Origin of the sequence: Maribacter sp. ACAM166 (assembly GCF_005771495.1) — a bacterium.
Taxonomy (GTDB): Bacteria; Bacteroidota; Bacteroidia; order Flavobacteriales; family Flavobacteriaceae; genus Maribacter.
In genome coordinates, this window is sequence record NZ_VAUW01000006.1 from 57672 (window position 1) to 115342 (window position 57671).

Sequence of the window (57671 nt, forward strand, 5' to 3'; positions counted from 1 at the left end):
AAGGTAGTCATGTGAACTTTTCAGCGCTTTTGTGACTTTACGCTTAAAGGCCTAACTGGTTTTCTAGGATAGGTATAGTTTACCGCTAAGTTGAGTAATGGTAATTCCTTTTTTGTTCGTACTGACAAATTATAGAATGTAAAATGCTATGAACAGATTAAACTTGACCTAATGGAAGACAGTATTTTGCAGTAGCTGATTCCACAGAGTTAAAACAGGTACAATAACGGGAATAAGTATGTAGGATGCCTTAGCAATATCGGTCGTGCCCACATTTGTGGCAAGAATAGCCTTCCTGTCATTTCATTTTAGCCTAATAGCGGGGTAATTAATCCTGCTTAGGAAATTGCTCCTGAAATTCGAATAATGATAGGCTTTTGAATAGTTGCTTCATAAAACATATATTATTATAGCCTAAATCGCTAAGCTTTTGACTACTTGTAAAGTGCCTAAATCAATGGCTTTAATAAAAGACAAGTACTAGTTATCAATGCCGTTTTGAGAAATAGCCACCAGCTTTTTATTTTACCTATTTATAAAGGTTTTAATCAGTAATTTCAAATTGAAAATTAAATTCACTTCCTACTCTCCAATTATTATTTGTCCGCAAAAGTATACGTATTTACCTCATAAGAGGAAATACAAATACCATTGAATTACTGTTAAAGATACTAAGCAACAGGCTTTTCAATGAAATCAAACCCATTCTAATGGCTGTTTCACAACAGAAATGGATCATATAACAACAATAAATTTCTTACTTAATTACTATAGTGAATATTTGTTATTGGGAAATTCGAATTTGTCACAATTTTACAATGACTAATTGCAATGTCCAAACAAATGACCAAGATGTTCATATTATTTGATACTATTAAATCTGCTAAATTTATGAAACCGACTATTGTAAAACTTGTATTTTTGGTAGGCATTATTTGTTTCTTCGGAATCTCTCAAAGTAATGCTCAAGAATATGTTCCATTTACGCCGAGATTAACCGGAGGTAACATGGAGGTTAGAGGCGATATTATTTTTGTTGGGAATAATATTTTAAATAGAGCATCTGAATCCAACCCATCACAGGCGAATGATCCTTATAATGGTACGCAGAATAACAATTCTTTGTGGATGGAGTATATCGATATCGATACTGACCCCACAACATTTAGCTCAAGTAGTGCAGAACTTAACGTAGCTGACCCTGACTGTTCTCTGGTAAGATATGCAGGACTATATTGGGCAGGAACCTATCCGAATGAGCGCAGTACGGACGGTGGCGCACAGTTTAACGGGACACCAAGAATAGAGGAGTGGAACGAGATAAAGTTTAGGGTTCCAGGAGGAACTTATGTAGATTTAATAGCAGACAACAACCCCGACCCTGCTGGGCAAGAAGATGATATCATCATGAATGGATACCAGCCCTTGAACCCTACTGTTTTTGCAAAGGATGGCCCAGTTATATGTTATAAAAACATTACGGATTTAGTACGTTCTAACCCTAATCCATATGGAGAGTATACAGCGGCGAACGTTAGGGCAACAAGAGGCAGGAGAAATGGTTCAAGTTCTGCGGGTTGGGTGATGGTTATTATTTATGAGAATCCAAATGAATCAGGAAAATTTATATCAACCTTCGACGGTTACGCAGGTCTTTCTGGAGCAGTGGGCAATGTAGACGTGGATATAGATGGATTTAGAACACTTCCAGCGCCTTTTCCAGTTAGAGCAAGAGTTGGTGTGGGTGCTTTGGAAGGTGATAGAGGTATACGAAACGACCGCTTTTTCATACGGGCAGACCTTAATTCTGGCTCTACTTTTACGAATCTTACAACGGGACTAAATCCGGCCAATAATTTTTTCAATTCTACTATAACCTTGAACGGGGCTGAGGTTTCTACGCGTACCCCTTTTGGCACAAATACGTTAGGTACAGATTTGGACCTTTTTAACTTGAACAATCCAAGTGAAACCGTACTGCCCAATGATGAATCCGGGGCAACTTTGCGTTTTACCTCCAACGGAGATGGGTACGGCCCATTTTTGGCCACATTTTCGGTAGAAATTATTGAGCCAAATATTGTTCTTGAAAAAAGAGTAGAGGATATCGCTGGTAATGATATTACTGGTGCTGGTGTAAATTTAGGGCAGACCCTTGACTATGTGCTTTCTTTTAGAAACTTGGGCAACGATAACGCAGCAGGATATACTATAAGGGACGTATTACCTGTCAATACAGCGTTTACAAGCGTAGACATTAGTAGTGCGCCAGGCGTTACCCATACTGTAAATGCCGCCACAAATGAAATTACATTTAACATACCCGATGACTTGGTAATTATGGGAAGGCCAACCTATACTATACGTATGAGGGTAAGGGTAGCCGAAAACTGTTTTGATTTTGTAGACGCCTGTACAGACGTAGTCCAAAATTTAGCCTATTCTACTTATCAAGGAGAAATCAATAGTGCTGTAATTACAGATGACCCTAGTGTTTCCGATTTTGACAATTGTGGGTTTGTAACTCCCGGAGCAACTAATTTTTTGTTGGATGACCTTTCTTCTTGTAACTTTTCAAGGACGACACAACTCTGTGGTGATAATGTTATTTTAGATTCGGGTGATGGATTTGATAATTATGTCTGGTATTTGGATGTAAATGAAGACGGACTTATAGATTCGGGAGATGTAAATATCACAGGGCAAGATGGAAATCCGGATAATGACCCAAGCACTATTGTAGTAACCGAAGCTGGGGTCTATATCGTAGATAAACAAATTGCTGACCCATGTAAAGGGTTTATGGAAATAATTACGGTTGAACGTTTTGGTACAACACAAACAAACCCGATAATTGACTTTTTTAACGATAGTAACTCAGATGCTAATAGCACCAACGATATTCAAGGTGAAATTGTTGTCGACTGTAATGATGGAACTACGCAGTTCCCAAAAATCGCATTATGCGGCATAAACGATTCTCAATTATTGCAGGTAAATATTTTCGACGCACAGAGTCTTACTTGGGAAATATTAGATGAAGCTAGTTGCACTGCTCAACCAGAAAATTGTTTAAATAGAAATTTAACATGTACATGGAATCAAGTAGGTACGGGAAGTGATTTTATGGCAGACACCGCTGGTAAATATCGCTTGTCCATTAGATACCAAAACGGATGTATCAGTCGTTTCTATTTCGATGTATTCCAGAATAATCTAGACATACAGTATACTTCACGAAACGTAGTTTGTGAAACGGAGGGTAACATCACCATCACCAATTTAGGTAGTAACTATGGTTACCAGTTGGTAAACGCTGCCAACAATACGATTGTGGTGCCTTTTAGCGCAACTAACGGGCCAAGCTTTGATTTCAGCACCAATGGTGCCTACAGAGTAGAAGTAGTCCAATTAAATCCGTCTACAGGAAATCCTATACCAGGGGCATGTACATTCACTACTCCGGATATTGGAATTCTAAACAGGGCCCTACAGGTAGACGTAATTACCACCGATGCCAATTGCAATTCCCTTGGTTCAGTACAAATAAACGCAAACAATGTCTTTCCTAATTATAGTTATGAACTAAGGTTGAATGATGGAACTGCAGCTCCATCATCTCCTGCATATATTGGTCATCCAGGGGGTACTTTGGTGGACAGTGAAACTGCTCAGCCAAATAACACCCATACGTTTAACAATGTAAATCCGGATGACTATTTTATAGTAACCAGAACAGATGATGGTTGTGTAGATGTTCAATCTATAACGATTAACCGTATCCCGGACCCTGTTCTTTCAGCAATAACTTTAGCTGATATAGGTTGTTCGGCCGGAAGTATTGAATTGACGAGAACCGGTGGTCAAGGAAATCCAGATTTTCTATTTGCTATATGGAGTAAAGATGGAACACTGATTCACAGTCCTGGTGGAACTCCTACAGAACAGCAAATCATCGATAATATAGACCCCAATGATTTCCAAGTTGAGACTACATTTACATTTGGATGGAGAGATACGGATGATGATGGAAATGATGAATATTTTCCGAACGAAAATGGCGTATATCAGTTTATTGTCTTAGATGCGAACAACTGTTATGGCATTTCCAGTCCAGTAACCATAAACGATAATGGGGTTTTAGTAATCGATTCTGTAGATGAGGTAGAGCCTTCTTGTAGTGGAGATTCAGACGGGGAGCTGACAATTAATATTTCTAACGGGGTAGGACCTTATCAATATAGTATCGATAATGGTACTACGTATCAACCTACGTCTAACTTTGTAGGCCTTTCTGCCGGTGCTTACGAAATAAGGGTTCTTGATAGCTCAGGATGTGACATTACGTTGCCATATAGTTTAAGCGAACCCTTTCCATTGAGTGCTTCGGCAGGAGTTTCTAGAGACGCTACTTGTAACCCAATGGGAGGCGAAGTAAGAATAACCAATGTTGTTGGTGGTTCTGGCACCTACGAATACAGTTTTGATGGCGGCAGCACTTGGGTTACTACTCCTAGCTCATTATTACCTCCAGGCGATTATACCGTACTGGTTCGGGACGATTCATGTTCATTTCCTATGAATGTTTCGGTGGAAGATTTGCCCGAGCCACCTAATGTTTCGCTAACACCTGAGGTCGGTTATAATTGTGATGGTTCAGGAACGATAACTGCCTCTCCTAGTATCACGGGATATGATTATAGATATGAGTTGGACGGGGTTCCAAATACTCCAGACCCTACGAGCAATGTGTTCAACGATGTTTCTCCTGGCACATATACGGTAACTACGTATTATACTTCACAAACACCTCCGACACCAAGCCTTCTACTATCAGAAGATTTTGGCGTAGGAAACGGAACTATTCCAAGTCCGGACACTATTGGCTATGCTTATGAAGACCAAACTACTAGCACCGCAGGAGGGGGAGATACAAACCGAAACATCAATGATTTTCAATATAGCGTAACCAACAGGATTGTTGCTCCTTTTGGAGCATGGGTAAATCCTAATAATCACACGAACCCTGCTGATCCTAATGGCCGTTTTTTGGTCATTAATGTAGGAACTCCTAGTCCTGGTCAAATCATTTACACAAAACCTATTAATGATGTAATACCGAATAGACCATTAACAATTAATCTGTACATATTTAATTTACTTAACGGATTAATAGGAAACACTCAGTTAAACCCCGATTTGACCATTGAAATAAGAACCATGGGCGGAGTTGTAATCCAATCCATTAGAACAGGACAGATACCAAAAAATACAGGACCAGATGATTGGGAATTGTTTACCACTGATTTTGATCCGGGAGCCAACACCAATCTAGAGTTTGTAATTCGTTCGGAGATTTCTGGAAATAGCGGTAATGATTTAGCGTTGGATGATATTGAAATATTTCAGGTTCCTGAGGTATGCGAACTCTTTGTAGAAACTCCTGTTACTGTAGAAGCGGGTAGAGTTTTCTCAAGCTCGTTTCAAAGCGCAACAAATGTTTCTTGCAACGGCCTTTCTGATGGTACCATAACCTTTTCAATTGAGAATTTTGATGCTACCGCAGGGTTTGAATATTCTGAAGACAACCAGTCAACATGGATTCCATCAACAAGTTCCTCGGTAACAACCAATCCAGTTTTTGGTGCGGGTAGCCAAACGGTATTTATAAGAAAAGCAGATGAAATTACCTGTACAACGTCGGTAACCCGAACGATTACTGAACCTAGTGCAGTTGTTGTAACTTCAAGTATCACAACAGCTTTGACGTGTAATAATGATGCCAGTATTACAGCCAACGCTTCAGGTGGAACACCAACCTTTGTGTATCAATTAGAAGATAATAGTGGTGTTATTATTGGGCTTTTCGACTTTACAACTAATGGAAATAATCGAGTTTTCTCAGGTCTTTCTGACGGAACTTATGTGGTTAGAGCAAGAGATTCAAATACTTGTGAAGAAGCTGCTACACCATTAACTATTGCGCCCTTAGATCCAGTTGCTTTCAACATTACCGAAACCTTATGTTATACTGGGGGTAATAGCGCCAGTATTCAAGTTGACGTTACCGATGGTAATGGAGGATATCAATTTAGAGTTAATGCAGGGCCATGGTTAACACCAACACCTTCATCAGCAACCACATATACATTTAACGGACTTTCAAGCGGTATTTATGATATTGATGTTAGAGATCAATCTGGTTGCCCGGTCACCTTGGCAACGCAAACAGTAACTATAGAAGCGCAGCTGACGGTTTCTGCAACAGTACCTAATATTTCTGCTTGTGATACAGATGCCCCAATAACGATTACGGCTAACGGTGGAGATGGGAATTATGTATATTCGATAGTTTCAAGCGGTAATACACCTACCGATGCAAGTTTTAACACGACCAATCCAATAACTGGTTTTACTGCTGGCAACTATGATGTTTATGTAAGGGACGATAACGGAGATACAGTTTCAGGTTTTTGTGAAGCTTCTTTTGCAATTACGGTAACTCAAGACCCACCTTTAAACTTCACCCCAACACCAACAGATGTTCGTTGCTTTGGTGGTTCTGATGGAGCTATAACAATAGTGGTAAATTCTGGCGGACAAGCACCGTTTAGCTATAGTATTGATGGTGGTACAACGTATCTGACCGGAACTAATTTTCTTAACCTTAGTGCGGCAACATACGCAGTACGAGTACGGGATGCTAATCTGTGTGAATCCACAATACAAAATATAGATGTGGACGAACCTATTGAATTGGTAGCGGAGGCTGTCCAAACTCTGGAGTATACCTGTGCGCAACTAGGGCAAATTTCTGTGGGTAGCGTAACCGCTACAACCGGAGGTTCTGGAGATTATCAATATAGCATCAATGGAAGTACTTGGACGACTAGTACGACGGGAGGACACCTATTTACGAATTTGGACGACGGCAGCTATTCCATAAGAGTTCGAGACGCTAATGCAACAGGTTGTTTCATTACCATAGGGGATGTCACCATAGACCCATTGCCTATGGCTCCTACGGTAGACTACATAGTTGATTATAATTGTGATGGAACAGGAAATGTAACTATAATGCCGAACGACAGCTCCTACATTTACATTTTGGATGGTATTTCGCAAGGCCCGGGAGTAGGAGCTGCTTCATTCAATACTATTGCGGTGGGCTCATATACACTTAGAGTCACATACAGTACAGATTGTCATGTAGATACTACAGTAATTGTTTCGGATGGTAATGCTTTTGAAGCAAGTGTAGCCACATTTGAGAATTTAGATTGTAACGCAGATGCTTCCGGTAGTATCACAATTGACGCATCAAATTATGGCGCGGGTGGTTTTGAATACAGTGTAAATGGCGGCACCTTTCAAGGTCCGTTTACCACACCTCAACAGATTACAGGTTTAAACGCCCAAACCCATAACATCGTAGTTAGGGATGTAAACAGCCCAACCGTTTGTACAGTTCCTTTAAACCAAATACTTACAGAACCAGCGGCACTAAATGCTTCTGGTAACGTCACAACAGAAATTACATGCAACTCTGGCGCAACAATTACAGCTAGCGCTACTGGTGGAACCCCTACGTATGAGTATCAGTTAGAAGATGATTTAGGAAATGTGATTGCAGGTTACGATTTTATTACCAATGGTAACAATACGATATTTAGCAATATTACGGTTGCTGGAGATTATATTATACGAGCACAGGACAGTAATAATTGTTCTGATTTTAGTTCAGCGGTTACGGTAGTTGACCCTAATACGATTGTATTTGATGTTACTCCTGCAACGTGCTACACTGGCAATAACGATGGAACAATTGTAGTTAATGTGACTGATGGTAATGGCGGCTATCAATTTAGAATTAACGCTGGCCCTTGGAGAACACCGACTCCAGCTACGGCAATTACATACACCTTCCAAAATTTAGCGAATGGAATCTATGATATTGAGGTTAGAGACCAGTTTGGATGCCCCGTTGCATCAAACACCCAAACCGTTACTTTAAACCCAAACCTTTCCGCATCCATTGATGTTGTAGATATTAGTTCTTGTGCGGATGGAAGCGTTACTGTTAATGCCATAGGAGGAGATGGCGATTATTCTTTTGCCTTTATGCCAACAGGTTTTATTCCCGGTTTTGCGGACTTTGGCGCCTCTAATACCTTTACTGTTACCACTGGAAATGATGGGGATTACGATGTTTATGTAAGGGATAATTTTGCGGTAGCACCAGACGCTTGTAATTATATGGAAACCGTAACGGTAGACCCTGCCGTGACTTTAGCGTATACCGCAACTCCAACAGATCCAGAATGTTATGATGGCACAGGGTCTATTGCGGTAAATATTACTTCTGGGGATAGCCCGTATACAATTCAAATTATTGATTTAGATAATGCAGGAGCTTCAGACCAAACCAACACAAATGTAGTCAGCACAATACAAAGTTATTTTAACCTTGCAGCTGGGGATTACACAATTATAGTTACAGATGCAAATGGATGTGATATTACGGAAACACCGGTAACCATAACCAATCCGGATGAGCTTACCGCCGATATTGACCCTATTTTACCTCCTGGATGTGACCCAGACCCGAATTTATATGGATTTGAATTTGATAATTATCCACTAACATTAGGAGCCTTGGAATTTAGTTCTAATGGTGGTTCAACATGGCAGGCTGGTGATACTTTTGTTGGTGTGACATATGCTTCTGGCACAGAAGTAGAACCGTCTATTAGAGTGGTGGGTACTAATTGTCAAACAGACCTTCCTAGATATACGATTCCATATCCTTTGGACGATTTGGATATTACCATTGCAGCAATTATTATAGATTGTAATGATTTACAGGTAACCGTGCAAGGAACAGCGGGAGTTTCACCCTATGAATATACGTATTCTGAGGACCCAGTTAACTTTACTCCTGGAAGCGCTACATGGACCGCAGCAACTCCGGGAAGTCATGTGTTTACTGGCCTTATTCCTGGCAGGACTTATGTTTTCTATGTTCGAGATTCATCAGGTCCTCCAGGGTGCGTACGTCAAAGTAGTGTCAATGTAAACGATGTGGCACCACCGCCAATACAAATAGACGGAGTAGTCACACCAACCTGTGATGGTCTTACAAATGGTCAAATCACCTATACGGTTACAGAAAATACACCAGGAGAATTAGGAGGAACCTTTGATTGGGAATTATTTAGAGTAGGAAGTCCTGCGCATACCTCAGTTACCACAGGTACTATAGCTGCTTTTACTTCGGGAGATTCTTTTGTGGCACCTACTCCAGCGAGTTTAGGGGCAGGAGACTATTTTGTAGAAATTAGAGGAGCGGCACCCAATAATTGTGTAATTGGAAGTGAGAACATAGAAGTTGAAGCGTTAGACCCAATAACATTTACACCAAATGTATTGACTCACATAACGTGTGCTAATCCGGGACTAATTGAAATCCAGAATCCGCAAGGAGGAGGAGGAATATATACGTATACCTTAAGCAGTAGTAATTTTGTTTCTGATATCGTTTCAACGAATAACCCTATAGCCGTTCCGATTTCTAATTTAGTTGATTTAACCGCAACACCTTTTAATGTACTTGTAGAGATAGCTGACCAATATAATTGTCCAGTGGCCACTTTGCCGTCGCATACGGTTTCCATGGATATTTCTCAAAGGCCTACTATTGATAGTGTAATAACCTCAAATTGTACAACACCATTCGGAATTACGATAAATACGAGTGGTGGCACTTCGCCTTACCTATATTCTATTGATGGCGGAACAAGCTACCTGAATAATGCAGGTATATTCAGCAATGTAGCTGTAGGAACTTATGCAATTTCCATAATAGACGCTAATGGCTGTACCGCTGTCGATACGGCGGAAATTTATCCAACATTACAGGCAAGTGCTGTCCAAACAAAGTTATTGGACTGTACAGCATCACCAAATGCTGAAATTACGATTTCGGCAAGTGATGGTTCGGGCTCATACGATTATCAAATTACAGGACCTGTAAATCAGCCAAGAACAGCATTGCCTTCACCCGCAAATTCAACAGTTTGGAATTTAGCAACAACAGCAGGCAGCTATTTAGTTCAGGTTTATGATAATAACAGACCGTCTTGTCCTGCAAGAAGCTTTACAATTGAGGTTCCAGCCGCTATAGTGCCGCTTGTTGATATGTTTAGCACTACCCCTATTACCTGTGTAGGTGATGATGATGGTACAATCACCATTTCTGCAATAGACAATGCTACAGGACCGTATATTTTTGAAATTACGTCATTAGACGGTACGCCGCAAAACATCAGTCCTACAAGCAGTGCCAATACTACGGCTACGTTTACAGGCTTAGCACCTACAACAACAGCTGCAGGCTATATTGTTACTATTACTGGTGACTCCTCAACCAATAATTGCAGTACCAATAGCACATCGATTACTATTGCAGAGCCTTTGATAATCTCTGTTGTCATGGATCCAACGGTTGAATTTGCGTGTGCCGTGGGTAACAATGATAACAACGCCAGTATTTCGGTTCAGAGTGTATCAGGTGGTTCAAACACTTTTATTCGCTATCAATTTATAAATGATTTGAACCCTGGAACACCTGTTCAAGATGGCTCTAATGACACCTATGTCGAAACCGATAGGACCGGTGGTAATTACACCATCAATGTATACGATGATAACGGTTGTATAGGAACCACAACAGCTAGTATTGCTCCGTTTGATGAACTTCAGCCAGCTACAATAACAGTTGACCAGGCTATCTCATGTACAAATGGCGGTGAGGATATTACAATAAACGCATTTGGTTCTATAACGGACTCTGGCACGCCTGCCGGTCTTACAAATTATGAATTTAGGGAATTGCCTTCTGGCACTTTCAATCCCTCCAATCAATTTACCAACCTTATATCGGGCACACATACGTTTGAAGTAAGAAATGTAAACACCAATTGTGTGGTGATGGTTCAACATACAGTAGGAGAACCAAATAATTTTGAAATAACTTCAACAGTAGTGGATGTGATTTGTGATGGAACAGATGGTTCGGTAAGCTTTACCATAAATGACCCTATTACGCCATACGCTGGGGGTTTTGATTATCAAGTTTTTGAACAAATAACCAATACGTCACAAACAGCGGTTTTAAATCATCCAAATCCTGGGCCTACAGCGTTAGTCAACCTAACTTCAGGTGATTACTATGTCATTATCACTCAAAATGGAAACCCGCTTTGTAGTAATCCTGAGAGTTTTAGTATCGCTGGTCCAAACGGACCAATTACAGTAAACACACAAGTATCACCTGTTACTTGTGTTACGGATCCGACCTTTAATGATGGTGTTATTGAAATTATTGATACTCAAGGTGGTTGGGGAGGCTATGAATATTTTGTAGCACCAGCCTCTGACCCGGCACCTATAAACAGCACTCCTTTCTCAACTAATCCAAGATTTACAGGACTTTTTGGAGCACCTATGCCTACAGGAACGGATTATCAAGTTTGGGTACGGGATAGTAGCGGTTGTATGCAGAGAATGACTGATGTAAACTTGGCACAACCAGACCCAATTACAGCAGACCTTCAAATCAATCAGCCAAACTGTACAGATTTTTCAGGCGAGATACAATTGACCAACGTTCTTGGTGGGCAACAAAGTAACTATACCTATCAACTGCAAAGAAATGGAAGTCCGTTTGGGCCAGCACAAACAACCTCTATTTTTAGTGGATTGGGCGCAGGTTTATATACCGTAGAGATCTCTGATCAGTTTAGTTGTATAGGAATAAGTTCAGCAGTAACACTTTATGACGTTATCGCTCCAAGAGCGGATATAGTAAAAACAATAGACTGTAATTCAGGAGGAGAGATTACCATTACACAAACCGGCGGATCGGGAGCTTTTGATTATGAAGTTAGATATCCAGGTACCGTAGCATCCAATCCTGCCGATGACACAAATAATACTGGTATTTTTACGGGCCTTACTACTATTGGGGATTATATATTTATCGTGACCGATACTGCAACAGGCCATGTGTGTAGCACAACCGTTTCTCAAAGATTGGAGGACAGGGTATTGCCAAATATAAGTATAGATGACTTTAGTAATGTAACCTGTAATGGCACCGATGATGGCACCATTACCGTAAACGCCAATCCAGACAATGGCATTGGACCTTATACGTTTACTATTATTTCTGGTGCGGCTAGCTCAATAGCATCTCCTATACTTCCAATTAGTAATACAGATGCCACGGCGGTATTTACAGGTTTGGAAGGAAGCACTGCAGGTATAACCTATACGGTTAGGGTAACATCTCCAAATGGATGTATAAGAGACGTTACACAAACGATTACAGAACCTAATGTAATTTCTAATTTTACGGTTATACCGGTACAATTTGGTTGTGCTGTTGGCAATGATTCCAATACGGCTAGTTTATCTGCAGGTTTATCTACCCTATCTGGCGGTTCCAACAACTTTGTCAGATTTAGGTTTGTAAATATGACTACTGCCACCACGGTTCAAGATGGGCCAAATCCGGTATATGTAGAAACAAACTATGCGGGTGGAACATATGAAATAACAGTATTTGATGAAAATGGATGTGAAAGTCCAGTAGAAACGGAAATTATAAATCCTTTTGTACAAATCAGCGATCCGCTAATATCCGATTTGGTTGGTGTTACCTGCAACCCGGGTGATGATGCCCAAATCCAAGTCGGCGTTACATTGAATCCGATAACAGCTACGCCTAATTTGGAATATGTTGTAACGGGAATCAATGTGGTATATACCCAAACAGTTACCTCAACGAACAATACTGAGGCCTTTTCAGGACTTGCTGCAGGAAATTATAGTGTAGCAATTACTAATTTGGAGACGGGTTGTGTACTGCAAACGGTACATACGGTTGAAGAGCCCATTGAAATGGATGTTCTAGCTACAAAACTAACCGATGAGGAATGTCTGAATAATGGCGTGGATGATGGTAGTTTTGGAATTACTATTTCAGATTATGTAGGAACGTTTGCGTATCAAGTTTTTGATGCTGGAAATAATCTAATTGCCGGTCAAGCAGGAACTGGAAACACCACAACCATAGTACCTCCTATCACAAATTTACCTGGTGGATCGTATTACGTAAGAATTACACAAACCGAAGCTCCATTCTGTGTTGAAAACTCGAATGTAATTACGGTGATAGCTCCACAATCTCCTATAACTTCGGTGATAACAGAACAATTAAGTGTGAGCTGCTCCAATGATCAAGGAAGATTATTGGTAAACCCAGATGGTGGACAAGGGCCCTATACGATTGTTTTGGATAATACCATAACTGGTCAGGTGTACACACAAAATAATGTGGCGGCCTTTATTTTCAGCAACCTATCGGCAGGTGTATTTGATATTATAATTACGGATGCTTTGGGCTGTGCTTTTACTGACACAATTACATTAATTAGACCAGATAACATCGTGGCTACTTTAGCCGCCAGTACGCTGGTGTGCTATGGTGATAATGACGCTTCGATAACCGCTTTCGTCGGAGGAAGAAATGTATCACCGATTTATCAGTATCAATTAAATGTATACAGCGATATGATAGGGGTTACGCCATTGCAAACATCTGTAAAACAGGCATTGGTCAATTTTGATGGTCTAGGAGTTGGAATTTACAGCATAACAGTTACGGATGATATTGGATGTTCAAGTGAAACCAATAGAATTTCAATAGTTGATCCAACACAGGTGAACGCTCAATTGGTTACCTCCAATCCATTAAGTTGTGCTACAGGTGCAGAATTGGAGTTAAGGGCAAATGGGGGAACAGGACCTTATCGTTATAGTGAGGACGGTATTAATTACTTGCCAATGAATGAAATTAACGGGCCAAACACCCATGAATTCACAGGGCTTAGCGCAGGCACCTATCGTTATTACGTTCAGGATTCCTTTAATTGTACATCCGTTCTTTCTAATGAGATTATAGAAGACCCTATTTCACCTTTAATGCTTGAAGTGGACAGCTCAGCAGCATTTATCAATTGTACCGGGGAAAGTACGGGAATTGTTTTTGCAGACGCCGATGGTGGGTTGGGCAATTATCGATTTGCACTTTATACAGATGTCTCTTTAAGCGTGTCATCTAGAATCGATGGCCCAAAAGCTTTGGGAGAGTTCAGGGGGTTAGCTGCTGGAATATATTTTGTAGAGGTTATAAGTGATGACTGTATTACCGCTCCAGAGCGGGTTGAAATAATAGAGCCTACACCTTTATCTTATACCGAGAGTATAATTGATGTAACCTGTGCAGGAGAGAATAATGGTGAGATTACTGTAACCTTGTCTGGTGGAGCAGGAGGATATCAATATGCAATTTCACCTAATTTGAACCAATTTTTTAATAATAATACATTTGCTGACCTTACACCTGGGGAGTATACCATAATAGCACAAGACCAGAATGGATGTTTCGAGTATTTGACGTATACGGTTACAGAACCGGCAATGTTAGACGTAAGTGTTACAACAACGCCAGAGATTTGTGTGGACAGTCAAGATGGTACGATTACCCTAGAAATTACAGGAGGAACCGCACCTTACAGTACTGCTTTGAATGCTAACGAAGATGTAGATTTTGTACAGAACAGAACGGACTTCTTTGATATGGCTTCTGGCAACTATTTGATATTTGTTAGAGATGCGAATGGTTGCGACACTAATGTAGTAGTTGATATTGACAGAGGCGTGAATCTTAACGCAACAATAGAAACAATCTATGAATGTTCGGGTGCCTCTCCAAGTAATTATGTAAATATAACACTGGAGGACGATAGTGTAATCGGCGATGTATTGTACGCGTTAGATTCTGTTGATTCAGCCAATTTCCAACTGAATCCAGATTTCAGGAACTCAACGCCAGGCAATCACTCTATTACCATAGCACATGCCAATGGTTGTATGCAAACAATAGACTTTGTCATTGAAGCCTTCGATCCGCTGCTACTTTCTTTGGAACAACGTAATTTGAATGAAATTACCGCAATTGCAGAAGGAGGAAGGGAAGAGTATACCTATTACTTTGACGGAATTGATAATGGCAACAGTAGTACATTCTATATCAATAGAACGGACACCTATGAAGTTCGTGTTGTAGATCAGAATGGTTGTGAAGTCATAGCGAATATTTTCATGGAATTCATTGATATTGAATTGCCTAATTTCTTTACTCCGGATGGGGATGGCATGAACGATTTATGGATTCCGAGAAACATGGAACAATTCCCAGAAATACTAATTAAAATATTTGATCGTTATGGTAGGGTAGTTTCCAATCAATCTGCAGATTCTGATGGTTGGGACGGTCTATATTCCGGAAAAGATTTACCAACGGGAGACTACTGGTATGTTATAAAACTGAACGGAGAAAGAGATGAAAGAGAATTTGTAGGACATTTTACCCTATATCGATAAACCTTATAACCTAAATGACAATGCGAAACAGTGTATTGACCTTGGTCTTTTTTATAAGCGCCTTTGCCCTAAGAGGTCAGGAGCTAACCATACCCCAATTATCGCAATACCTTGCAGACAATCCCTTTGTGATGTCACCGACATACGCTGGTATTGGGGATCATGTGAAAATACGGCTCAATGGTCTTACACAATGGGTCGGTATTAAAGACGCCCCAGATACCCAGTCGTTGGCTGCAGATATGCGAATCGGCGAAAAATCTGGAATAGGTACTTTACTGTATAACGACAGTAATGGAGAAACAAAACAGCGTGGTGCACGACTTTCTTTTGCGCATCACCTAACGTTAGATCGATACGATGATGAGTTTTTATCCTTTGGTCTTTCCTACAATTTCAACCAATTTAGAATAGATATCCAAAACTTTGACGCTTTGGATCCTTCAGTAACAGATGATAGGGCAACCACAAATCACAATTTTGATGTGGGTTTATTGTATCGGTATGATAAGTTTTATTTTAGTGCAAACGCATCTAACATACTAGATAAAGATTTAAGCAACTTCAACCCTGTTTTTGAACCGAATAGACTAAGAAACTATTATGTGTATACCGGTTATAGGTATATGAAGAAAAGAACGAGCAAAGTGGAGGTAGAGCCTTCTATTCTCTTCCAGTTGTTTGAAAGTGATGGCCGTTCAGTAACCGATTTGAATCTAAAATTCAGGTTTTATGATTTCGAGGATTATTACTATGCAGGTATTAATTATCGATTTTTGAATGATCAAATTGGAAATCCACTTTACATTGCGCCTATAGCAGGTATAAAGAAGGATAATTTTTACTTTGGATATTCGTATCAAGTTATTCTTAATGAGCTTCTTGGCTATAGTTCAGGAACTCATGTGGTAACCTTAGGCGTAGATCTTTTCCAAGGAATCAGTAATTGTAGATGTACCTATTAAACCTTTCGGTAGATTGATTAAGTTTGTACTCCAGAAAATAACTAATGGGTAAGGTACTACTAGAAAATATAAAGGCATACGCACATCATGGTTGTTTGCCTCAAGAAACCAATATTGGGAGTGATTATTTAGTTAATGTTTCCGTTAAAACGAACTTATCAAAAGCGTCAACATCAGATCAATTAAAGGATACGGTCGATTACGTTCATATTAATAAAATCGTTAAGCAAGAAATGGCCATACCATCTAAATTACTGGAACACGTTGCTAAAAGAATTATAGATAGAATATTTATAGAACTTCCATCCGTGGAAAAATCAAAGGTTTCTGTTTCAAAAATTAATCCACCTATAAATGGAGATGTTGAAAAGGTAACGGTGACCTTAGAACTAAATAAAATGAAGTGATTTTTGTTTAACAGTATTACTGGTGTTACCTTTGAATAGGATTGGCATTGTGGCTGAATTGGATAAGCAAGGTCTCGCAAGGATCTTCATGGTGGTTCGAGTCCACCCGATGCCTCAAGTATAGATTTCTAAAAGTCAAACAAAACATGTTATTATGACTTTTAAGTCAATTATTTATTTATTTTTGCTCTCTATTAAAAATGGCATCGTGGCCGAGTGGCTAGGCGCAGCTCTGCAAAAGCTTGTACAGCGGTTCGAATCCGCTCGATGCCTCCAAAAACCCTCCATAAGGAGGGTTTTTTGCTTCTTGGCAAGAAGTGCTACACAATATTTTAGTCCGCAAGAACCATCAAAGCTTTAGTAACGCATAATTTTTTGCCATGTTGGGCACGTTAGGTAATGCGCCTTAAAGTATCCAGCTTATCTTTAATAGACTTATGTTATAACTGTAATAGAAATACCAAAAAGACGGAAGGTATAAAGTAAACAACAATAGTTTTTGCCCCTTCATAATCTTTAGCAACCCGCTGCCCAAATAGCAGCATGAGTAGTGTTATGCATGACAATATTGCACCATATAAAGCGAAAGAGGTATCACTAGCACTTATAAGTTGATAAGTACCTACTAAACAAAGTACGCCTGCTATAACTTCAGTAACTAGAATTATACCGACCATTACGGGGACAATATTTTTAAGGGGTGTTTCTGAAAAATGTTCTTTCAACCATGAGACATTTCCATTCCAATCTCTTAGTTTATCAAAACCACTTTGTAAAAAGGTGATAATCAAAAATAATAAAAGTAAAATTTCGGTGGTATGGTTTAATAATGTCTTCATAGTAACTTAATTAAGTTCGGCTTTTTTTCTATGTAATAAGCGCGTTAGTTTAATAGATAGGTCTGTAAATATTATCTTTGAATTTCCGTTTCGTTCTATATGATATATGGCATCTTCAAGCTCTTTGGTTATATCTAAAATATTATTTTCATGCACAAACGGGGCAAATTTTTTCAATTGAAATCCCTCTGCATGTATTTTAAGATAAGCAAGTTCTTCTGCTCCGTAATTAATCATTAATGCCTGTCGCATTACAGTTATACAGTAGTGTAAAAAATTCTTTTGGGTTTCTCTACCTGTTTTGGCAACCTCTTCTCCCCAGAGCAATAATTCATGAATGGCAGCTTTGTTTCCCTTTGCCTTAAAAGCACTTCGCACCCATTGTACGAACCAATTTTCAAATATTAAATCTTCAGAATCATTATTCAAAAGATCCAAAGCTTTATTGAAATTGCCATTGGCTTCGTGTGCTATGCGCATTGCTTCTGGTTTGGCCGCTCCTTTTTCAATTAGAGCGTGCGCAATGACATTTTCTGCCAATGGTGGAAAATGAACTACTTGACACCTCGATTTAATGGTTTGTATGATTTGCTCTTCATCTTGGCATAAGAGAAGGAAAATTGTCTTATCAGGTGGTTCCTCAATTAATTTCAACAACTTGTTTGAAGCAGCCGTGTTCATTTTTTCGGCCATCCAAATCAACATGACTTTATAACCACCTTCATATGATTTAAGGTATAGTTTTTTAACAATATCCTGTGCTTCATCGACACCAATTTGAGCCTGCTTCTTTTCTATTTCAATATAGCGATACCAATCAAAAAGATTACAGTAAGGTTGCTCCAAAATGAATTGACGCCATTCTTTCATGTAATGGTTGCTTACTGCTTTTGTTTTTACCTTATCAGAATTGGCAACAGGAAAGGCAAAATGGACATCGGGATGGGAAAAGGAATTAAATTTAAAATTACAAGTTTCATTCTCTCCTTCATTCTCTCCTTCATTCTCTCCTTCATTCTCTCCATTTCTATTTTGGCATATAATATATTGAGCATATGCCAATGCCATTGGTAAAAGCCCACAGCCTTCTGGCCCAACAAAAAGTTGTGCATGAGGTATTCGACCTGCATCAGCGCTTGAAGACAAGTGGTTTTTAATATGGGAAAGTCCTAAAATATCTTTAAATAGCATGGATTCAAATATAGTTGTTTTAAAGCATAACAAAATTAATGCAAACGAGCTTAAATTATCCAGGTAAGCACTTTAATCAAAGGCTATTAATCTTTACATTTGTTACCTAATAAAAGGAAAATCACATGAAAGTATTGAATGACTTCAATTTTGAAAATAAGAAAGCGTTGATAAGAGTGGACTTTAATGTTCCCTTAAATGATAAATTTGAAGTAACGGATACAAATAGAATTGAAGCAGCTAAACCTACTATAATTAAGATTTTGGAAGATGGTGGCAGTGCTGTATTGATGAGTCATTTGGGTAGACCCGATGGTAAACGCAATCCAGACTTGACTTTAAGTAATATTGTAGCAGCTGTTTCTGATATTATTGGTGTTACCGTTAAATTTGTAGAGGATTGTATTGGTGAAAAAGCAAAAAAAGCGGTGGCTGAACTGAAGAGCGGCGAAGTACTTTTGTTAGAAAACTTACGGTACCATAGCGAAGAGGAACAAGGAGATGAGGCGTTTGCAGAAAAGCTTTCAGAGCTTGGGGATGTTTATGTAAATGATGCCTTTGGAACGGCTCACAGAGCACACGCATCTACTACTATAGTTGCAAAATATTTCCCGAATGCGAAGTGTTTTGGGCTTTTAATGGCCAAGGAAATAGAGGCAATCGAAAAAGTGATGGCGACAGGAGAAAAACCAGTATTGGCAATTCTTGGAGGCGCAAAAGTTTCTTCAAAAATCACTATTATCGAAAATATTTTGGATAAGGTAGACGACTTAATCATTGGCGGAGGAATGACGTACACTTTTATTAAGGCACAAGGCGGAAAAGTGGGTGATTCTATTTGCGAGGATGATAAAATGGATCTAGCCATGGAAATTTTAGCAATGGCTAAGCAAAAGGGTGTAAATGTTCATATTCCGGTGGACGTTCTTGCAGCAGACGACTTTGATGCTAATGCAAATACACAGGTAGTTGATGTAGATAAAATACCTGACGGATGGCAAGGATTGGATGCGGGTCCAGATACATTGCAAAATTTTAAAAAGGTAATTTTGGCTTCTAAAACTATACTTTGGAATGGACCTATTGGTGTGTTTGAAATGGAAAAATTCGCAAAAGGGACTATTGCAGTTGGTAATTATATTGATGAAGCAACAAGAAATGGTGCTTTTTCACTTGTTGGTGGTGGAGATTCTGTTGCTGCGGTCAAGCAATTTGGCTTTGAGAACAAGGTAAGTTATGTATCAACAGGCGGAGGAGCCATGTTGGAAAGTTTAGAAGGTAAAACATTACCGGGTATTGCCGCAATATTAGCGTAGTAAAGGCGTTATCGATAAACGGGTTATGACGAAAATTAGTGCATTTTAAGAGGATTAATTTTATTTTCATTAAAAAATGTGCGATTTTCGTTTGTTCTGTTAACAAATCTCCCCTCAAATGAATAAACTAGCCTACACTTGTTTTTACCTATTAGGATTAATTTTGGTGCCAACCTTAGGTTCGGCTCAAAACAACGATGCGATACCGTCGGAGCAAGATTCATTGGAACATCATATAATCATCACCAAGAAGGATAGCTTAGGCCTTGAAAAATCTAACCTAGTACCACAAGACCAGTTAAAAGTTATTGTGAACTCTCCTAAAGAAAAGCGTGTACTTTTCAAGCCTACAGAATCTTCAATATATGACCTTAAGGACCACGAACTAGCTGCAAAGTTTGACAGCTTATGGATGAGGGAACTGGTAGCAGCAGCGCCTCTTTTTGATGAAATGTATCAAGAAGTATTAGAGCTTGACACTATTAGTAGTATACCTGAATATGATTTAAATACAGACACATTAAAATTTCGGTTAGCAAGAATAAATGAAAAAACACCTTTTAATGTAGAGTATAATGCATCATTGGAGAGTGTTATTAAATTATTTCTTACTAGAAAAAGAGATTTGATGGAGCGTATGCTAACCGTAAGTCAATTCTATTTCCCATTATTCGAACAGCAGTTGGATAATCATGATATTCCTTTAGAAATGAAATATCTTTCCATTGTTGAATCAGCATTGAACCCAAAAGCACGTTCTAGTGCAGGAGCTACGGGGCTATGGCAATTTATGTATGGCACCGGTAAGGAGATGAAACTGAATATCAACAGTTATGTAGATGAAAGAAGTGACCCAATTAAGTCTACTATTGCAGCCTGTAATTACCTAAATAGGTTATACAGAATTTATGAAGATTGGGATTTGGCTTTAGCTGCATATAATTCTGGACCGGGTAATGTGAATAAGGCGATACGAAGAAGTGGCGGTCATAGAAACTATTGGAATATTAGGAGAAACCTACCAAGAGAAACTGCAGGATATGTGCCGGCATTTCAAGCGACGATGTACATTTTTGAATATGCTGAAGAGCATGGGTTAAAGGCAAAAATAGCTGAGCGAAATTATTTCGAGACAGATACCATACATGTTAAAAGCCTAATAACGTTTGATCAGATTTCAGAATTGACCGGTATTGATAAAGAGGAATTAAAAGTATTGAATCCTTCTTATAAGCTAGATGTGATTCCATTTGTAAAAGGAAAAGAATATGCGTTAAGATTACCAGTGCATAAAATGGGAAAATTTGTTGCCAATGAAGCTGCAATCTATGCGCATGTAGAAAAGGAATTAAAAAGTAAAGAAAGCCCTCTTGCAGAGATTACGAAACAAGCGAATCAAAACAGTATAAGGTACAAGGTAAAAAGCGGAGATTTTCTAGGTAAAATCGCTGAACGCCATGGTGTACGTGTAAGTCAGATTAAACAATGGAACGGTTTACGAAGTAATAATTTAAGAATCGGACAGCGATTAACAATTCATCCAAGAAAGGATGCAACAGCTGCTGTGAAGCCTAGGAAAACGCCTACAAGAGCTGCTGTATCGAGTAATTCAAAAACACACGAAGTAAGAAGTGGGGACTCTTTATGGACAATTTCTAGAAAATATTCTGGTGTTACTATCGAGAATTTACGAAAATGGAACGGTATTAGTGGTAACAATTTAAAGTTAGGCACAACACTTAAATTGTGTGACTGTTCATCGTAAATCTATACATAAATGAAAAGAAGAATTTTACTTTGTTTTTTAGTAATTTTAGGAGTATCGATTGCTTGTAAGGAAGAGAGCAAACAAGATTATTTGCCTGATTCAGTTGGGGCTATGAATACGTTGACCGTGGTAATTGATAATGAGCTATGGAAAAGCAGTGTAGGCGATGCAATTCGCGAAAATTATACTGCGGCAGCGCAAGGGCTTACTTGGGACGAAGCACTTTTTAGTATCACTCAAATACCACAACAAATCTTTTCAGGTTCGATTCGAAATACAAGTTCTGTTTTGTATGTTATGGAAGATTCCCTAAACGTGGCGCATATGAAATCAAATATGTATTCCAAACCACAAAATGTAGGGGTGGTCAAAGGGCGTAACAAGCAAGAGCTTATTGAAAACATTATTAAAACTGCACCTGAATTTATTAAAAATTTTAAAACTTTAGAAATAGCAAAAGCTCAAAAACGATTTGAAAAATCGTTGAATAAAGAAAAAGCGTTGGAAGATAAATTTAATATTTCAATGAAGATTCCTTCGGCTTATAGGGTGGGTCGTGAAGAAGATAATTTTGTCTGGATTGATCGCCAAATACAAAAAGGAAACATGAATATCATTGTATATACCATGCCTTGGAATAGTTTTCAGAACGATTCAACATTTGTAAAGGATATTGTAAAAATGCGGGATTCTATTGGAAAATCATTTATTCCAGGATCAGATGTGGCAGGAAAGAATAACCACATGATTACTGAAAAGGCATTTTCGCCATATGTCTTTCCGACTGAAGTTTCGGGACAAAAGGCAGTGGAGGTTAGAGGAATATGGGAAATGTCAGCATACCCCATGGCAGGGCCGTATTTGACCTACATAATCAACGATAAAGAAAACAATCGAAGACTTATTTTAGAAGGCTTTGTTTTTGCCCCCGCAACCAAAAAAAGAGATTATATGTTTGAACTTGAAGCGATACTAAAATCGGTTAAGTTTAATGTAGGGGAGCAATTAAAATAAGGTTCACCTAGAAAAAACAAAAAGGGGCATGATATCATGCCCCTTTTTGTTTTATAAAATTTGCGAATTGAGCATATCTTTATGTAGACTGTAAGTATATAGCAGTAAAGAATTAACGCTAAATCATATTGATTGTTAGTTGCTAAAAAAACCCAGCAGATATTCAATTAATCGATGGCCAAAGCTATCAGAATAAGACATAGCCAAGAAAACACAACAAAATTATTTTCAAGTATATAGCTCCTCCAACTTCTAAAGGCCTCTGTATATAGTTCTTTAACTAGAGAAGTTTTTTCTTTGTTGAATAATTTAGACCTTTCTGAAATCTAAAGGTGCTTATTCATTCAACCTTCATTAAAAAGATTAGCTAACGAGATAAACTGCCCTATGAAATGTACCAGCATTAAGTAGTTCTGTGTACTGTAAATAAGTGGTGTAAAACACAACAGGGCATAAATACTATTGTTCGGTGAAGCGTAGTAAATCATGACCACCTGACTGTAATTTTTTTCTCTTAATAGCCTCTTTATTTAAACCAATGTTAAAAACCTGATTTGATTTTTGATTACACTAAGTAAAGGGGTAATAGCGATATCAGATTGTAACCTTTATGTGTTGAGTTACATAGCTACGATAATAAACTCTGACCTGCGGTTAAGATAATGTTCTTCTTCTGTGCAAGCTACACTACCATTACATTCGTTAAGTAATTGCTCTTCTCCATAACCTATAGCACTCTCAATTCGCGCTGGATCAATACCCTGGGCTATTAAATAGTTCATGGTTGATTTGGCACGCTTATCAGAAAGGTATTTGTTATAAATAGCAGCACCTCTTGAATCGGTATGGGATTCAATTTTTATGACGATGTTTGGAGATTCTTGCATAATGGCAACCAATTTATCCAATTCTATCGCTGCATCTTTTCGAATATATGATTTGTCGAAATTAAAGTGAATCATCTCTGTCTTCAGCTTTCTAATTCCATTTTCAACTGCAATCATATCATTAAGTTTCCTCATTGAAACATCAACATTTACGATTTCATTATTTTTTGTTGCTGCGTCTCTGGTGTCATCATAGTAAGATCCCTTTGTAGTTTTTAGCACATATCTTTTATCCGATTCCAGATCTTCAAAAACGAAACTTCCATTTTCGTCCGTCTCCATTTCTTTAAGTTTGATGTTGTTCTCATCTAATAGTTGTACCAATGCATTTGGCATAATATCACCACCTACCAATTCTGTAACTATACCGGAAATAGCGTTTGTATTCGTTGGAATTTCCTCAATCTGTAATGTTTTAAACGAGTAAATATCATCATCACCTTTACCACCTGCACGGTTAGATGCAAAATATCCTTTTTGTGCATCCTCATCTACTATAAATGAAAAATCATCCTTTTTACTATTTATGGGTTTACCAACATTTCGTACTTCTAAAAAGCCAATTTCGTCATCAAAAGCGACTTCAAAAACATCTAAACCTCCTAAGCCAACATGACCGTCCGAAGAAAAGTAAAGCTTCTTTTCATTTATAAAAGGAAACATTTCTTTATGTTCTGTATTGATTTCAGGACCTAGGTTTCTTGGGGCAGAGAAAGAACCATCTTCTAAAACATCTACCACGAAAATATCCGTTTCGCCTATACTACCGGGCATATCTGAAACGAAATAAAGCTGCTTACCATCTTTGCTTAAAGCAGGGTGGCCGGTTGAATATTCGTCACTATTAAAAGATACTTCATCTGCCTTTGTCCATTCTCCATTAATTTTTTTAGAACGGTATATTTTAAGGTGGTTGATACCATTCTTATCTCTTTTTAATTTTTTTCCATAGTTATTTCTCGTAAAATACATGGTTTCATTGTCAGGAGAAAAGGCAACAGATGCTTCGTGGTACTTGGTGTTTATTTTTTTAGAAAATTTTAGGGCATCTTTAAGATCATGTGATTCCTCATTTACCTTAGCTATAAATAAATCTAAGTAAGGTTGATTATTCCGTTTATACCGACGCGTATTATATATAGAGGAATCTTTAGAAGAAGCAAAAACAATTTCATCTCCATTATAATACATAGGTGAAAATTCAGAATAATTTGAATTGATACTAAGGTTTTTAACATCAAATTTATCCTTCATTCTTAAAAGGCCATCTAATATAGTTTCATTGTGAACACTATTTTTCTCGATTTTTTCACCTGCCAATCTTCTGTTATATAATTTCATTAGGCGTTTAGACCTTTTGTAATTTCCAGTACCTTTAAGTGAATGAGCATATTTAAACATATAATCGGACGTTATTTCATCCTCATATTTTTCAAAAAGAATAGTATACCATTTATAAGCCTTTCCCATATCGGTGTTAAAGTAATGGGCATCACCTGCTTTTTTTAGCACATCATACGTATAAGTTTGGTCATATTTGGTCAGTGCAAGTTCGTATAGTTTAGCGGCCTCGGCATACCGCATTGTATTAAAGTACTCATCTGCTTTTTGAATAAGTTTACTTTTAGATTGAGGAGACTTATCTTTTAGTTCTTCAACGTTCTTGGATAGTGCAGTTATTTGTTTTGACTCCTTTGGTATATTATAAGTAACTTCTTTTATGGGTGCTAACTCTGCGACGGGCAAACTGTTCAACATTCTAAGAACCCAGATATCCTTAGTATAGCGATTGTCAAATTTAGAATTACAATCGGCAAACGCAGTTTGCCATGAATCATAATGGTTAAGGTATAGATAATACAATTCGTTATCGGTATTTTGGAAGTAACCAGAATTGAAACCTTTCCTATTTAACTTTCTAACCTGTGATTTTAAATTTTTACTATTTCTAAAAATACCTGATACTACATAATATCCATTTTCTACATCGGTAAGGTTGTTAAAGGTCTTTTGGAGAATAGCATACGATTCGGCGGCTTTCTCAAATTCTTTTTCATCAGAATCGATATATGCAGAAGGAGAAGTTATTTCATAATCATCAGAACCCTCAGAAGTTAAATCGGTCTGAAAACCTTGAGCTTGAACGATAATAACAAAAAGCAAAAAAGATATTTTCAGTAAGGTTTTCATGTACATATTTGTTAGTTGAGCATAAGGTTCAACAACGACATGGAGTATAGCAAAAGGTATTAATCTGAACCTATTAAAGCTGTAATCCTAGTCGAAATTAAGGTTATAGCAATATTTCTAATATTTTTTGTTGTGAAAGAAGTGTTTTTTGTCGTGAAAACATAGCATTTAGTGGCTGTAGGAGCGATACTTGTGCAAAAACTAACAATTTTAGGCTTCGTTATTGAAGGTTGCTTTTAAACTATTAAAATAACGAGCATAAAAAACGCCTTGCATTGCAAGACGTTTTAAGTGTTTAAAGAATTTAACAATGAGTTAATCCTTTTTCTTTTCTTCTAATTGTTCATCCTCTTTGGAGGCATCTTTGAATTCTTTAATTCCACTGCCTAAACCTCTCATAAGTTCAGGTATCTTTTTTCCTCCGAATAATAGCAGAATTACCACTACTACTAGGATAATTTGTGGAGCACCTATGGCCAAAAAAGTAGATAAGATTGTCATAAGACTATAATTTTAATTGGAAATCAAAGATACTAAAAACTAGTATAGAAAACTGGGTATTATCGAATAGGATGTTAATTATACATAATTTAACTAATAATTGGGTAATTAAGGCTCTTTAGGTCAGAATAGAGCTAGTATATTTCTCTACCTAAACGACTCATAATTAATTTCTAAGTTTATCTTTGTCAGGATGGCCAAAAAAGTCAAAAAACGAAAGGAAATAAAACGAAAGCTGCTTCACAAGTACCGCTTGGTCATTTTGAATGAAAGTACTTTTGAGGAAAAAATATCTTTCAAATTAAGCAGATTAAATGTTTTTGTGACTGGGTCACTTTTTATGATTGCCCTTATAGGATTTACAACCGTATTAATCGCTTTCACCCCTCTGCGCGAATACATACCAGGTTATTCTTCAACTAGGTTAAAGAAAGAGGCAACAGAGCTTACCTATAGAACAGACTCTTTAGTAAGAATATTAAATTATACCAATAAGTATTTAGATAATATTCGATTGGTCTTAAAGGGAGATATTGAGAATACAGTGGTTAACAGAGACTCCCTTTTTCTGCAATATAAATTGGATCCAGCATCAGTAGACCTAAACCCTATCAAAGAAGATTCGTTATTAAGGGCTGAAGTTGCGCTCGAGGATAAATACAATTTATTTGAACGTGCTATAGACAAGAAAAATTTGGTATTATTCACGCCGGTTTCAGGAGCGATATCTATGGGTTTTGATCCAAATGAAAAACATTATGCCGTTGATATAACCGCTAGGAAGGATAGCCCGGTAAAAGCGATTGCCAACGGAACGGTGATTTTTTCTGAATGGACCGCAGATACGGGTTATGTTATAATTATTGAACATGAAGGCGGTTTGCTAAGTGTATATAAACACAACGGTTCATTATCAAAATTTCAGGGAGATATAGTAAGAGGTGGAGAAGTAATAGCTTCTGTAGGTAACACGGGGGAATTTAGTACTGGACCTCACTTACATTTTGAAATATGGGATAATGGAACGCCTATTGACCCGATAAACTATATTGATTTTAATTAGAGTCTACATGTCCTTAAAGACCATTGCTGCTAAAATATTTGCCCACCGCATTGCTAAGCGGACGGAGAAATGGGTGAATAACCCTATTAAAACTCAAGAAAAGGTATTCAGGGAATTAATTAAAAGTGGAAGGCAAACTAAATTCGGCAATGATCATTCTCTAAAGACTATTATCAACCATTCAGATTTCATCAATAAAGTACCAATAAGGGATTATGAAGACCTTAAGGACTACATAAGTCTAATTGTTGCAGGAGAAAAGGATATACTATGGCCCGGTAAGCCTGTTTACTTTGCAAAAACATCTGGGACAACATCTGGCGCTAAATATATTCCCATTACCGAAGGTTCAATCAAAGAACAGGTAAAAGCATCAAGAAATGCAATTTTGAATTACATTCATGAAACGGGCAATGCTAATTTTGTAACAGGCAAAATGATTTTCTTACAGGGGAGTCCAGTATTAGAAGAGAAAAATGGAGTTAAATTTGGTCGGCTCTCCGGTATTTCAGCCCATTATGTGCCCAATTATCTACAAAAAAATCGGTTGCCTACTTGGGAGACCAATTGTATCGAAGACTGGGAAACAAAGGTCAATGCGATTGTGGAGGAAACCAAAGGTGAAGATATGACCGTAATTGCGGGCATACCTTCTTGGGTTCAAATGTATTTTGAAAAACTTAAAGAAAACACTAACCAGTACATTGGTGATTTGTTCGAGAATTTAGAACTTTTTATTTACGGTGGGGTAAATTACGAGCCCTATAGAAAAAAGTTTGAATCTTTAATGGGTAGAAAGGTTGCTAGTATTGAACTTTTTCCTGCGAGTGAGGGCTTTTTTGCATACCAAAATTCCCAAAAAGAAAAAGGGATGCTGTTGCTTTTAAATGCGGGGATTTTTTACGAATTTGTGAGGTCTGATGATTTTTTCTCTGAGAGCCCTAAAAGAATTACAATAAAAGATGTGGAGATTGGAGTTGATTATGTCATGATCATTTCAACAAATGCGGGGCTATGGGCATATAATTTAGGTGATACCATTCGGTTTATTTCAACGTATCCCTTTAAAATAGTCGTTTCAGGAAGAATTAAGCATTTTATTTCAGCCTTTGGCGAACATGTAATTGCAAAAGAGGTAGAAGAAGCAATGTTAATTGCTACCGATTTAATAGATGCGAGTATAAGTGAATTTACTGTGGCACCGCAGATAACTCCTGAAGGTGAAGAATTACCTTACCACGAGTGGTTCATAGAATTTGAAAAGTTACCTAAGGATATGAACTCTTTTATTCAACAGTTGGATAAGGCGCTGCAAAAACAGAATAGTTACTATTACGACCTTATCGTAGGGAAAGTCTTACAGACATTAAAGGTCACCCCGATTATAAACGGCGGATTCATGAAGTACATGAAATCAATAGGTAAGCTTGGTGGGCAAAACAAAGTTCAACGATTATCAAATGACCGGAAAGTAGCCGAAGGTTTGTCAAAATTCAAAGTGACAAATACGTAACTTTTTTTTAACAAATTATAAATTGTAATTTTGTTTAAATCTTCCATGGGAAAATCAACTACATCCACTAGAGCTCAAGAATCCACAAATGCTATTGAACGCATGTATATTACTATGCGGCACTTGTTTAATCGCGGTTTTTATAAACCCAATGGTGTTTCGGGAGAGGCATTGAAAAATGCACTGTTGCAATTAAGACCAGAAATTTACGGTTCGGTCGGTGAGGAGAAGGCAGAATTAAATGGACTCATTTATGTGCTTGAACGGCTTCCTGAAGGAATTGAACAGTGTAGGTTTATTAGTTTAACCTCAGATGAGGGCTATGGCATTTCCCACATTAATCCAATTATACCGCCAAAAAGAAGACGAAATTGTTACCGCATTGATGATGAGCAGATGAATATTGAGATTACCAGAGGCCGTTCTGATATCTATGATATTCTTACCCATTTGACCTTCTTGTTTATTGAATCTGAAAAAATTTGTAAGAGGGTCTTAATTCCAGAATCTGAAAAAACCATTAGGGATTGGTCAAAGCTTGAAAATGCAGTTAATAAGGAAGAACTGACCCAGCCGGAACGAGAAATAGCCTTAATTCATACAGCAAATATTTTAGGTAGATCTTTTGAAGAAATATTGGAAGTATATAAAAAGTTCAGCACCAAAACCAACCCTGAACGATTTTTAAAAATAGTATACTGGCTTGGAAAACTAGCTCTGGAGGAAGAAATTACTGGCGAGAAAAGGGCTATTACTTTTAGTGCATTATTAAGAGAACGATTAGGACATCATATCCATGGTGAAATATGGGCCAATAATATCAAAAGTGTTTTAGTAAAAAACAACCTATTACATAGGCCAATTCATATCATCTCGGCTAATATGCACAGTGTTATGAATTCACTTTTTGCAAAAGCCGCATTATCAAGTGAATTTCCAGATTCTGGTTCTCTAAATATATATGAGGCATTAAGTAGTTCGGGAAATGCATCCTTAAGAAAAAAGGTAACCGATTTGGCAGAAAATAACGGAATGATATCAATCGATGATACGTCGGGAACTAATATTGATGTTCAGATATTCGACACGGCAAAGATTGGAATAAATAATTGTTCCTATGTATTTCCTGCCAAAAAGAATGATAAAAAACCTGTTATATTTGTAATGGATTACGCATTCGGAGAACAAGCATATGAGACTATCGATGAACTATTAAAACCTTATAGCACAAAAAAGGATAATGAATCTTTAATTAATGTTGAATCTGTTTCAATAATGGGTAAAGCAGGAATATTAGAGGGGGGTAAAGGTGATTTAATGATACCTTCGGCTCATATTTTTGAAGGAACGGCAGATAATTATCCATTTAAAAATGAGTTGTGTGCTAAGGATTTTGAAGGATATGGCCTTAAGGTATTTGAAGGTACGATGGTAACCGTTTTGGGAACATCATTACAGAACAAGGATATTCTAAAGTTTTTTCACAAATCGACATGGAATGTAATTGGATTGGAAATGGAAGGCGTGCACTATCAGAAAGCGATACAGTCTGCATCTAAAATAAGAAAAAGTATTGGTGAGGATGTTAAAGTCAGATATGCCTATTACGCATCAGATAATCCTTTGGAGACGGGAAGTACTCTAGCTTCTGGAGGACTCGGCACTACTGGGGTAAAACCGACATATTTAATTACCGATAAAATTTTAAAACAAATATTTAATTCATAGAATGGCCGAGAATCAAACACCAGAAAACCAAAATTCTTCCGATGAAATAGATTTGGGACAATTGTTCAAGTTGATTGGAAAAGGTTTCAATTCCGTATTTCGGTCATTCCTAAGGTTTTTCCTTTACCTGAAGAAAAATATATTTATACTTATTGGATTAGTAGTAGTCGGTTTAGCGGTTGGTTACGGATTAAATAAAATTATATCGAAAAAGCTTAAGACAGAGGTCATTGTAAAACCTCAGATGGAAAGTAAAAACTATTTGTATGATGTTATAAATGAGATTCAATCAAATATAGATTCAAAAGATACGTTGTTTTTCAAATCGATAGGAATCGAAGAAATTGATTTTGACGGGTTGGAAGTTCACATTAGTCGCGTTGTAGAAGAAGGTAATTTAGAAAATGACCTTCAGTATTTTGAGTTGCTTCAAAGTTTTGAAAATACGGATGCAATAGCGGATATTGTAAAGGCAGAACTCCAAAATAAAAGTTCTTTTAATCACCGTATTACCTTTTATTATAAAAATGTAGAACTTGGAAAGAACTTTGCGAATAAGGTCATGTTATATATCAATACAAATATATATTTTGATGGACTTATTGAGGTGTCTCGCGGCAATGCAACTAGTAGAATTGAACAAAATCAAGTTTTACTAAAGCAGGTTGATGAAATCATTACCAATTATACGAATAGTTTAGCTGTAAAAAAGGAAAGGCCTATAGGCGAACGTATTGTGTTGGATAATCAAGAACAAGTTAATATTGCAGATTTATTTCAGTACAAAAATTTGTTGATACGTGATATTGAAACGAAAAAACTCGAGCTAAAGGAACGGACAGAGCCTGTAAGTATTATTAACTTCGGCCAGCCACAAGCAGTTAAAAAGTCGTTTTTTGGGAAAAGTATTGTTTTCATCCCTTTACTACTTTTATGTCTTTTCTTTTTTGTGTCTATACTAGGATATCTCAATAACAAATCAAAAGAACTATAGTAAAAACAATATATGAATATATTAATTACAGGGGGAGCAGGTTTCATAGGTTCTCACGTGGTAAGAAGATTTGTTGATAATTATCAAGACTATAACATTTATAATCTTGATAGTCTTACTTACGCAGGCAATTTGGAGAACTTAAAAGACATTGATCAAAAGTCAAACTATAATTTTATAAAGGGAGATATTGTTGATGAGTACTTTATTAATGATTTATTTAAGCGTATTGATTTTGATGGCGTAATACATTTGGCTGCGGAGTCACATGTAGATAGATCTATAGAAGATCCCCTAGCTTTTGTAAGAACTAATATTATTGGAACGGTTAACCTCTTAAACGCAGCAAAGAATACTTGGAAGAAAAACTATAAGGATAAACTCTTCTATCACGTAAGTACAGATGAAGTTTATGGCTCCTTAGGTAAAGATGGCCTTTTCACAGAAGAAACTTCATACGACCCCAACTCGCCTTATTCAGCATCAAAAGCAAGCTCAGACCACTTTGTAAGGGCGTACGGTGAAACGTATGGATTGCCATTTGTAATTAGTAATTGCTCCAATAATTATGGGCCTTATCACTTTCCTGAAAAACTAATTCCTCTATTTATAAATAATATTATAGAAAAAACCCCCTTACCCGTTTATGGGGATGGTAAATACACTAGAGACTGGCTTTTTGTAGAAGACCACTCAAGAGCCATTGATTTAGTTTTTCATAAGGGAAAAAATCATGAAACTTATAATATTGGTGGATTCAACGAATGGCAAAACATAGATTTAGTTAAACTACTTTGTGAAGTAATGGATAAAAAATTAGACAGGGATGTTGGTACATCGCAAAAGCTAATAACCTATGTTAAAGATAGGCCAGGACACGATTTAAGATACGCCATAGACGCCACAAAAATCAGCAAGGAACTAGGCTGGAAACCTTCTGTTACTTTTGAGGAAGGTTTGGAAAAGACAGTAGATTGGTATTTATCTAACACGGAATGGTTAAACCATGTTACCTCAGGCGGCTATAAAGAATATTATAAAAAAATGTATTCTTAAATCACCATTAAATCATAAAATATGAAAGGAATTATCTTAGCAGGTGGGTCTGGAACAAGGCTGCATCCATTAACACTTTCCGTAAGTAAACAATTGATGCCTATTTATGATAAGCCAATGATATATTATCCCCTGTCTACTTTAATGTTTGCAGGTATAAGGGACATTTTGATAATCTCAACCCCTAAAGATTTACCTTTGTTCGAAGAACTATTGGGTGATGGGGAAAAATTGGGTTGTTCTTTCTCATATGCAGTTCAAGAAGCGCCAAACGGTCTTGCCGAGGCTTTTATAATAGGAAAGGATTTTATAGGGAAAGATAAAGTTGCTCTTATTTTGGGTGATAATATTTTCTATGGTTCTGGTCTTGCTAAATTACTACAATCTAATAATAATCCAGACGGAGGAATTATTTATGCATACAGAGTACATGACCCAGAACGTTACGGTGTTGTAGAATTTGATGATGAAGGAAAAGCCAAGACCATAGAGGAAAAGCCATTAGAGCCAAAATCTAATTATGCGGTTCCTGGAATTTATTTTTATGATAATGAGGTGGTACAAATAGCTGCTAATATCCCTCCGAGCTCAAGAGGCGAACTAGAGATTACTGATGTTAATAAAGAGTATTTAAAACGTGGTAAGTTAAGTGTAAGTATTCTCGACAGAGGCACCGCTTGGCTTGATACCGGAACCTTTCAATCTTTAATGCAAGCCTCCCAATTTGTTGAGGTAATTGAGGAAAGGCAAGGGCTTAAAATTGGAGCTATAGAGGGTGCGGCATATGAAATGGGATACATTAATAAGCAGCAATTCAAAGAATTAGCTGAGCCTCTTATGAAAAGTGGTTATGGCAAGAATTTATTGGGAATATTAAATAAGAGTAAATGACATTTACCGAAACTAAACTTAAAGGATGCTTTGTTTTAGAACCTACCATATTTGGTGACGATAGAGGGTATTTTTTTGAATCATTCAATAGTAAAAAGTTTAATGAAGGAATAGAAAAAGAAGTTGGCTTTGTACAGGATAACCAGTCATTTTCTGATTACGGCGTTGTGCGCGCTATTCATTACCAGCTCGGAGAGCATGCACAAGCAAAATTAGTAAGGGTTTTAAGTGGTAAGGTTATTGATGTTGCGGTAGACCTAAGAAAATCATCACCTACATTTGGTGAGCATGTAGCTATAGAATTAAGTGGTGAGAATAAAAAACAACTGTTTATTCCAAGGGGGTTTGGCCATGGCTTTTCTGTTTTATCTGACACCGCAGAGTTTTTTTATAAATGTGATAATTACTATAACAAAGAATCTGAAGGAGGTATCGTTTATAATGATACTACTTTACAAATAGATTGGAAGTTAGAACCAGAACATATAAAGGTTTCTGATAAAGATTTGATTTTGCAAACATTAAACACAGCAAGACTATGAAGAATATTCTTGTAACCGGTGGTAGTGGACAATTGGCGAGTTGTATTAAAGACCTATCAGCTAAAATAGAGGATTTTAATTTCATTTATGTAGATATAGATGAACTGGATATTACTGATATTAATGCAGTAAAGGCCTTTTTTAAAAACAACAGCGTTTCATATTGTATTAACTGTGCAGCATATACAGCAGTAGATAAAGCAGAATCAAATAAAGAAGCCGCTGAAAGGGTAAATGTACTTGGGGCAATAAACCTAGCCAAGGCTTGTAAAGCTAACGATGCCTTTTTAATACATATTTCAACGGACTTTGTTTTCGATGGTATGCAAACAAGTCTTTATGAAGAACAAGACAAGGCAAACCCCTTAAGTGTATATGGGTTGACCAAACTTAACGCTGAGTTGGCTATTGCAGATGTTTTAATGGAACATATTATCATCAGAACATCCTGGTTGTACTCTGAGCACGGTAATAATTTTTTAAAAACGATGCTAAAGTTGGGTACAGAAAGAGATAGCCTAAATGTTGTAACGGACCAAATTGGTACGCCAACTTATGCTGGTGACTTGGCAAAAACAATTATGACTATTATTGAAAAGGAAAAACCAAAATATGGCACATATCACTATAGCAATGAAGGTGCTGCCAGCTGGTATGATTTTGCCAAAGCTATTTTTGATATTAGTGGTGTTAAAGTAATGCTATCACCAATTAAAACAGAAGCATATCCAACGCCAGCGGTTAGACCAAGCTATAGTGTTATGGATAAGTCCAAGATTAAGGAAGAATTAAAGATTACCATACCATACTGGAGAGATAGTCTTAGGGTGTGTTTAAAAAGACTTGAAGAGAACGTAATTGACATCAATTAATTAAAAATTGTATTTGTGAGCAGTCTGGCCAAAGGAAGTTTACTTATTGCTGCTGGAACTTTATACAAAATTCTATTGACCATTTTAATTGACAAATACCTTGCTACACATTTGGGTGTCGAGGACTTTGGGAAATTTAAGTACGGTATTACCATAGTTTTATTATTGAGTACATTGTGCACACTAGGTTTCAATTCCTCAATTATCCGTTCTTTGGCAATTCAACACTCTTTTGACAAAAGAAAGATATTAATTAGTCTCTCTCTGGTTTTAACAGCTATTATGACATTTTTAGTTGTTTCGTTAGGGCTTATGGCTCCTTCTCTATTTGGAGTTGATTCCCCGTTCTTATACGCAACAGTTTTTTTTAGCCTGAACACTTTATACGCAAGTATTTATAGTGGAATGGAAAGACCTAAGCTGAAAGTTTTTATAAATGATATATTTGGATTTTCGGCATATCTGCTTTTTATATGGGTATACTTTCAATTTTTTGACCAGTCTGTTCATATCGCACAAATATATTTGGCCTATGTTGTGATTGTTTTTGTATTCAACCTGTTGGTTACAAAATCGTATTATAAAAAGATTAAAGCAATAGATTTAAAGCGCAAATTAATAAAGGAGTACACATCCTATACTATGCCATTGTTTGGAGTTTCGGTCCTTATCATATTAAGCGCAAATTTGGATAAAGTTGTTTTAAATTTCTTTGTTTCAGAAGAGCAGCTAGGTATTTACTATTCCGTTTTTAACATCAGCAATTTATTACCTCTTATTCTTACCATATTAGTTTTTATGTACTTGCCAAGAATGAGTAGATTTTTGCAAAAAGGTAAAAAGATTAAAGCTACCTTATTGAGTAGTTACTCTTCTAAATGGACCATGATAATGGCTTCTGTCTTTTTTGGCGCCATTTTTTTTTACGGTAAAGAAATAATTGGGCTATTGTATACTAATGATTTTGTTAGTGGGGTTAAGGTATTACAAATATTGGCCTTTGGTCAATGGATTAATGTTTCCCTTGGTTTTACGGGTCAAAACTTATTAGCATTAGGGGATAGTAAAAGGCAACTTTATATTAGATTATTTTCATTTACAATAGGATTGATTTTACTTTATTTTGGCGCCAAATATTATGGAAATCTTGGTGCTTCAATTTCAATTTTAGCAGCTTTGATATGTTCTAATTTACTCCAAATAGTAGTATTAAAAAAAATACATAATTTTGTTGGGTATAGAAGGCAAAATTTTTTTACGCTAGGTATAGTTGTGCTAATTGGACTTTTCCTCTCATATTTGCATAAATCTACATTTTTTGAGAACCTTCATTTTGTAGTTTCTATGAGTATAGATTTAGTCATTTTTGTAAGTGTACTATTTATGGTTAATGTAATAGGTAAAAAGGATTTAAAAGTGTTGAAAATATCAGAAGGTTAATGGCAGCAAAGGAAGTACATGTTTTTATAGTTTGGAGTAAAGGATTAAACCAAAAAGAAAAAATCTTAAAAGATATTGGTCAGTGTTTTGAGGTTTTACAATGTGTAACCACTACGTGGTCCAAGCAGAAGTTTCCAGAAAATTTATCCCGTTTTTATGGTGAAAACCTTCCCAAAAACTCCTCAAAAGAAAAACACTGTGGAACAGATACCTTTTTCTGTATTATAGTAAGAGACAACCAGCCTATCTATGAACTAAGGGAAACTTCTAAGGGCATAAAGCCGGTAAATATAAACATGTTTGATGCCAAACAGCGCTATCGTGAATGGACAGGTGGAGGACACAAAATACATGGGTCAGACAATGTTACTGAGGCACAGAGCAATATTTATTTACTATTTGGCATTACGTATGAAACGCTCTTGAGTTCTAAAGAGGTTGGGGTAAAAAAAACTTTTGCTAATGATTTGATTGGAGCTGATGGCTGGGAATCTTTGGATCAAATATTTTTAGCCTTTAATGAATTAGCAAATTATGTGGTTTTAAGAAACTTTGTAAACATTGAAGATGAACTCAAGAACCTTCACCCAGATATAGATATACTAACGGATAATAAGCGTCTTTTAGTAGATATTTCTAATGGTAAGCCTACTTACAAGGATAAAAGAAGAGTGCAATACTTAGTTGTTATTAAGGGCGAAAAGGTATTTTTTGATTTTAGATTTATTGGTGATGATTATTATGACTTTAAGTGGGAACAACAAATTTTAAGCTCCCGTAGAAAATTCAAGAATATGTTTGTTCCCAATGACGAAAATTATTTCTATTCTTTAATGTACCATGCCTTTATACATAAAGAAAAGGTAATTGTAGATTATGTTGTAAAGCTAATACAGCTATCAAAAGAAATAGGTTTAAATTATAGCAACATGTCTTTTTTAAATTATGATGTATTAAAAGATTTGAATACTTTTATAATAGGCAATAATTACGATTATGTGGAGCCTAGGGACTTAACGGTGTTTTTCAACACTAAGATTATAGCGTCTTTAAAACAGATTCTCTTATCAAAAGAGAGAAAAAAACATGAAGACTTTAGAGCTTTCAAAAATCTAATTAAGAAAGTATTTAAAAAGTTTGGAATAAAATTAGGAAAATAAAGTAGTGATTTTTATTTCTCAGTTGTTATACTGGTATGGTCGTAAAATGTTTTTTTGTACCACAAGGAACACCCTATCTTTAATGTAAAACCATAAAATGTCGTTTTTAAGATACTACTTAAGCTTAATTTATAGAACTATAAAAAACTTAGTTTTCCATATTAAAAATAGGAGCTTTATAAATGGGTTTTTCCAAGAGAACGGGTATCATCAAACAAAACCCTTTAATCTAAGTAAATGGCATCATGAATTGTATTTGTTTACCGCAGAAGATAAGAAAGGTAATCCAGTTTTTATAAAGCTTACTAATTTGCCCAGAATTTTGAAAAACGAGAACAGGGCCTATAAAAAACTAAGGAAGAAAAGCTATTTAAAGAATCATTTAATTGAACACAAGGGATATATAAAAAAAGACGGTTATAAAGCACTTATTTTAAAACGCGCCAATGGTGTAGTATTGAATGAGGAGTGGGCTTATCAAAATATTGAAAAATTAGGTACACTCATTAAAATAGTAAATGAATTTAAGGCCCTGTCTTTGATTCATAGAGACATTAAACTAGATAATTTTATCTATGAGGATGGAAACATCAAGGTTTTTGATTTTTCTTTTATGATAGATATGACGGAGGATAAAAAACTTAAAGAAATTGACCTTACCGATAATGAGAACATGATCAAACTCATCACCATGGGCGTTGGGTACAAACCGGCACCTTTAAAATGGGATGACTATTTTTCATTACATGTGGTTTTTAGCAGGTTATTAAAGAATAATACTACAAAATTGGCATTTCAAGATAAGGCTTCTTTAGAGCGGTATACTACAGAATGCGCTAACAAAGTTGATACCAACAGTTATACTATCTTAAAATAGCGGCTGATAATTATTAGAGCATGAAAAACCTAACCTGTACCGTACTAATAGTTTTTATTGGAATGATGTTTTCTTATGGGCAATGTGATTCCGTGGATGTAATACAAGAACCGGGTTTTGAGATAAATGCTAAACCGCCTTTTTATAATAGTAATGAAGGGGCATGGCTTACAAACGATGGTCACATTATGGATCAAGAAAATCCTTATGAAGGTAACTTTTCATTTTGTTTTGCTAATGGATCTGTTTCTCAAGAATTTGATTTATTACCAAACAAAGATTATCTACTAAGTTTTTGGGTTAGAGTACCTGCTAACAAGAGTATGATAGGTGGGGTCTACAAATCATTATCAAATGGCAATACAGATCGGATAGCTTCTAAAAGCTGGACAGAAACGAATGGCTGGGAACAGGTTTTTATGCCTTTTTCTATTGAGTCGGAATATTTAAATCTAATCCTTGATTTTGCAGGAACTAATGCTTGTTTAGATTCATTTGAACTTTGTATGGTTGATTCTTATATAAATTCCAACATAATCCGCGTACCACAAGATTATGATGCCATTCAAGATGCTGTGGATGCTGCAAATGACAATGAAATAGTGTTGATAGCACCTGGCACCTATACGGTTACGGAAACCATAATAGTAGATAAACCCATAAAGATAACTTCTGAGTATTTAAATTCTGGTAATGAATCTGATGTTGATGCTACGGTTATTACCGGCCCTTCCAATTTAGACCCACTTGTTCTTTTTACTGAAACAGCTACAGGTGCTGAATGTACCGGTTTAACTTTTAAAGGTGCTCATAAACAAGTAACCTTAGAATGCGAGTTTATGAAAGTTACCTATTGTAAATTTTTTGATAATGGCAGTGATGCTTTAAATATTGAAGGTGCGGGGGGTTATTTTGCCTACAATTACTTTGAAAATAATGGTGATGAAGCTATTGATGCCGATAATAGTTTAGATTGGATTGCAGAGTACAACACTATTATTAATCCTGGTGATGATGGGTTTGAAATTAGGTTACATAATAATGATGGTTCGCTTAGGTCGCACATCATCAGGTACAATTATATCTCGGGCGCAGATGAAGATGGTATTCAACTCATAGATTATGATGGTGATTCGGGTAGAAAATTTAAAATTCATAATAACGTGATACGTAATAGTGCTATGGTAGGCTTGGGTACTACACGCAGCGGCAATACGGTGGAGGATTTTGAGGGGTCTTACATGGAGGAAGAAGTATTGGTGTACAACAATGTGTTTGACAATAACAATTATGGTATTACAGGGGCTAATAATATGGCAGTTTTAAATAATATTATCGTAAATAATGAAACGGTTGGTCTTAAAAAATTGGACAACAATTCTTATGCAGATTATAACTGTTTGTTCAACAATGGTACTGACTTTGACAATGCAACGGCAGACCCCAATAATATTTTTGTCAACCCTTTATTGAAGACCGATTATACATTAGAGCCGACAAGCTTATGTATAGATGCAGGCGTTAGTTTTTCAAGTAAGAATGGCTTGATTACCGCGGTATATATAGCTAATATTTCTGGGAACAGTATTGATATAGGAGCAAAGGAATTTACTGGCATTGAGGAAGTGGCTAATACCGCTCCAACGGTGTCATTAGGTAAAAACGAAATACTTTTGAGTCCCAATAATAATTTGTTACTACCCTCAGAGGTTTCCGATGACGGCTTGCCCCAGAATGGAAGTTTAACAACCTTATGGACTTTGGAATCTGGGCCAGAAGGCGAAAATGTAATTTTTGATGATAATACAAGTGCAGAAACTAATGTTACCTTTAGCAATCAAGGTGTTTATGAATTAAAATTGATGGCTAATGATGGTGAAGAAACCAGTAGTGATATCATTACCGTATTTTTTGTAGATGATTATAGCGACACCGCAGTAGAGTTAAACGAAAGCACATATATTGAAGCAGAAGACTATAGGTATTTGGTAGGAAGCGCTGAGCTTTTTGATTTTACTGGTGCAAGCGAGGGTGAAATAGTAACTGCACCTTTAGGTGCCGGCACTTATGCCTATAGCGAATATCGTTTGGTAACCTTTTCTGAAGGCTCCTATTATGTTTGGGTTAACGCTTCTGGCTTAGATGAAGGGAGCAATGGTTTAAATGTGTCTTTCAATGGTCTAGAAAATGAATTTTCTCTCGAAACCACCGTTACAAATAGCTTTGGCGATGAAAGTTGGGTAATGGTTGCTTTTGAAAATATTCCAGAAGGTGTGTATCCTTTAAGAATATCGGCAACTGAAGAAGGGGTTGGTTGGGATAGAATTTTTGTGACCACAGATGCAAACGAAATCCCATTCGAAACAAAGCCTAGTGACTTGAAAGTTTATCCAGTTCCTAACCAGGGAGAATTCATTATTGCTTTAAAAAGTACAGAACTAACCAAACTCAATGTATTTAATATTCAAGGGCAATTAGTTTATAATACAGAAGTGATTAATACTCTTTTTGCATCCATAGATGTAGGAGTGGTTGGAAAAGGGGTTTATGTACTTAGTATAGAGAATGAGGAAGAGATTATTACAAAGAAAATAATAATCAATTGAGTTAAGGAACCTATGGTAAAGAAAGCACTTATAATTTTGACATATATTTTTTTGACCTCATGTTCAAACAATAATGGTGGTACACAAGTAATAGTTGCCGAAACAACAGCTATCTGTAAATTTATATCTGTAGGTCCTTCTGATCAAACCACAGACTTTATTATCCATCAAACACATACCTTTCAAAAAATAATTGAGGCCGGAGACCTGTTGACAGATGGAGGAACCTTACCTCAAAGAAATGATTTCACGGGGTATGTACCAATCAATAAAAGCAGTGCTAATGGGGTGCCTAAGCGTTAATTCTGAAACTAGTCCGGGAGGGGTATCCATTTTAGATGTTAGTTTCAATTCAAATTCAAATCTTTGGGATATTACTGCATCTGTGGTAGTTGATTTTTCTAGTATCGGGGGAACCAAAAATAATTGTTCAGGTACTGTTACACCTTGGAATACAATAATTTCTTGTGAAGAAAGAATACAAGAAGTAGATGAAAATAGTGATGGATACAATGATTTTTGATTGGCTGTTGAAATTAACCTTGTAACAAAAATGGTTACTGATAAAAGATGGGCTTTAGGTAATTTTGCACACGAAAATGTAGTAGTTTACTCTAATTTAAAAACGGTATATGAGAGTGCGGATTCTAACTCAGGTTATCTCTATAAATTTGTTACGGACAAGGAAAAAGATTTAAGTTCTCGAAAACCCTATTTGTATATAGGCGGTAAAGACGGGACAGGTAATTCGGAACAATTGAATAATAGTATAATAGAAGAAAGAAATTCAACACTAGCAAAGAGCGTTGCAGTTGGCGCTAAGGTTTTTGGCGGTATCGAAGATGTGGAAATAGGCCCGGATGGAATGGTATATTTTGCGGTAAAGCCAGAGAACAAAGTATATCGTTTTCAAGATAGCGACCCGTGAAATGGGCTTAATGCTTGTATTGAAATTTTTGTAGGTGCTATGGAATATTCTATAACTCATAAAGTATGAGGGACCATGGTTTCTTGGGAAATTGGGTATGATAATCTAGCTTTTGACGAAGAGGGTAAATTGTAGGTTTTACAAGATGGTTCAAAGAATTATATATGGGTGATAGAAGAAGGACATACGCAAGAGAATCCAAGAGTAAAGTTATTCGGTATTGCCCCTTTGGGCGCTGAACCTACTGGAATCATCTTCACTCCAGACTTTAAATATCTTTTTCTGTCTATTCAAGGACCCGATGCCACTAATAATATGACAGAACAAATTGATGCCGCTGGAAATAGTATTAAATTTGACAATCACGTTTCACTAGTACTTGCTTTAAAGGAAAACTTAGGCATTATAGAATAAAAGCTCTAGTTTTCAAATGACAAGATATATTTAGCTTAAACGGTAGAATAAAAAAAATTTGTCTTTTAGCGATGTTCAAACTACTAAAAAACCCTTTTTATATATATGTCTTAGGCTTCGCTCTGACTTTTATAGTATACACGTTTAATTGGTCAGACATCTACCCAGACTTGACTGTAGGAATGAAATTATTTTTTACCATAACGTTTATTTCCTTCTTTTTCGTTGGAATAATAGTAGGTAGATTGAAATTGATTGGGAGAACGGTGTCTACAACAGATCATAAATTAATTAAAATCTGTTTTTATATTATTTCTATCCTGTACGCTGTGGAGTTCTTATTTGAAAGAGACATTCCCTTGATTGCTACGCTACTTGGAAGATCAGGAATTAGTTACCGGGAGTTTGGAATACCAATTTTACACGGAATTTTAATATCATTTAATTCTTTTTTAATTGCCCATTCTTTTGCGGTTTATATGTTTAATAGGAATAAAAAGATTTTAATATATAATCTTCTTTTATACGTTCCAGCCCTATTAATTATTAATAGGAGTATTATTATGTTTGGTGTAATAACTTCTGTTTTTATTTATCTTCATTATATAGGTAAGGTAAAATTTAAAAATAAAATAAAATTAATTCTATTAGCTCTTGTGGGCCTTTTTCTATTTGGATTTGTTGGGAATTTAAGGTCAGGTGAGGAGTTTATTTACACACAGAGTAAGGTTAAAAAAGAATTCATGGAATCATCAATACCAAAAGAGTATTACTGGACATATCTTTACGTTGCTTCACCATTGGCCAATTTTCAAAATACTGTAAATAAGAAATATGTTGAAGAATATGATCTAAAGGGATTTTTGTTTTATGAGAATTTACCTAGAATTATATCTAAAAATTTAGGAGAACCTTTAAACATTGAACGTAAAGATTTGGTAAGAATAGTTCCATGGTTAACCGTTGGAACAACATATGCGAGATCTTATTCGTATTTAAGCTGGGCAGGCCCATACTTATTATTTGTTGCCAATCTATTGATATATTTTTTAATTCTGTTTCTGGTTCCAAAAAAGAGTAATTACCATATTACCACAGTCGCTATATTGTCGGTTATTGTTCTTCTAAATATTTTCACCAATATATTAATTGTTACTGGTATATCTTTTCAATTGGCATATTGTGTAATTTTTGCATTTTTTCAGGATAAAAAAATAGTTTACAAAGAGATAGAAACTAACTAAACAATCAATGTACCTAGGTCAACATGATAAATTTTGGTAATAAAGAATCTTATTTTCCCCTGATGATTGTTCTGGGAATTTTATGTTCTACCTTTTTATCCTCTTTTTATTTAGGTCGTATAGAAAACAAGCTTCTCCATGATTTTTATGGCTTTAAGTTCATCTTAGAAAATGACACACCATTTGATGCTTCATTACTCTATAGCTACAACCAAGCATTTAGCTCTGATTATGTTTTGACCGATTTGAGTCCCGCTACAGACACATTGTTTTTCAATTTACCCAATTCAGATAGGGTGTTAAAAAAATTCAGATTAGACTTTGGTAATAAAAAGGAAATAAACCCACTTAAACTCAAAGAACTACATCTATATTTTAACAATGATACAATTGTTATAGGGGAAGATAAGTTGGCTCAAAAAATTTTTAATACAAGCCCTTCTGTATTGTTAGATAAAGGGAATGGGATAATAGATTTTAGAAGAGAAATATCACCTTTTGATCCCTATATAATCTTTTCCCCATTGGTTGAAATCACCATAGACAAAAAAGAGTATGCCCTGTTTTTATTGACGCCTTTTATTATTTTACTTATATTATATCTTACCCTTGTTAAGAAAAAAACAACACCTAATATTACAGAAATCTTGTGTCTAATTTTTATTATTTGCATACCATTAAAGATAGCTTGGACAACATTTATTGCCATACTCTTAGTGATTTATGGGCTCTATGACACCAAAGTTAACAAAAGAGAATTGGTGTCTAAACCGTTGGTATTTCTCTTTTTAGGATATTTCTGTGTACTCTTATTTTTTGGAAGACCATCTGACCTATCTGATATTGACATGCAATTGGGGCTTTTGTTATGGGCAATAATTGGCGCTACTATTCGGATGCCCAAAGAGAAGATATATAAATATTACATAATGACCTTTACCGTCATTAATGCCATAGTAATAACTTCTGGCATTGGTTTTTTATACTGGTTCAATGAATTATATGGACTGCAACTCACTGATTATTTTCATGATATTAAATTATATAGTAGAGATGTTAGAGGATGGCTCTACTATGACCATGCTGCGTTTCTTTCGTTTTTTGCAATAATTGGGCTATTGTTTCTACACGAGCTTTATCAGCAAAAAAAGGTCAATAGAACAGTGGTCTGTCTTTACCATATTCTTTTGGTTGCCTTTGTCTTGATTACAGCTACTCGTATAGGCCTCATTATTTATTTGCTTGTCTTGCTTAACGTTTTAGTATCTCTAAACTATAGGTTACGCTTGCTTGTAAATACTGCTGCTTTGGGCATTTTTTCCTTTTTCTTATTTTTAAAAATAGAAAGCATTGATTCAAGTAGGGCCATCTTATGGCAAAATTCTTGGGAGGTTATAAAATTCAATCCCTTTCTTGGTCACGGTGTAGGGCAATCAAATCAAATGTTACAAACAGCTTATATTGGCAAGGACAATATTGGTTTGCCGGTATTGGAGCTTAATCATTCCCACAATCAGTATTTGACATATCTTTTAGAATTAGGGTTTATTGGTTCTTTTGCGCTTATGCTTGGCCTGGTTTTTGTCTTACATAAGACAAAACAGTATAAAAACAAAAATCTAATAATATTTTTGTTTGCAACAAGTTTTCTGTTTTTAACAGAATCAGCTTTACAAACTTCTAAACCTTTATACGTATTGTCTTTTCTGCTTATACTTGTGTATTCAAAAACAACAATTAATTCTTGTAAAAGAAGAAAATAAAAGAATGTAATCTGTGTTAATAGCTGATTTTCAGGCTTACCCGTCTTAGGACACCTCTAGATTCGATAAATAATTATAGAGGTCAGTATTTAGTTGCATATAATTTGCTTGTGGTATACTTTATCCTTTTTGACCATTTTCGTTATTCGATTGTTGACTTACTCTGTGAACGGTTGATTCTGAAACAGAACTCGTTAAAATATCTATTGATATTAAAATCGCTTACCCAGGAATACGTTGTTCTTATTCAAGATTTTATTTGATGAATCATAGTATTCAATGCCTTGAAGTTCATTCCGCCATTACTATCGATCTGCGTTATGTCGTAGGCTTTTGCGATCGGCCCGTAACCTCTCCATTTATCGGTCGTCACCGTTGCATCGCGGCTAATATGGTCAACAAAAACATATTGTAGGGGTCTTGCTGAAAAGTCCTTGATATGCATTGCATACATCCTTTTCACCTTGCCTTCTTCCGTTAGCTCGACAGCGGTTATCGCTTTCTTTTTCTTCGCTTTATAGCTTCGTCCTATCTTACCTTTCTCGCGTCCACCAAGAACGAATTCATCAACGTGGACAATACCGTCCATTGGATTGTTGCCACTGCTCTGCATTGCCTCTCGTACCTTGTGCATGAATAGGCGGGCCGTCTTTTCCGTAACACCGAAACGAACCGAAACATAGCTCGCAGAAAGGCTCTTGGTACTTGTGGACATCTCAAAAACAATGAAAAAGGCCTTCAGGACTCCGAACTTGACTTTATGAAAAAGTGTGTTCGAGGTAGCCGACTCCTGATGCGAGCAGATATTACAGGTACGGGAGAAATCTTTCCTAATCTGCGATTTTAGATGACCACATTTGCAACACTTAAAACCATCGTTCCAATTGATCCCTGCCAAATATTGCTTGCAGTCACTATCGGTTTTAAAGCGATCAGAAAACTATAGAAGGTTTTGACCCTTGAAAATATCCATATTATCCCTATTTTTATTCATATTAAAGATATGAATTTAACTACTGACCTCTACAAATTTAATATAAAGCGATTTCCGTTTTAAAAAAAACTTGATTCTGTATACAGTATCAGTACTTTTGTCGAGGATAGCCTCAAACCTGAATTTTTGTTTGGGTCCTATAATGAAGATTTCACCGCAGATAAATTACCCTAGTGACTTCTAAGCAATGGCTCATAAAAAACCGTTAAATTTATAATCAGAACTTAAAAAAGAGGAATTGAATTTTTCGGAATACCACTTGTAATAATTGAAGGATACATTATGACTCATAAGAAATACTTCTCTTTTGTCATTTTTTTAAAGGGCCACTGAAATCTTGTTATTTAACAATATAAAAAGTTATGTTTATCCTCGAAAGTATTTTTTAATTCACATTATTTTAAGTGGAAAAGAAGTAAGAACAATTTCTCTAATTGAAGATGTTTTATGCAAAGATAATTTTGTTTTGAAATAACGGAATAAGAGGTATCCTTCAAAAAGTAGAATTCATGCGGTAATTATATTCTGTATTGCATATTTTTGTTCAACCTACTAAAAACAAATAGCGAATAGATTTTAAATGGTTTTCAGCTCTACAATATTCCTTTTTATTTTTTTACCACTTGTTTTAACTATCAACCTTTTACTGAAAAAGGAGTATAGAAATGTTTTTTTGTTGGTTGCAAGTTTATTTTTTTACGCTTGGGGAGAAGGTTTACTGGTTTTACTTATGTTATCTTCAATAAGTATTAATTATATTTCCGGCTTAGGGATTGCATACTTTTTACAAAAGAACAACAAAACTTCTCAAATTGTCCTTAGTATTGCCATTTTCGGAAATTTAGCGCTATTATTTTATTATAAATATGCAAATTTTATTATATCTAATCTTCAAGAACTAGGTCTTTACATTGATTATGATAACCCTAGTATACTTTTACCAATTGGTATTTCATTTTTTACCTTTCAGGGAATATCCTATTTAATAGACGTGTATAGAAAAGAAGCTGAAGTACAGAAAAACCTTCTACAATTAGGGCTCTACATTTCCTTTTTCCCTCAACTTATAGCCGGTCCTATAGTAAGGTATCATGATGTAGACCAACAAATAAAAAAGAGGGAGATTACTACGGCACTGTTTTCTGAAGGAATAATAAGATTTGTTCGTGGTCTTGCTAAAAAAGTCATTATTGCAAATAATGCTGCTTTTTTTGCAGACCAAGTATTTTCTGTGTCAGCGTCAGAAATATCAACCAGTTCTGCATGGTTAGGAATTATTTGTTATTCTATTCAGATATATTTTGATTTTTCTGGATATTCAGATATGGCCATAGGTTTAGGTAAAATGCTTGGCTTTAATTTTAAGGAGAATTTCAATTACCCTTATATATCAAATTCTATCCAAGATTTTTGGAGAAGATGGCACATATCCTTGTCTACATGGTTTAGAGACTATCTATATATCCCATTAGGGGGCAGTAGAGGTAATTTATTTATGACTTATAGAAATCTAATAATAGTATTTCTTATAACCGGCTTATGGCATGGTGCGAGTTGGAATTTTATCTTTTGGGGGCTTTTTCATGGATTTTTCCTAATACTAGAGAGGGCTAAAGTTTTAAAAACAAATAATTGGCCGAAGTTTTTTCAGCATTTATATGTGCTTTTTGTTGTGCTTACCGGATGGGTTTTTTTCAGGGCAGAAACTATGGCAGAAGGCATTATTTTTATTAAAAGCCTTCTTGGTCTAACTACTGGTCAGAATCAGATGGCATTTGTTTATTTAAACCCTTACACGAGTATTGTGATTGTTTTGGCATTAATTTTTTCTATGCCTATCAGAGAAAGAGTAAATGGGCTATGGTTTAACACGGAATATATATATGTAAGGAATGCAAAAAACATTTCAATATGTTCATTTTATATTTTTTTGCTTTTACTATCACTTATAGAATTGGCTCAATCTAGTTATAACCCATTCATCTATTTTAGATTTTAAACCTATGAACTCTAGCTTAACAATTAAAAAATATATTCTTGCCATTGTTGGCTTTCTTGCCTTTATAGGGATAGGCTTTTTGTTGAAAAGTATGGAAACCACTACTCATAATAATCTACAGGTTGTTTTAACAGTAAAGATGGCACAGGATGATATGTTTCAATTATTTTATGAGGAAATTGAAAAAGATGGTTTTTCTCACAAAAAAACTGTAGACCTAAAAATTAAAGGGAAAAAAGAATTTCAAAAAATTACATTTATTGTACCAAAATTAACCAACTTAAATAGGTTAAGATTAGATATAGGTAATAATAAAGCTCAAGGTCCAATACTAATTAAGGACATTACATTTTTATTAGATAGAAGTAAAATCACTTATGACGTTGCTGGTTTTAACAGACTTTTTAGACCAAATAATTATGTTAATAAAATAGATGATGAAGGGACTTTTAAAGGAATGTCTGCAATACGTAAGAGTAAACAAATATATGACCCTTATTTTAGTTCAAGAAGAACTTCCAAGGAGCTAATTGCATTAAAAACTCAAAGTATAACAGCATATCCTTTTGGGGTATCTATGTTTGTAATATCGGTCTTATATTTGTTTATTTATTTCAATATTGAAAGAATAATAATAACAAAAGAAACTATTTTTATAGGTGTCTTTTTCATCATTTTAACCCTTCCAGTATTTCAGAATATATTTGAATTAATAGATTCAGGAAAAAATTTGGAAAAGAGAAAACTGGCAACTAAACCAGAATTTAATGTGTCGGAAAAGTATCCAAAACAATTTGAAACATATCTTGATGATAATTTTGGTTTTAGAAATTATTTAATCAATTGGGGAGGTTCTTATAGAACCAAATTATTTAGGTCTTCTATGCATCCAGAATTAGTAAAATTTGGAAAGGAAGATTGGCTTTTTTATAATAAGATTAAAGGACATATTTTTAAGAGCTATACGAACTCTAATTTACTTTCTAACGATTCACTTAGGAGAGTGGTAAATAGGTGGGAAAAAAACAAAGAAAACTATAATAAAAAAGGGGCAAAATATTTTTTAGCATTTTGGCCCAATAAACATACTATTTACCCAGAGTACTTGCCAAGAACCATGAATGCCCAAATAAAAGACACCATATCAAGAGCAGACCAAATATTGGAATATTTAAAACAGACGAGTTCACCTATAAAACTATTAGATTCTAGGACCATTTTAACTGAGAATAAAGTAAATCATCAACTTTATTATAAGTTTGATACCCATTGGAATGATTATGGGGCCTTTCTAGGGTATCAAAATTTTTTTAATGAGAATAAAGATGAATTGGGCATAGATCCTAAAAGCATTGAGGATTTTAATATTGAGTGGACGGAATTTAAAAAAGATGGGTTAATTCGGATGTTAGGTGTTGTAAATAATGGTTACTTCTTTGAAAAGGCACCTGTATTCGAACTAAAGGAAAATAAGGACCAAATAGAGTTTTTACCTATAAAAGGATTCCCTGAAAGTACTAAGATAACAAGAAACAAATATTGCGGAAATAATCTTAAAGTATTGGTTTTCAGAGACTCTTTTACAAGTAACATGATTCAATTTTTTTCATTACATTTTTTTGAAGTAACGTATATATGGGGTCATGGAGAACGCTATGTTGATGAATTAAAACCAGATATAATTATTGAAGGTTATGTTGAGAGGTCCACAGCCAATAAAATACAATAATTGAAGGCATAATTAGTAATTTGTTTTTAAAATAGCGAATGTATAAACAAAGTTTATGGAGATGATATCAGTATGTATGACAACATATAATGGAGAACTGTTCATTGAGGAGCAGTTATCTTCTATATTGCCACAATTGTCTCATAACGATGAAATATTAATTTCTGATGATGGCTCTACGGATAAGACTATTGATATTATTAAATCGATTGAAGACTCAAGGATAAAACTATTTCAAAATTCATTCAAAAACGTAATACTTAATTTTGAATTTGTCTTGGGTGAAGTAAGTGGTGATGTTATTTTTCTTTCTGATCAAGATGATATTTGGTATCCTAATAAGGTAAAAGATTCTTTAAAACTATTACTTAATAATGATTTAATTTTCACTAATCTAAATGTTTTTACAACGGAAATTTCGAAAGGAAAATTAATGTATGATCCTCAAAGAAATTATCAAGGTATTTATAGGAATTTTCTAAAAAACCACTGTGTTGGTGCTACCTTGGTGTTTAAATCATATTTACTCAAGTATGTTTTGCCAATTCCACAAAAAATTGAAATGCATGATATGTGGATATTCTTTATTAGCTCATTTTATGGCCGTACAAATTACCACAAACTCCCTTTGATTTATTATAGGAGACACGGAGCCAATGTATCCAACACGGGTGGAAAAACTACAAATTCATTTTTGAAAATCCTACAGATACGTTTGAGATGGATTTTGGTGCTTTTGAGCCGTATAGTAAGAATCATAATTAATAAAAAATAGTGTTTTAAAAATATGGCTACATTATAATGCTAGTTAAATACCCCCAAAAAAATTTCATATTTTTGCTTTAAACAATTTAAGACCAATTCGTTTGGCACGTATATATACCATTTTAAAATAACCAAAGTTGAGTAAAAAAATTCTAATTACGGGTGGATCAGGTTTTATAGGTACAAATTTGTCTTTAAAGCTTATTAGTAAAGGGTATCAAATAACTGTTTTGGATAATTTGTCGGAGCAAATTCATGGCAATGACCCAGGTTCATCTAGCTTATATTCTCAAATTAAAAACAAGGTCCGTTTTATAAATGGAGATGTTAGAAATAGGGATGATTGGACAAACGCTTTAAAGGGTCAGGAAATAGTAGTGCACTTTGCTGCGGAAACAGGAACTGGTCAATCAATGTATGAAATTGAGAAGTATACTGATGTCAATATTAAGGGAACAGCTATTCTTTTGGATCTATTGGCAAATAATAAAGAGCATAAAGTTGAGAAAATAATAATTGCTTCTTCAAGATCAATATATGGGGAAGGCAAATATGAATGTTCTGAGCATGGCATCATCTATCCAAAAGAACGTAAGGAAGAGGATATGCTGAATAAGGATTTTGCTGTAAAATGCCCTATGTGTAATCAAGACGCAGTATTACTTGCTACAGACGAATTCAGCAAAATACATCCGTCTTCTATTTATGGGTTAACGAAACAAGCCCAAGAAGAGATGTGTATGATCGTAGGTAAGTCATTAAAAATCCCTGTAGTTGCTTTTAGGTATCAAAACGTATACGGACCCGGTCAATCGCTTTCAAACCCTTACACGGGTATCTTATCCATTTTTTCAACAAGGATTATGAATGGCAATGATATTAATATATTTGAAGATGGTCTTGAAACTAGAGATTTTGTCTATATTGATGACGTGGTTGATGCTACAATTTTAGGTATTGAAAAGCAAAGTGCCAATTATAATATTTATAATGTTGGGTCTGGTGTGAGAACAAGCGTGATGGAGGTCACAGAGACTTTAGTAAAAGAATATGGAAGTAATAGTAAGTATTCAGTTTCTGGGAATTTTAGAATAGGGGATATCCGTGATAATTATGCAGATTTAGAAAAGATAAAGAATGATTTAGGATTTGAACCAAAGATTAAGTTTAAGGAGGGAATTCGACGGTTCTGTAAATGGGTGTCATCTCAGGAAGTAGAAAATGATGCTTATAATAAGTCTATTATAGAAATGAAAGATAAAGGACTGCTCAAATAAGTAAATAGTATATGTTCAACGATAAGAAGATATTGTTCTTTTCTGCAAATTTTTTTGGTTATCAAAATGAGATTACTTCTAAACTAGAATCTTTGGGTGCAGAAGTGCATTCATATGATGAGCGCCCAAAAAACTCTTTCTTTTATAAGGCGATGATCCGTCTTGATAAACGTCTTTTAAAAAGAAAGCTTGAGGAATACTATTGCAAAATCATAAAAAATAATAAGAAAGTAGAATTTGACTTTGTGTTCTTTCTGAAGGCAGAAGCTATAACGGAACACAAATTAAAGGAGCTAAAGGAAAGCCAACCAAAGGCGAAATTTATATTGTACATGTGGGACTCAATACAAAATTGTCCTTCAGTAGAAAAACTTTTCCCCTTGTTTGATATAATCAAGTCATTCGACGCTAAGGATGTTAAGGAAAACGACTGTCTATCTTTTAGGCCGCTCTTTTATTTAGAAGATTATCAAAATCTTGAGAATTCGTTGGGAACGGATTATGACATTACCTTTATTGGAACAGGGCATACTGATAGATACGAAATAGTTACTAAGGTTAAAAACTTATGTGAGAAGTCTAATTTAAAATATTATTTTTTTATCTACATGCAGGACCCTAAAATTTATTACGCTAGAAAGTTGTTTTCAAAAGCTTTTAGATTTGCTAAAAAGTCTGATTTTAGTTTTGTTCCATTGATGAAGCAAGACATTTTAAAAATTATACAAAGCTCTAAGTGCGTTCTGGATATAGAAAGACCAGTTCAAAGAGGTCTTACCATGAGGACTATAGAAATTTTAGGGGCTAGAAAGAAATTGATTACAACGAATAAAGATATTGTAAATTATGATTTTTACAACCCGAAGAATATCCTACTAATTGATAGAGATAATCCTAAAATAGAATTAGGTTTTATTTCAGAAGGCTATCATGAAGTGCCTTTGGATATTTATGAGAAATATAGTATTACCAATTGGATTTATGAAGTTTTTCAATAGGTGGTTAAAATAAAAAAAATAAAGTTCAATTTGAAAAAAACAGCTATAGTATTTGGCGGTTCTGGGTATATTGGAAGAAATATGTTGAGTGTTTTTGTGAAAGAAAAACTTTTTGAGCAATACATCGTGTGTGATTTAAATGAATTGAAGGGATTTGAAGAAGAAAGTAGAGTAACATACTTTAAAATCGATGTAAGGAATAAAATAATCCTTGAACTTAATAATTTAGATAGAAAGGGCTCTTGGATTTTCAATTTCGCTGCTATTCATAGAGAGCCTGGCCATGAGTTCCATGAATATTTTGACACAAATATCCCAGGAGCTAAGAACGTAACCCAATTTGGTACAGCGTCGGGAATAAAAAACATTTATTTTACCAGCAGTATTGCACCTTATGGGCGATCTTTAGACAAAAGAACAGAAGATTCAAATCTGTACCCGGAAACTGGATATGGAATTTCCAAGGCATTAGCGGAAAAGATTCATTTATTATGGTTGGCTCAGGATTCTTCCCGTAGACTTATTATCGTTAGGCCTAGTGTTATTTTTGGCCCAAAAGATCCGGGTAATGTATATAGAATGATTAGCGCCATAAAAAAGGGAACCTTTGTTCTGCCAGATGGAGGGAAGGTTATTAAAGCCTATGCCTATATTTATGGCCTAATTGATAGTATTTTATTTACAATGGGTCAATCGGATGAATATATATTATATAATTATGCGGAAAATCCATTGGTCCCTTTAAATGAAATGACAGGCATTGTTAAGGATCAGTTTGGATATAACAAACCAGTGTTGAAAGTTCCAGTGAAGATGCTAGCTATAATAGCTTTCTTTTTAGGGGGTATATTAAAGTTTTTTGGTAAAACTACAGATATTCATCCTGTGAGAGTAAAAAAGGCCGGGTTTCCAACTAATATTGAACCTAGGTATTTAATTGATTCTGGTTTTAATTTTAAATATGATTTTAAATCCGCACTAATTCATTGGAATGAGGTTTCTCCTGAGGATTTTTAATAAAAATTATTTAAGCTAAAAAGAGTTGGGTATAGAATAGTAGATTTTGATGAAAAAAATGTTTTTTAAAACGGGAAGATATTCTGGATTTATAACACCCTTGTCCTATATTCTGGATTTATTGGTGGTGAATCTATTTACTAACTTTCTCCCTATCAACTTTCAAAACCCTATTTTATTCTACAGTTATATTACCATTGCTTGGGTAGTATTATCTTTTAAGAACGAATTTTATGAGGTTCATAGATATTCTAAGGTAGTAGCATTGCTCCGAAAACTATTTACCCAATTTGCTTTCTTTTTTCTTATTCTTTACTCATACATTGGTTTCTTTAAGCAGCCATTAATGAGCAGATTGGCTTTGGGCCAGTATTTGGTGCTGGTTTTTTTTGGTATTGCCTTTTTTAAATTTTTAAGTTATGTCTTACTAAAGCAATATAGAGGTTTATGGAAAGGCAATATTCGAAGAGTAGTCATTATTGGAAAGAATAGTAAAACGGATCAATTAATTCAGGTTTTTAACGAACGAGAAGAATTTGGATATGAATTTGTAAAACAATTTGATGCGAAGGGCAAGAAATTTGATATAATGTCTTGTTTTATGTTCATAGTCAACAATAATATCGATGAAATATACTGCTCGGTTTCAGAAATGTCGAATAAAAAAATTAATGCTTTCATAAATTTCGCTGATAATAATCTAAAGACCTTAAAATTTCTTCCAGACAATAAAAATATTTTCTCTAAAAAACTCAAATTTGAATATTATGATTACTTGCCTATATTGTCTTTAAGAGATATCCCTTTACATAACTCGGTAAATGCTATTTTAAAACGTTCATTCGATATTGCATTTTCTTTATTTGTAATTTTTGGAGTTTTAATTTGGTTTGGTCCAATTTTAGCTTTATTAATTAGTATCGAATCAAGAGGCCCTGTTTTTTTTATTCAAAAACGCACAGGGTTCGATAATAAGGAATTCCAGTGTTTTAAATTTAGATCTATGGCGGTTAATGATTCATCTGACCAACAACAAGCTGGTAAAAATGACATGAGGGTAACTAAAATCGGAAATTTTATTCGGAAGACCAGTATAGACGAGCTACCTCAATTTTATAATGTTTTATTTGGTAACATGTCTGTGGTAGGGCCTAGACCTCACATGTTAAAACATACAGATGAGTACGCTGGTCGTGTTGATAAGTATATGTTGCGACACTTTGTTAAACCAGGTATAACAGGCCTAGCTCAAATAAGAGGATATAGAGGTGAAATAGAAAAAGAAAGCGATATTCAAAACCGAATAAAATTTGATATTTTTTATGTGGAAAATTGGTCTTTTTTCTTGGATCTTAGAATTATAGTTCAAACGGTTGTGAATGCTTTAAAAGGCGAGGAAAAAGCTTATTGATTAAATATGAAAAAAATTTTAATTACAGGCGCTGCGGGATTTCTAGGTTCTCATCTATGTGATCGTTTTATTAGTGAAGGATTTCATGTCATTGGCATGGATAACTTAATTACGGGTGATTTAAATAATATTTCCCATTTGTTTCCTTTAGATAATTTTGAGTTTCATCATCATGATGTGACTAAGTTCGTTCATGTATCTGGTACTTTGGACTATATTTTGCATTTCGCATCACCAGCGAGTCCAATAGATTATTTAAAAATACCCATTAAAACATTAAAGGTTGGGTCTTTGGGCACACTAAACTTATTGGGTTTGGCTAAGGATAAAAATGCTAGAATTCTGGTTGCTTCTACTTCTGAGGTGTATGGAGACCCAATGGTTCATCCTCAAACTGAGGAGTATTTTGGCAATGTTAATCCAGTAGGTCCGCGTGGAGTTTATGATGAAGCAAAACGGTTTATGGAGTCCATTACCATGGCATATCATAGACATCATGGCTTGGATACTCGAATCGTCGCATCTTTAATACATATGGGCCTAGAATGCGTTTAAATGATGGTCGTGTTGTGCCGGCTTTTATGGGTCAAGCATTAAGAGGTGAAGATTTAACGGTGTTTGGAGATGGTTCTCAGAGCAGGTCCTTTTGCTATATAGACGATCAAGTGGAAGGAATATACCGATTACTGTTTAGTGACTATATTAATCCGTTAAATATTGGAAATCCTCATGAAACAACAATTAAGGAATTTGCAGAAGAGATTATTGCGCTTACAGGCACGCAACAAAAGATTGTTTATGAGCCCTTACCTCAAGATGATCCAATGCAGCGTCAACCGGATATAACAAAAGCAAAGGAACTATTGGGATGGGAACCAACTGTTGGTCGTTCTGAAGGTTTAAAAATCGTATACGATTATTTTAAATCCTTGTCAGAGCAGGACATGCAGAAAAAAGAGCGCAGAGATTTCTCCGGTAAATAGTTTAATTCTATAGCAAAGTTTATTTTTGCAAAAATTATAAGCATGAACATTTTAATCCTTGGATCGGGCGGTCGTGAACATACATTTGCCTGGAAATTGTCTCAAAGTGAAAAACTTACCAAACTTTTTGTTGCTCCAGGTAATGCGGGTACTTCAGAAATTGCAATCAATATACCAATTGGTGTAAATGATTTTAGTGCAATAAGGGATTTTGTTATTAAAGAAAATGTGGAGTTGGTTCTAGTAGGGCCTGAGGACCCTTTGGTAAATGGCATACATGATTATTTTCTTCAGAACGAAAACTTAAAACACGTTGCAGTCATTGGTCCGGAGAAGTTAGCAGCTACACTTGAAGGCAGTAAAGAATTTGCCAAGGAGTTTATGATGCGACATCACATACCAACTGCTCAGTATAAAAGTTTCACGGCTCGTACCGTGGAGGCTGGATTTACTTTTTTAGAGCAACTAAATCCGCCCTATGTTCTAAAGGCAGATGGTTTGGCCGCAGGCAAAGGGGTTGTTATTTTAAATGATTTGGATGATGCGAAAGCAGAATTAAGGGCCATGTTGGTTGATGAAAAATTCGGTTCGGCAAGTTCTACGGTTGTAATAGAAGAGTTTTTGGACGGAATCGAATTAAGTGTTTTTGTTTTGACAGATGGTGAGAGTTACAAAGTATTACCAACGGCAAAAGACTATAAACGTATAGGGGAAGGAGACACAGGACTCAATACTGGGGGCATGGGCGCAATTTCACCGGTTCCTTTCGCTAGTAAGGAGCTTATGGATAAGATTGAGCAGCTAATCGTAAAACCTACA

At 35.6% G+C, this 57671-nt stretch carries 35 protein-coding genes, 2 tRNA genes and 3 pseudogenes (1 of these 40 only partly in view); 34 read left to right on the forward strand and 6 right to left on the reverse strand.

Features of this window, described 5'->3' with window-relative positions; translation table 11 throughout:
- Positions 1-852: 852 nt before the first annotated feature.
- The 5 genes from ES765_RS06635 (at position 853) to ES765_RS06655 (ending at position 17158) form a co-directional block, all read left to right on the forward strand.
- Positions 853-15510, forward strand: a complete 14658-nt coding sequence (locus ES765_RS06635) for a T9SS type B sorting domain-containing protein (RefSeq protein ID WP_171017247.1) — start codon at positions 853-855, stop codon at positions 15508-15510.
- A gap of 20 nt (positions 15511-15530) precedes the next feature.
- The gene (locus ES765_RS06640) at positions 15531-16475 is read left to right on the forward strand and encodes a type IX secretion system membrane protein PorP/SprF (protein WP_138112496.1); all 945 of its coding nucleotides are present in this window, start codon (positions 15531-15533) and stop codon (positions 16473-16475) included.
- A gap of 44 nt (positions 16476-16519) precedes the next feature.
- Positions 16520-16882, forward strand: a complete 363-nt coding sequence (gene folB / locus ES765_RS06645; RefSeq protein WP_138112498.1) for a dihydroneopterin aldolase — start codon at positions 16520-16522, stop codon at positions 16880-16882.
- A 43-nt stretch (positions 16883-16925) separates the two neighbouring features.
- Positions 16926-16997, forward strand: a tRNA-OTHER gene (locus ES765_RS06650).
- Between the two features lie 87 nt (positions 16998-17084).
- A tRNA-Cys gene (locus ES765_RS06655) sits at positions 17085-17158 on the forward strand.
- A 164-nt stretch (positions 17159-17322) separates the two neighbouring features.
- On the opposite strand, the gene ES765_RS06660 is transcribed toward ES765_RS06655, so the two are convergent.
- A complete protein-coding gene (locus ES765_RS06660; protein WP_138112500.1) occupies positions 17323-17721 on the reverse strand; it encodes a MauE/DoxX family redox-associated membrane protein in 399 nt (132 codons plus the stop codon).
- A 6-nt stretch (positions 17722-17727) separates the two neighbouring features.
- The gene (locus ES765_RS06665; RefSeq protein WP_138112502.1) at positions 17728-18912 is read right to left on the reverse strand and encodes an ATP-binding protein; all 1185 of its coding nucleotides are present in this window, start codon (positions 18910-18912) and stop codon (positions 17728-17730) included.
- Between the two features lie 125 nt (positions 18913-19037).
- Here ES765_RS06665 and ES765_RS06670 point away from each other — a divergent pair, with 125 nt between their 5' ends.
- The 3 genes from ES765_RS06670 to ES765_RS06680 all read left to right on the forward strand — a co-directional run bounded on the left by ES765_RS06670 (position 19038) and on the right by ES765_RS06680 (position 23010).
- Positions 19038-20228, forward strand: coding sequence for a phosphoglycerate kinase (locus ES765_RS06670; protein WP_138112504.1), 1191 nt, complete (start codon positions 19038-19040; stop codon positions 20226-20228).
- Positions 20229-20346: 118 nt separating this feature from the next.
- Positions 20347-21993, forward strand: a complete 1647-nt coding sequence (locus tag ES765_RS06675) for a LysM peptidoglycan-binding domain-containing protein (RefSeq protein ID WP_138112506.1) — start codon at positions 20347-20349, stop codon at positions 21991-21993.
- A 12-nt stretch (positions 21994-22005) separates the two neighbouring features.
- Positions 22006-23010 carry a DUF4837 family protein gene (locus ES765_RS06680; RefSeq protein ID WP_138112508.1) on the forward strand — a complete coding sequence of 335 codons (1005 nt, stop codon included), beginning with the start codon at positions 22006-22008 and terminating at the stop codon, positions 23008-23010.
- A 167-nt stretch (positions 23011-23177) separates the two neighbouring features.
- Here ES765_RS06680 and ES765_RS22855 read toward each other — a convergent pair whose 3' ends face one another.
- From ES765_RS22855 to tatA, 3 genes are all read right to left on the reverse strand, one after another.
- On the reverse strand, positions 23178-23336 hold the full coding sequence (locus ES765_RS22855; RefSeq protein WP_410504402.1) for a DUF6747 family protein: 159 nt from the start codon (positions 23334-23336) through the stop codon (positions 23178-23180).
- A gap of 294 nt (positions 23337-23630) precedes the next feature.
- The gene (locus tag ES765_RS06685; protein WP_138112510.1) at positions 23631-26087 is read right to left on the reverse strand and encodes an OmpA family protein; all 2457 of its coding nucleotides are present in this window, start codon (positions 26085-26087) and stop codon (positions 23631-23633) included.
- Between the two features lie 315 nt (positions 26088-26402).
- Positions 26403-26588, reverse strand: a complete 186-nt coding sequence (tatA, locus tag ES765_RS06690; protein ID WP_027065489.1) for a twin-arginine translocase TatA/TatE family subunit — start codon at positions 26586-26588, stop codon at positions 26403-26405.
- Between the two features lie 193 nt (positions 26589-26781).
- Here tatA and ES765_RS06695 point away from each other — a divergent pair, with 193 nt between their 5' ends.
- From ES765_RS06695 to ES765_RS06775, 17 genes and pseudogenes are all read left to right on the forward strand, one after another.
- Positions 26782-27651, forward strand: coding sequence for a M23 family metallopeptidase (locus tag ES765_RS06695; RefSeq protein WP_138112512.1), 870 nt, complete (start codon positions 26782-26784; stop codon positions 27649-27651).
- 7 nt (positions 27652-27658) lie between these two features.
- Positions 27659-29164, forward strand: a complete 1506-nt coding sequence (locus ES765_RS06700; RefSeq protein WP_138112514.1) for a GH3 auxin-responsive promoter family protein — start codon at positions 27659-27661, stop codon at positions 29162-29164.
- 45 nt (positions 29165-29209) lie between these two features.
- On the forward strand, positions 29210-30892 hold the full coding sequence (locus tag ES765_RS06705; RefSeq protein WP_138112516.1) for a DUF6909 family protein: 1683 nt from the start codon (positions 29210-29212) through the stop codon (positions 30890-30892).
- A gap of 1 nt (position 30893) precedes the next feature.
- Positions 30894-31886: a hypothetical protein gene (locus tag ES765_RS06710; protein WP_138112518.1), complete on the forward strand. Its 993-nt coding sequence runs from the start codon at positions 30894-30896 to the stop codon at positions 31884-31886.
- A gap of 12 nt (positions 31887-31898) precedes the next feature.
- Positions 31899-32942 (forward strand): dTDP-glucose 4,6-dehydratase, encoded by a 1044-nt coding sequence (gene rfbB / locus ES765_RS06715; protein ID WP_138112520.1) that lies wholly within the window; start codon positions 31899-31901, stop codon positions 32940-32942.
- Positions 32943-32963: 21 nt separating this feature from the next.
- Complete coding sequence (rfbA, locus tag ES765_RS06720; protein ID WP_138112522.1) at positions 32964-33833, forward strand: glucose-1-phosphate thymidylyltransferase RfbA; 870 nt, start codon at positions 32964-32966, stop codon at positions 33831-33833.
- Positions 33830-34375, forward strand: coding sequence for a dTDP-4-dehydrorhamnose 3,5-epimerase (gene rfbC, locus ES765_RS06725; protein WP_138112524.1), 546 nt, complete (start codon positions 33830-33832; stop codon positions 34373-34375). Before rfbA ends, rfbC begins: the two co-directional genes overlap by 4 nt.
- Positions 34372-35247 carry a dTDP-4-dehydrorhamnose reductase gene (rfbD, locus tag ES765_RS06730; protein WP_138112526.1) on the forward strand — a complete coding sequence of 292 codons (876 nt, stop codon included), beginning with the start codon at positions 34372-34374 and terminating at the stop codon, positions 35245-35247. Before rfbC ends, rfbD begins: the two co-directional genes overlap by 4 nt.
- 15 nt (positions 35248-35262) lie before the next feature.
- Entirely contained in the window at positions 35263-36687 is a 1425-nt protein-coding gene (locus ES765_RS06735; RefSeq protein WP_171017248.1) for an oligosaccharide flippase family protein, read from the forward strand.
- Positions 36687-37847, forward strand: a complete 1161-nt coding sequence (locus tag ES765_RS06740) for a hypothetical protein (protein WP_138112530.1) — start codon at positions 36687-36689, stop codon at positions 37845-37847. Before ES765_RS06735 ends, ES765_RS06740 begins: the two co-directional genes overlap by 1 nt.
- Before the next feature lie 97 nt (positions 37848-37944).
- Complete coding sequence (locus ES765_RS06745; RefSeq protein WP_138112532.1) at positions 37945-38724, forward strand: protein kinase family protein; 780 nt, start codon at positions 37945-37947, stop codon at positions 38722-38724.
- A 20-nt stretch (positions 38725-38744) separates the two neighbouring features.
- Positions 38745-41330: a T9SS type A sorting domain-containing protein gene (locus ES765_RS06750; protein WP_138112534.1), complete on the forward strand. Its 2586-nt coding sequence runs from the start codon at positions 38745-38747 to the stop codon at positions 41328-41330.
- A 36-nt stretch (positions 41331-41366) separates the two neighbouring features.
- Complete coding sequence (locus ES765_RS21700) at positions 41367-41633, forward strand: hypothetical protein (RefSeq protein WP_171017249.1); 267 nt, start codon at positions 41367-41369, stop codon at positions 41631-41633.
- Positions 41614-42258 (forward strand): annotated as a pseudogene (locus tag ES765_RS22250) (alkaline phosphatase PhoX). Before ES765_RS21700 ends, ES765_RS22250 begins: the two are co-directional and overlap by 20 nt.
- A gap of 168 nt (positions 42259-42426) precedes the next feature.
- Positions 42427-42672: a DUF839 domain-containing protein gene (locus ES765_RS06765; protein WP_171017251.1), complete on the forward strand. Its 246-nt coding sequence runs from the start codon at positions 42427-42429 to the stop codon at positions 42670-42672.
- 71 nt (positions 42673-42743) lie between these two features.
- On the forward strand, positions 42744-43916 hold the full coding sequence (locus ES765_RS06770) for an O-antigen polymerase (RefSeq protein WP_138112541.1): 1173 nt from the start codon (positions 42744-42746) through the stop codon (positions 43914-43916).
- 23 nt (positions 43917-43939) lie between these two features.
- A complete protein-coding gene (locus tag ES765_RS06775) occupies positions 43940-45679 on the forward strand; it encodes an O-antigen ligase family protein (protein WP_138112543.1) in 1740 nt (579 codons plus the stop codon).
- Positions 45680-45768: 89 nt separating this feature from the next.
- Here the strand turns inward: ES765_RS06775 and ES765_RS06780 are convergent.
- Positions 45769-46652 (reverse strand): annotated as a pseudogene (locus ES765_RS06780) (IS1595 family transposase).
- 751 nt (positions 46653-47403) lie between these two features.
- On the opposite strand from ES765_RS06780, the gene ES765_RS06785 reads away from it, so the two are divergent.
- From ES765_RS06785 to purD, 9 genes and pseudogenes are all read left to right on the forward strand, one after another.
- Positions 47404-48672 carry an MBOAT family O-acyltransferase gene (locus ES765_RS06785; protein WP_249356255.1) on the forward strand — a complete coding sequence of 423 codons (1269 nt, stop codon included), beginning with the start codon at positions 47404-47406 and terminating at the stop codon, positions 48670-48672.
- Between the two features lie 4 nt (positions 48673-48676).
- Complete coding sequence (locus ES765_RS06790; RefSeq protein WP_138112547.1) at positions 48677-50401, forward strand: alginate O-acetyltransferase AlgX-related protein; 1725 nt, start codon at positions 48677-48679, stop codon at positions 50399-50401.
- A 55-nt stretch (positions 50402-50456) separates the two neighbouring features.
- On the forward strand, positions 50457-51176 hold the full coding sequence (locus ES765_RS06795) for a glycosyltransferase (RefSeq protein WP_138112549.1): 720 nt from the start codon (positions 50457-50459) through the stop codon (positions 51174-51176).
- Positions 51177-51303: 127 nt separating this feature from the next.
- Complete coding sequence (locus ES765_RS06800) at positions 51304-52443, forward strand: SDR family NAD(P)-dependent oxidoreductase (RefSeq protein WP_138112551.1); 1140 nt, start codon at positions 51304-51306, stop codon at positions 52441-52443.
- An 11-nt stretch (positions 52444-52454) separates the two neighbouring features.
- Positions 52455-53441 (forward strand): capsular biosynthesis protein CpsH, encoded by a 987-nt coding sequence (locus tag ES765_RS06805; RefSeq protein ID WP_138112553.1) that lies wholly within the window; start codon positions 52455-52457, stop codon positions 53439-53441.
- 30 nt (positions 53442-53471) lie between these two features.
- A complete protein-coding gene (locus tag ES765_RS06810; RefSeq protein WP_138112555.1) occupies positions 53472-54458 on the forward strand; it encodes an NAD-dependent epimerase/dehydratase family protein in 987 nt (328 codons plus the stop codon).
- Positions 54459-54516: 58 nt separating this feature from the next.
- Complete coding sequence (locus tag ES765_RS06815) at positions 54517-55869, forward strand: exopolysaccharide biosynthesis polyprenyl glycosylphosphotransferase (RefSeq protein WP_138112651.1); 1353 nt, start codon at positions 54517-54519, stop codon at positions 55867-55869.
- A 6-nt stretch (positions 55870-55875) separates the two neighbouring features.
- Positions 55876-56852 (forward strand): annotated as a pseudogene (locus ES765_RS06820) (UDP-glucuronic acid decarboxylase family protein).
- Between the two features lie 42 nt (positions 56853-56894).
- Positions 56895-57671: the 5' portion of a phosphoribosylamine--glycine ligase gene (purD, locus tag ES765_RS06825; RefSeq protein WP_138112557.1), read on the forward strand. The gene runs 495 nt beyond the window's last position; the window shows 777 of its 1272 coding nt (coding positions 1-777); the start codon lies at positions 56895-56897; its stop codon lies off the right edge, out of view.

Coding starts and splice junctions, on each gene's coding strand:
- ES765_RS06785 (WP_249356255.1), top strand. CDS start 47,404: ATGTTATCTTCAATAAGTATTAATTATATTTCCGGCTTAGGGATTGCA.
- ES765_RS06660 (WP_138112500.1), bottom strand. CDS start 17,721: ATGAAGACATTATTAAACCATACCACCGAAATTTTACTTTTATTATTT.
- ES765_RS06805 (WP_138112553.1), top strand. CDS start 52,455: ATGTTCAACGATAAGAAGATATTGTTCTTTTCTGCAAATTTTTTTGGT.
- ES765_RS06695 (WP_138112512.1), top strand. CDS start 26,782: ATGGCCAAAAAAGTCAAAAAACGAAAGGAAATAAAACGAAAGCTGCTT.
- ES765_RS06675 (WP_138112506.1), top strand. CDS start 20,347: ATGAATAAACTAGCCTACACTTGTTTTTACCTATTAGGATTAATTTTG.
- ES765_RS06750 (WP_138112534.1), top strand. CDS start 38,745: ATGAAAAACCTAACCTGTACCGTACTAATAGTTTTTATTGGAATGATG.
- ES765_RS06775 (WP_138112543.1), top strand. CDS start 43,940: ATGATAAATTTTGGTAATAAAGAATCTTATTTTCCCCTGATGATTGTT.
- folB (WP_138112498.1), top strand. CDS start 16,520: ATGGGTAAGGTACTACTAGAAAATATAAAGGCATACGCACATCATGGT.
- rfbC (WP_138112524.1), top strand. CDS start 33,830: ATGACATTTACCGAAACTAAACTTAAAGGATGCTTTGTTTTAGAACCT.
- ES765_RS06710 (WP_138112518.1), top strand. CDS start 30,894: ATGGCCGAGAATCAAACACCAGAAAACCAAAATTCTTCCGATGAAATA.
- ES765_RS06640 (WP_138112496.1), top strand. CDS start 15,531: ATGCGAAACAGTGTATTGACCTTGGTCTTTTTTATAAGCGCCTTTGCC.
- ES765_RS06670 (WP_138112504.1), top strand. CDS start 19,038: ATGAAAGTATTGAATGACTTCAATTTTGAAAATAAGAAAGCGTTGATA.
- ES765_RS06635 (WP_171017247.1), top strand. CDS start 853: ATGTTCATATTATTTGATACTATTAAATCTGCTAAATTTATGAAACCG.
- ES765_RS06815 (WP_138112651.1), top strand. CDS start 54,517: ATGTTTTTTAAAACGGGAAGATATTCTGGATTTATAACACCCTTGTCC.
- ES765_RS06705 (WP_138112516.1), top strand. CDS start 29,210: ATGGGAAAATCAACTACATCCACTAGAGCTCAAGAATCCACAAATGCT.
- ES765_RS06790 (WP_138112547.1), top strand. CDS start 48,677: ATGAACTCTAGCTTAACAATTAAAAAATATATTCTTGCCATTGTTGGC.
- ES765_RS06685 (WP_138112510.1), bottom strand. CDS start 26,087: ATGAAAACCTTACTGAAAATATCTTTTTTGCTTTTTGTTATTATCGTT.
- ES765_RS06740 (WP_138112530.1), top strand. CDS start 36,687: ATGGCAGCAAAGGAAGTACATGTTTTTATAGTTTGGAGTAAAGGATTA.
- ES765_RS06770 (WP_138112541.1), top strand. CDS start 42,744: ATGTTCAAACTACTAAAAAACCCTTTTTATATATATGTCTTAGGCTTC.
- rfbB (WP_138112520.1), top strand. CDS start 31,899: ATGAATATATTAATTACAGGGGGAGCAGGTTTCATAGGTTCTCACGTG.
- tatA (WP_027065489.1), bottom strand. CDS start 26,588: ATGACAATCTTATCTACTTTTTTGGCCATAGGTGCTCCACAAATTATC.
- ES765_RS06665 (WP_138112502.1), bottom strand. CDS start 18,912: ATGCTATTTAAAGATATTTTAGGACTTTCCCATATTAAAAACCACTTG.
- ES765_RS06745 (WP_138112532.1), top strand. CDS start 37,945: ATGTCGTTTTTAAGATACTACTTAAGCTTAATTTATAGAACTATAAAA.
- ES765_RS06680 (WP_138112508.1), top strand. CDS start 22,006: ATGAAAAGAAGAATTTTACTTTGTTTTTTAGTAATTTTAGGAGTATCG.
- ES765_RS06795 (WP_138112549.1), top strand. CDS start 50,457: ATGGAGATGATATCAGTATGTATGACAACATATAATGGAGAACTGTTC.
- rfbA (WP_138112522.1), top strand. CDS start 32,964: ATGAAAGGAATTATCTTAGCAGGTGGGTCTGGAACAAGGCTGCATCCA.
- rfbD (WP_138112526.1), top strand. CDS start 34,372: ATGAAGAATATTCTTGTAACCGGTGGTAGTGGACAATTGGCGAGTTGT.
- ES765_RS06700 (WP_138112514.1), top strand. CDS start 27,659: ATGTCCTTAAAGACCATTGCTGCTAAAATATTTGCCCACCGCATTGCT.